Annotated in this window: 53 protein-coding genes (2 of these 53 cut by a window edge); 26 read left to right on the top strand and 27 right to left on the bottom strand. The window is 34.2% G+C overall.

Annotation, left to right across the window (positions count from 1 at the left end; all coding sequences use genetic code 11):
• Positions 1–108, top strand: partial view of a C40 family peptidase gene (locus GIY83_RS00545; RefSeq protein WP_208684056.1) — the final stretch only. Its footprint begins 399 nt before the window's first position; 108 of the gene's 507 nt are visible here — the last part of the coding sequence; its start codon lies off the left edge, out of view; the stop codon is at positions 106–108.
• A 140-nt stretch (positions 109–248) separates the two neighbouring features.
• Here the strand turns inward: GIY83_RS00545 and GIY83_RS00540 are convergent, their stop codons facing one another.
• On the bottom strand, positions 249–1,829 hold the full coding sequence (locus GIY83_RS00540; RefSeq protein ID WP_208684054.1) for a murein L,D-transpeptidase: 1,581 nt from the start codon (positions 1,827–1,829) through the stop codon (positions 249–251).
• 162 nt (positions 1,830–1,991) lie between these two features.
• A complete protein-coding gene (locus GIY83_RS00535) occupies positions 1,992–2,414 on the bottom strand; it encodes a DUF1573 domain-containing protein (protein WP_208684052.1) in 423 nt (140 codons plus the stop codon).
• A gap of 162 nt (positions 2,415–2,576) precedes the next feature.
• Between GIY83_RS00535 and GIY83_RS00530 the strand changes: the two genes are divergently transcribed.
• The 3 genes from GIY83_RS00530 (at position 2,577) to GIY83_RS00520 (ending at position 5,467) form a co-directional block, all read left to right on the top strand.
• The gene (locus GIY83_RS00530) at positions 2,577–3,839 is read left to right on the top strand and encodes a sensor histidine kinase KdpD (protein WP_208684049.1); all 1,263 of its coding nucleotides are present in this window, start codon (positions 2,577–2,579) and stop codon (positions 3,837–3,839) included.
• Positions 3,836–4,519 carry a response regulator transcription factor gene (locus tag GIY83_RS00525; RefSeq protein WP_194617640.1) on the top strand — a complete coding sequence of 228 codons (684 nt, stop codon included), beginning with the start codon at positions 3,836–3,838 and terminating at the stop codon, positions 4,517–4,519. Before GIY83_RS00530 ends, GIY83_RS00525 begins: the two co-directional genes overlap by 4 nt.
• 183 nt (positions 4,520–4,702) lie before the next feature.
• Positions 4,703–5,467, top strand: coding sequence for an MBL fold metallo-hydrolase (locus tag GIY83_RS00520; protein WP_208684047.1), 765 nt, complete (start codon positions 4,703–4,705; stop codon positions 5,465–5,467).
• A 2-nt stretch (positions 5,468–5,469) separates the two neighbouring features.
• On the opposite strand, the gene GIY83_RS00515 is transcribed toward GIY83_RS00520, so the two are convergent.
• Positions 5,470–7,686 carry a radical SAM protein gene (locus GIY83_RS00515; protein ID WP_208684045.1) on the bottom strand — a complete coding sequence of 739 codons (2,217 nt, stop codon included), beginning with the start codon at positions 7,684–7,686 and terminating at the stop codon, positions 5,470–5,472.
• 124 nt (positions 7,687–7,810) lie between these two features.
• Here GIY83_RS00515 and GIY83_RS00510 point away from each other — a divergent pair, with 124 nt between their 5' ends.
• Complete coding sequence (locus tag GIY83_RS00510; RefSeq protein WP_208684043.1) at positions 7,811–15,040, top strand: T9SS type B sorting domain-containing protein; 7,230 nt, start codon at positions 7,811–7,813, stop codon at positions 15,038–15,040.
• Positions 15,041–15,094: 54 nt separating this feature from the next.
• On the opposite strand, the gene GIY83_RS00505 is transcribed toward GIY83_RS00510, so the two are convergent.
• From GIY83_RS00505 to GIY83_RS00490, 4 genes are all read right to left on the bottom strand, one after another.
• Positions 15,095–16,459, bottom strand: coding sequence for a S9 family peptidase (locus tag GIY83_RS00505; protein ID WP_194617636.1), 1,365 nt, complete (start codon positions 16,457–16,459; stop codon positions 15,095–15,097).
• 26 nt (positions 16,460–16,485) lie between these two features.
• Positions 16,486–17,148: an SdpI family protein gene (locus tag GIY83_RS00500; protein WP_194617635.1), complete on the bottom strand. Its 663-nt coding sequence runs from the start codon at positions 17,146–17,148 to the stop codon at positions 16,486–16,488.
• A 2-nt stretch (positions 17,149–17,150) separates the two neighbouring features.
• The gene (locus GIY83_RS00495; protein WP_026984867.1) at positions 17,151–17,405 is read right to left on the bottom strand and encodes an autorepressor SdpR family transcription factor; all 255 of its coding nucleotides are present in this window, start codon (positions 17,403–17,405) and stop codon (positions 17,151–17,153) included.
• Positions 17,406–17,511: 106 nt separating this feature from the next.
• Positions 17,512–18,789 (bottom strand): MFS transporter, encoded by a 1,278-nt coding sequence (locus tag GIY83_RS00490; RefSeq protein WP_194617634.1) that lies wholly within the window; start codon positions 18,787–18,789, stop codon positions 17,512–17,514.
• A 269-nt stretch (positions 18,790–19,058) separates the two neighbouring features.
• On the opposite strand from GIY83_RS00490, the gene bshC reads away from it, so the two are divergent.
• The 3 genes from bshC (at position 19,059) to GIY83_RS00475 (ending at position 22,751) form a co-directional block, all read left to right on the top strand.
• The gene (bshC, locus tag GIY83_RS00485; RefSeq protein ID WP_194617633.1) at positions 19,059–20,648 is read left to right on the top strand and encodes a bacillithiol biosynthesis cysteine-adding enzyme BshC; all 1,590 of its coding nucleotides are present in this window, start codon (positions 19,059–19,061) and stop codon (positions 20,646–20,648) included.
• 199 nt (positions 20,649–20,847) lie between these two features.
• Complete coding sequence (locus GIY83_RS00480; RefSeq protein ID WP_194617632.1) at positions 20,848–22,119, top strand: acyltransferase family protein; 1,272 nt, start codon at positions 20,848–20,850, stop codon at positions 22,117–22,119.
• A 212-nt stretch (positions 22,120–22,331) separates the two neighbouring features.
• Positions 22,332–22,751, top strand: a complete 420-nt coding sequence (locus GIY83_RS00475) for a nucleoside-diphosphate kinase (RefSeq protein WP_194617631.1) — start codon at positions 22,332–22,334, stop codon at positions 22,749–22,751.
• A gap of 86 nt (positions 22,752–22,837) precedes the next feature.
• Here the strand turns inward: GIY83_RS00475 and GIY83_RS00470 are convergent, their stop codons facing one another.
• Genes GIY83_RS00470 through GIY83_RS00460 form a run of 3 tightly spaced genes read right to left on the bottom strand, consistent with a single transcriptional unit; the run spans position 22,838 to position 24,058 of the window.
• Complete coding sequence (locus tag GIY83_RS00470; RefSeq protein ID WP_194617630.1) at positions 22,838–23,311, bottom strand: hypothetical protein; 474 nt, start codon at positions 23,309–23,311, stop codon at positions 22,838–22,840.
• A gap of 32 nt (positions 23,312–23,343) precedes the next feature.
• Entirely contained in the window at positions 23,344–23,637 is a 294-nt protein-coding gene (locus GIY83_RS00465; protein WP_194617629.1) for a DUF721 domain-containing protein, read from the bottom strand.
• Entirely contained in the window at positions 23,618–24,058 is a 441-nt protein-coding gene (locus GIY83_RS00460) for a hypothetical protein (protein WP_208684041.1), read from the bottom strand. The genes GIY83_RS00465 and GIY83_RS00460 overlap by 20 nt, the downstream gene beginning before the upstream one ends.
• Before the next feature lie 746 nt (positions 24,059–24,804).
• Here GIY83_RS00460 and GIY83_RS00455 point away from each other — a divergent pair.
• Entirely contained in the window at positions 24,805–24,966 is a 162-nt protein-coding gene (locus GIY83_RS00455; RefSeq protein ID WP_194617627.1) for a hypothetical protein, read from the top strand.
• A gap of 15 nt (positions 24,967–24,981) precedes the next feature.
• Here GIY83_RS00455 and GIY83_RS00450 read toward each other — a convergent pair whose 3' ends face one another.
• The 13 genes from GIY83_RS00450 to GIY83_RS24800 form a co-directional block, all read right to left on the bottom strand.
• Positions 24,982–25,578: a zinc-dependent metalloprotease family protein gene (locus tag GIY83_RS00450; RefSeq protein ID WP_194617626.1), complete on the bottom strand. Its 597-nt coding sequence runs from the start codon at positions 25,576–25,578 to the stop codon at positions 24,982–24,984.
• A gap of 257 nt (positions 25,579–25,835) precedes the next feature.
• Positions 25,836–26,789, bottom strand: coding sequence for a signal recognition particle-docking protein FtsY (ftsY, locus tag GIY83_RS00445; RefSeq protein WP_194617625.1), 954 nt, complete (start codon positions 26,787–26,789; stop codon positions 25,836–25,838).
• Positions 26,790–27,053: 264 nt separating this feature from the next.
• Positions 27,054–27,206, bottom strand: a complete 153-nt coding sequence (locus GIY83_RS00440; protein ID WP_072961632.1) for a DUF4295 domain-containing protein — start codon at positions 27,204–27,206, stop codon at positions 27,054–27,056.
• A gap of 74 nt (positions 27,207–27,280) precedes the next feature.
• A complete protein-coding gene (gene rpmG / locus GIY83_RS00435; protein ID WP_008253902.1) occupies positions 27,281–27,463 on the bottom strand; it encodes a 50S ribosomal protein L33 in 183 nt (60 codons plus the stop codon).
• Positions 27,464–27,490: 27 nt separating this feature from the next.
• Positions 27,491–27,727: a 50S ribosomal protein L28 gene (gene rpmB, locus GIY83_RS00430; protein WP_008468080.1), complete on the bottom strand. Its 237-nt coding sequence runs from the start codon at positions 27,725–27,727 to the stop codon at positions 27,491–27,493.
• 71 nt (positions 27,728–27,798) lie between these two features.
• Positions 27,799–29,052, bottom strand: coding sequence for a CinA family nicotinamide mononucleotide deamidase-related protein (locus tag GIY83_RS00425; protein WP_194617624.1), 1,254 nt, complete (start codon positions 29,050–29,052; stop codon positions 27,799–27,801).
• 218 nt (positions 29,053–29,270) lie between these two features.
• Positions 29,271–29,615 (bottom strand): Hpt domain-containing protein, encoded by a 345-nt coding sequence (locus GIY83_RS00420; protein ID WP_194617623.1) that lies wholly within the window; start codon positions 29,613–29,615, stop codon positions 29,271–29,273.
• Positions 29,615–30,226 (bottom strand): fumarylacetoacetate hydrolase family protein, encoded by a 612-nt coding sequence (locus GIY83_RS00415; protein ID WP_194617622.1) that lies wholly within the window; start codon positions 30,224–30,226, stop codon positions 29,615–29,617. The genes GIY83_RS00420 and GIY83_RS00415 overlap by 1 nt, the downstream gene beginning before the upstream one ends.
• A gap of 92 nt (positions 30,227–30,318) precedes the next feature.
• Positions 30,319–31,089, bottom strand: coding sequence for a 3'-5' exonuclease (locus GIY83_RS00410; RefSeq protein ID WP_173970658.1), 771 nt, complete (start codon positions 31,087–31,089; stop codon positions 30,319–30,321).
• Between the two features lie 216 nt (positions 31,090–31,305).
• A complete protein-coding gene (locus GIY83_RS00405) occupies positions 31,306–32,622 on the bottom strand; it encodes a dihydrolipoamide acetyltransferase family protein (RefSeq protein ID WP_194617621.1) in 1,317 nt (438 codons plus the stop codon).
• Positions 32,623–32,706: 84 nt separating this feature from the next.
• A complete protein-coding gene (locus GIY83_RS00400; protein WP_194617620.1) occupies positions 32,707–33,870 on the bottom strand; it encodes a glycosyltransferase family 2 protein in 1,164 nt (387 codons plus the stop codon).
• A 31-nt stretch (positions 33,871–33,901) separates the two neighbouring features.
• Positions 33,902–34,222, bottom strand: a complete 321-nt coding sequence (locus GIY83_RS24805; protein WP_229029179.1) for a hypothetical protein — start codon at positions 34,220–34,222, stop codon at positions 33,902–33,904.
• A gap of 3 nt (positions 34,223–34,225) precedes the next feature.
• Complete coding sequence (locus tag GIY83_RS24800; RefSeq protein WP_229029178.1) at positions 34,226–34,387, bottom strand: hypothetical protein; 162 nt, start codon at positions 34,385–34,387, stop codon at positions 34,226–34,228.
• Positions 34,388–35,051: 664 nt separating this feature from the next.
• Here GIY83_RS24800 and GIY83_RS00390 point away from each other — a divergent pair.
• On the top strand, positions 35,052–35,639 hold the full coding sequence (locus tag GIY83_RS00390; RefSeq protein WP_194617619.1) for a hypothetical protein: 588 nt from the start codon (positions 35,052–35,054) through the stop codon (positions 35,637–35,639).
• A gap of 294 nt (positions 35,640–35,933) precedes the next feature.
• Here GIY83_RS00390 and GIY83_RS00385 read toward each other — a convergent pair whose 3' ends face one another.
• The gene (locus tag GIY83_RS00385) at positions 35,934–37,124 is read right to left on the bottom strand and encodes a DUF5009 domain-containing protein (protein WP_194617618.1); all 1,191 of its coding nucleotides are present in this window, start codon (positions 37,122–37,124) and stop codon (positions 35,934–35,936) included.
• 115 nt (positions 37,125–37,239) lie between these two features.
• Here GIY83_RS00385 and GIY83_RS00380 point away from each other — a divergent pair, with 115 nt between their 5' ends.
• Positions 37,240–37,977, top strand: coding sequence for a tyrosine-protein phosphatase (locus GIY83_RS00380; protein WP_194617617.1), 738 nt, complete (start codon positions 37,240–37,242; stop codon positions 37,975–37,977).
• Between the two features lie 9 nt (positions 37,978–37,986).
• Here the strand turns inward: GIY83_RS00380 and GIY83_RS00375 are convergent, their stop codons facing one another.
• Positions 37,987–39,405 carry an undecaprenyl-phosphate glucose phosphotransferase gene (locus tag GIY83_RS00375; protein ID WP_194617616.1) on the bottom strand — a complete coding sequence of 473 codons (1,419 nt, stop codon included), beginning with the start codon at positions 39,403–39,405 and terminating at the stop codon, positions 37,987–37,989.
• A 147-nt stretch (positions 39,406–39,552) separates the two neighbouring features.
• Here GIY83_RS00375 and GIY83_RS00370 point away from each other — a divergent pair, with 147 nt between their 5' ends.
• The 5 genes from GIY83_RS00370 to GIY83_RS00350 all read left to right on the top strand — a co-directional run bounded on the left by GIY83_RS00370 (position 39,553) and on the right by GIY83_RS00350 (position 44,379).
• Positions 39,553–40,518, top strand: a complete 966-nt coding sequence (locus GIY83_RS00370) for a T9SS C-terminal target domain-containing protein (RefSeq protein WP_194617615.1) — start codon at positions 39,553–39,555, stop codon at positions 40,516–40,518.
• Between the two features lie 91 nt (positions 40,519–40,609).
• The gene (locus GIY83_RS00365; protein ID WP_194617614.1) at positions 40,610–42,472 is read left to right on the top strand and encodes an ABC-F family ATP-binding cassette domain-containing protein; all 1,863 of its coding nucleotides are present in this window, start codon (positions 40,610–40,612) and stop codon (positions 42,470–42,472) included.
• Positions 42,473–42,612: 140 nt separating this feature from the next.
• The gene (locus GIY83_RS00360) at positions 42,613–43,065 is read left to right on the top strand and encodes an FKBP-type peptidyl-prolyl cis-trans isomerase (protein WP_194617613.1); all 453 of its coding nucleotides are present in this window, start codon (positions 42,613–42,615) and stop codon (positions 43,063–43,065) included.
• Positions 43,066–43,292: 227 nt separating this feature from the next.
• The gene (locus tag GIY83_RS00355; RefSeq protein WP_194617612.1) at positions 43,293–43,835 is read left to right on the top strand and encodes a hypothetical protein; all 543 of its coding nucleotides are present in this window, start codon (positions 43,293–43,295) and stop codon (positions 43,833–43,835) included.
• Between the two features lie 88 nt (positions 43,836–43,923).
• The gene (locus GIY83_RS00350) at positions 43,924–44,379 is read left to right on the top strand and encodes a GNAT family N-acetyltransferase (RefSeq protein WP_194617611.1); all 456 of its coding nucleotides are present in this window, start codon (positions 43,924–43,926) and stop codon (positions 44,377–44,379) included.
• Positions 44,380–44,489: 110 nt separating this feature from the next.
• Here the strand turns inward: GIY83_RS00350 and GIY83_RS00345 are convergent, their stop codons facing one another.
• On the bottom strand, positions 44,490–46,040 hold the full coding sequence (locus tag GIY83_RS00345; protein ID WP_370514265.1) for an SDR family NAD(P)-dependent oxidoreductase: 1,551 nt from the start codon (positions 46,038–46,040) through the stop codon (positions 44,490–44,492).
• Between the two features lie 151 nt (positions 46,041–46,191).
• Between GIY83_RS00345 and GIY83_RS00340 the strand changes: the two genes are divergently transcribed.
• The gene (locus GIY83_RS00340) at positions 46,192–46,971 is read left to right on the top strand and encodes an O-methyltransferase (RefSeq protein WP_194617610.1); all 780 of its coding nucleotides are present in this window, start codon (positions 46,192–46,194) and stop codon (positions 46,969–46,971) included.
• Between the two features lie 53 nt (positions 46,972–47,024).
• On the opposite strand, the gene GIY83_RS00335 is transcribed toward GIY83_RS00340, so the two are convergent.
• Positions 47,025–47,684: a DUF6565 domain-containing protein gene (locus tag GIY83_RS00335; RefSeq protein ID WP_194617609.1), complete on the bottom strand. Its 660-nt coding sequence runs from the start codon at positions 47,682–47,684 to the stop codon at positions 47,025–47,027.
• A 308-nt stretch (positions 47,685–47,992) separates the two neighbouring features.
• On the opposite strand from GIY83_RS00335, the gene GIY83_RS00330 reads away from it, so the two are divergent.
• From GIY83_RS00330 to GIY83_RS00290, 9 genes are all read left to right on the top strand, one after another.
• On the top strand, positions 47,993–48,679 hold the full coding sequence (locus GIY83_RS00330; RefSeq protein ID WP_194617608.1) for an ABC transporter ATP-binding protein: 687 nt from the start codon (positions 47,993–47,995) through the stop codon (positions 48,677–48,679).
• A gap of 80 nt (positions 48,680–48,759) precedes the next feature.
• Complete coding sequence (locus tag GIY83_RS00325; protein ID WP_194617607.1) at positions 48,760–49,329, top strand: cob(I)yrinic acid a,c-diamide adenosyltransferase; 570 nt, start codon at positions 48,760–48,762, stop codon at positions 49,327–49,329.
• Between the two features lie 170 nt (positions 49,330–49,499).
• Positions 49,500–49,721 carry a DUF2795 domain-containing protein gene (locus GIY83_RS00320; protein ID WP_007138072.1) on the top strand — a complete coding sequence of 74 codons (222 nt, stop codon included), beginning with the start codon at positions 49,500–49,502 and terminating at the stop codon, positions 49,719–49,721.
• 87 nt (positions 49,722–49,808) lie between these two features.
• Positions 49,809–53,150, top strand: a complete 3,342-nt coding sequence (gene secA / locus GIY83_RS00315; protein WP_194617606.1) for a preprotein translocase subunit SecA — start codon at positions 49,809–49,811, stop codon at positions 53,148–53,150.
• A 287-nt stretch (positions 53,151–53,437) separates the two neighbouring features.
• Entirely contained in the window at positions 53,438–53,815 is a 378-nt protein-coding gene (locus GIY83_RS00310; protein WP_228520512.1) for a hypothetical protein, read from the top strand.
• A gap of 109 nt (positions 53,816–53,924) precedes the next feature.
• Complete coding sequence (locus GIY83_RS00305) at positions 53,925–54,728, top strand: MbnP family protein (protein WP_194617605.1); 804 nt, start codon at positions 53,925–53,927, stop codon at positions 54,726–54,728.
• A gap of 151 nt (positions 54,729–54,879) precedes the next feature.
• Positions 54,880–55,920, top strand: coding sequence for a cytochrome-c peroxidase (locus GIY83_RS00300; RefSeq protein WP_208684037.1), 1,041 nt, complete (start codon positions 54,880–54,882; stop codon positions 55,918–55,920).
• Positions 55,921–56,206: 286 nt separating this feature from the next.
• Positions 56,207–57,166 (top strand): transporter, encoded by a 960-nt coding sequence (locus GIY83_RS00295; protein WP_208684035.1) that lies wholly within the window; start codon positions 56,207–56,209, stop codon positions 57,164–57,166.
• A gap of 222 nt (positions 57,167–57,388) precedes the next feature.
• Positions 57,389–57,671: the 5' portion of a hypothetical protein gene (locus GIY83_RS00290; RefSeq protein WP_229029177.1), read on the top strand. 95 nt of this gene lie beyond the right edge of the window; the window shows 283 of its 378 coding nt (coding positions 1–283); its start codon is at positions 57,389–57,391; its stop codon lies off the right edge, out of view.

The raw sequence follows: 57,671 nt of genomic DNA, 5'->3' as shown, positions 1-57,671 counted from the left end.
AAATTTATCCACGCCTCATCAGGAAAAGCCGGCAGCGTAACGATTAGTGATCTGGACTCAGAACATTATAGCAAACGATACTATAAATGTGTTGATGTACTTCCTTGATTTTTTTTTCACGCAGATTTAAAAAGATTTCAGCAAATGCGCGCAGATTTATTTATTCTGATAATTCAAAAAATCAAATTAAATCTGCTTTTATCTGCCAGATCTACGTGAAAATTACTGTAGTTAGCAACAAACCATTTCTATTCTTCGGTAAGTAATTTGATCAAACTTTCATCTCTTTTATAAACATCTTTATAAAAGTTCAAATTACCATCACGATCAACCCAAGCGGTAAAATAACCGATGTAAACCGGGATTTTCTTTTTTAGCGTATACCAGCTTTCTTTACCGGCATGCATCGCTTTATCAATTCTCTCCGGAGTCATACTTGGATCTTGTTTCAAAAGTTCGATGGCTAATTCTCTTGGTTTGCCTACACGAACACATCCGTGACTAAAAGCCCTGTTTTCTCTTTCGAACAAACTTTTTGCCGGCGTATCATGTAAATAAATGTTATTTGAATTCGGGAATAAAAACTTCACCAAACCAAGCGAATTGTTTTTTCCGGGTAACTGACGAACTGCACCATTATTCCATTCCAGATTTTTCTGAGCTAAATAATTCTTGTTTTTTGCCATTCCCGGTTTGATCTCACTTTTGATGATGCTTGGAGGCACATTCCAATACGGACTAAAAACAATATTATTCATCATTCCGCTAAAAACTACGGTTTTGGTCATTGCTCTTCCTACCACAACAGGGGATACAAATGCAATTTCATGATTGCGGATCAAATACAATCTAAACTCCGGAATATTAACCTCGATGTATTCTTTCCCTTTTTCGAGCTCAGGGTCAATCCATCTGCAACGTTCCATGTTGGCAATAATTGTCTTGATTCTATCCGAAACAGGAACATTCAATTCCGCAATATGTTCCGGTAAAATAATATTTTTTGGTGTTAAACCGTGATGGAATTCGTAGCTTCTGATTCCTTTTATCAATGTCGAATCACAAATATTGCTTTTGCTATTTTCTTTAAGATCACCCGTTATGTAAAGCCTTTCTCTAATTTGCCCAATTGCAACAACAGAATCTCCCAGTTTAAGGCTTTTAAAATCTTCACCGGTTTCGATAGTTTTCCATCCTCCTTTTTTCTCAATCTCTCTGTATTGATGAAGCGCGTCACGAAGCTTATAATACTGACTGAACATTTTGCTTTTTTTGTCGTCGCTAATAGTCGCTTTTTTATAGATAGAGTCCGAAAAAACCTGATAGTTTACTTTTTTTCGAGGTAAAAGCCATTCTAATGATCTGGTCGTTTTTTCATCTACACCGGAAACTTTCTGCGCATAATAAAAATACAGATTGGTAATCATCAAATCGGTATCAGTTTGCGACAATTTGTTTTCGGCTGTATGCTCAAAAATAGGACTGATCTTTTCGTTGTAAGGAAAATTCGCTTTTAAGCCTTCCTGATCTAATCCCTTATATTTATTGAATAATGTATTCCCGTATTCTACAACACCTTTATTATCGAGCCATAACTGGGTAGATTTGTTTTTCTTGTATAAAGCCAGAACCTCGCTCTGAAATTTAATCAATTTAGGATATGCCTGATAAAACGTTGAAATGCCAGAACTATCAATTGTAATTTTAAGTTCGGGAACCACTTTTTCTGAAGTTTTTTTTGATTCTTCTGTATTCTTTTCTGTTTTCTTATTACAGGAAACAGCAGCAAAAATAAGGACTACAGCAACAAGCGGATAGAAAATTTTCATAATATTTTTTTAAATAAAAATAGAAAAGTTTTGGAGAAAACAAACCATTTATAGAAAAATTAATCCTGACTTTACAATCTGATTTTTACTTCGCGAAAAAGCATAAAAAAACTCCGAATACATTACATATCCGGAGCTTCTACTTTATAACCAACCTTTATTTTAGATTACCGTTCCTTTTAAAGTAAGTACTTTTGGAGTAGTCTCCGCACTTGTTGTTACAGTAACTGTTTTTGTAAAACCACCTTTGTTGGCTGCATTATACGTTGCTGTTACTTTAGCTGATTTTCCAGGTAAAATAGGCTCTTTTGTATAATCTGTTGCAGTACAACCACAAGATCCCTGAACGTTTGTAATAACAACCGCAGTTTTTCCTGTATTTTTAAATTCGTAAACAATTGCTTTTGGCGTTCCTTGCGGAATTTGACCTACATCAATTGTTTCTGTTTTCCATACAATTGTAGAAGCTGTTTCCAGAACAATATTGGTCTCAGTTTCAGAAGTCATAGATTGTATTGGTGCAATTGCTGAAAAAGACATTAAGCTTAAAGCTAAGGCTAACATCGAAATTTTAATCATTTTCATAGTTATATAATTTAATGGTTTATAGTTCTAATTTTGTTTTACAAAGATAATTCAGACAAATCCTAATCGCTGTTAACCGCTTTCAAATCTTTGTTAATGACTTGTTAATCGGTGTTTTTAAACCTAAATTTGATTAATATTACACTCTAAAATACCGTTTTCTTGAAAATAAATAAACTCAATAGTATTATCCTTCTGGGACTTGTAGCCATTATTAGCATATTGGTCGCACAATTGCTCTGGACAAAAGAGGCTTTTACTTTAGAACAAAAAAAACTAAGCCAGAAAGCCAACATTGCTTTGCTGGAAGTTGCCAGGAAATTATATGAAGGAAAGGATCATGAAGCATCCTGCCAAAACCCTGTTCAAAAAATTTCAAACGATTATTATATTGTAAATATTCAGAACGATTTTGAACCGGATATTTTAGAGTTCTATTTGAGATCAGAGTTTAAAAAAATGAACATTACAACTGATTTTGAATACGCTGTGTACAATTGCCAAAGTGATGAAATGGTTTACGGAAAGTACATCTCGTTTTCTGAAAAAGAAAAAACGAAGAGAACAGTTTCTTTTCCAAAGCATAAAAACTTAGTATATTATTTTGCCATTCGTTTTCCCAACGAAACGACGTATTTGTTCAGTTCGATGCGATTTTGGTTTATACTTTCGATCGCTTTAATCCTGATTTTATTGATTTACGTCTATTCGATTTTTACGCTTTTGCAGCAAAAAAAATACTCTGAACTGCAACGGGATTTTATCAATAATATGACACATGAATTCAAAACACCATTGTCTTCGATATTAATTGCTTCTAAATATCTAAGTGAACAAAACCCGATTAAAGACGATAAAAAATTGCATACGTACACCAATATTATTATCAATCAGAGTCATAAACTGAACAATCATATTGAGAAAATTCTAAACATTGCCAAATCCGATTATGCTCCTTTAGAATTAAAAAAAGAAATGGTTTTAATTGTTCCGATTATTGAGGAAACTATCGAAAATATTCAGTTAAAATATCCTGAAGCTTTTATTACAATCGAAACATTCTCGAATGAATACCAAATAGAAACGGATGTTTTTCATTTCTCTAATTTGGTTTATAATTTATTGGATAATGCTATAAAATACTGCAACGAAAAACCGCAGATCACAATTGGAATTTCAAACGAAAATTCAGTTATAAAAATGGCTTTTAGTGATAACGGAATTGGAATTTCTCCTAAAAACATGTCTTTTGTATTTGATAAATTTTACCGCGCTCAAAACGAAAAAAGCAATGAGGTGAATGGTTTTGGACTTGGTTTGTATTATGTAAAAGAAATTTGCAACTTGCATAATTGGAAAATAAAAGTACAAAATAACCCAACTAACGGCATTACTATAACTTTGTCAATTCCTTATAAAAAATGAAACAATTCAAAATACTTTATACCGAAGACGATGAAACTTTAGCCTTTTTGACCAAAGACAATTTGGAACAAAACAATTATGAAGTAATTCATTGTTGCGACGGGCAATCTGGATTAGAAACCTTTAAAAAAGAAAATTTTGACATTTGTATCTTTGATATCATGATGCCAAAAATGGATGGGTTTGACTTGGCTACAGAGATCAGAAAGTTAAATACTGATATTCCGATTATCTTTCTCTCTGCAAAAACATTAAAAGAAGATCGAATTAAAGGTTTGCGACTGGGCGCAGATGATTATCTGGTAAAGCCTTTTAGCATTGAAGAATTGCTGCTGAAAATTGAAATTTTCCTGAAGCGTTCTCAGAAAAATATTCCGATAGAAAAATCTGTTTATGAAATTGGAAAGTATCAATTTGATACCAACAATTTTATTTTATTTAATGAAAATGAAAAAATCAGCCTTACACAGCGTGAAGCCGAATTATTGAAATTATTTCTGGACAATAAGAATTCGGTTTTAAAAAGAGAACAGATTTTGACTTCGCTTTGGGGCACTGATGATTATTTTATGGGACGGAGCCTGGATGTTTTTATTTCACGACTGCGTAAAATCTTAGTTAATGAAGATGGTATTGCTATAGAAAATCTTCACGGAATTGGGTTTAGGTTTACGGTGTAGTTTAATTTCTAACGAGTTAAAACATTATTTGCTTTATCCGGGCATTGTAAAAATATAATAATTACAAAAACCTTCTTATAAATACATTATCCTGAAAAGTTACATTTTTAATACAAATTAGAAAAAAACTGTAAAATTATTTTTAAAAAACTTTCGTATTTTTAATATCTAATTTTCCTCGATATGAAATTACATCATTTACGCAACGCCACTTTAGTTATTGAAACTGAAACCAATGTTATATTGGTTGATCCAATGTTAGGAAAAAGAAAAACGGTTCCGCCTTTTACAATTTTTCGTTATAAACCTCATAGAAATCCAATTGTTGCTTTACCCAAAAATAGCCGGGATATTTTAAGCAGGGTTACTATTTGCCTTATTACACATTTACATCCTGATCATATTGACAAAGCCGGAGAAGTTTTTCTTCGACGAAAAAGCATTCCGGTAATTTGCAGTACAAAAATTGAAAATGCATTAAGCGCAAGAGGTTTAAACATTCTTCAAACTTTAAATTATTGGGAACCGGAAGAGTTTTTGGGAGGCAAGATTATAGGTATTCCCGCGATTCATGGTTACGGATTTATTGCAAAATTTATGGGGAACGTAATGGGTTTTTATATTGAATTACCTAATCAAAAATCAATTTACATAAGTTCAGACACCGTTTTTACTGAACACGTACAAAAAGTTTTGGTTAAATTTAAACCGGAAATTGCTGTAGTAGCCTGCGGAACAGCAAGATTAGATATTGGTCAGCCTTTATTAATGAGAGTGAACGATATTCTGAAATTTGTTGCCTTGGCGCCTCAATATGTTTTGGCAAATCATTTAGAAGCTTTAAACCATTGCCCAACAAAAAGATCTGAATTGAGATTAGCCTTAGAGCAAAATAATTTATTAGATAAAGTTTCGATTCCGGAAGATGGCGAAATTGTTTCTTACTAAAGCTATAAAACCAGCAAACCAAATTCACGTAATGTATTGATAGGTTTTGAATACCAAAACAATTCGAAATCTTCTAAACTCGTTTCAAAATCAGCTTTTACTTCCTGAAAAGTGTAATTTTTAGCATTTGAAATTGCAATTTTGGCTAAAATTTCGACCAGCCATTTACCTTCTTCTTTATTAGTCTGAATGTTGAAACTTTCTTTTTTATCATGAAAAGTAAAAGTCATCATTTCCCAGGATCTTCCTTTTTTCGATTTTGTAAAATGTTCTGTAAAAGGCTTTCCTCCTAACCAAACGACTTTTGCATTTGGTTTTGTATTAAAATCATTTCCTTCTTCCAACGCATTAAAAATAAAATCGGGATCTATTTTTGTTTTTGGGATTTTAAAATCGAACCAATCCTGCAATTCGTAGTCAAAGCAGATTCCGTGCATGAAATTAAAGAGCGATTTCTTTAATCCAAAACTAAATTTATCATGATTGATTCCTGTAGAATCTGTATAATCGATATCGTTATTGGCGAAAGTTCCAATTGCCTCGGTCTTTTTTGTTACGCCAAATTTCTCCGGATATAATCCAACCGGGCTATGAGCCGTCATGGCAAACTGATGCCAAAATCCGGATTGCAGAATTCCTGCTTCAAACAATTGACGCACCATTTCGAGACTATCCACTGTTTCCTGAATGGTTTGTGTTGGGTATCCGTACATTAAATAGGCATGAACCATGATTCCGGCTTCGGTAAAATTTCGGGTCACTTTTGCGACTTGTTCCACCGTTACACCTTTGTCGATTAATTTTAATAATCGGTCAGACGCTACTTCTAAACCACCGGAAACAGCTATACACCCGGAAGCCTTTAGTAATAAACATAAATCTTTAGAAAAGCTTTTCTCGAATCGAATATTAGTCCACCAGGTTACGGCTAATTTTCGTCGCAAAATTTCCAAAGCCAAAGCACGCATCAAAGCGGGCGGCGCAGCTTCATCAACAAAATGAAATCCGTTTTGACCTGTTTGAAGCATCATATCTTCCATTCGATCACACAACAAATTGGCAGCAACAGGTTCGTAAACTTTGATATAATCTAACGATATGTCACAGAAAGTACATTTCCCCCAGTAGCAACCATGCGCCATGGTGAGCTTATTCCAACGTCCGTCGCTCCACATTCTGTGCATTGGATTTACAATTTCGATTACCGAAATGTATTTATCCAAAGGCAAATCAGAATAATCGGGAGTTCCTACGTAAGCTTGTTTGTAATCGTGCTTTAAGGAATTGTTTTTGTAAACTACTTTTCCGTCTTCTAGGAGAAAAGTTCTCTTGTACCGCTTCTCGTCCCTCGACTCCGTTCGGGATGACAAATTTTCAACAAGTTCTTCTATTGGAACTTCTCCATCATCTAAGGTAATAAAATCGAAAAACTCAAAAACACGTGCATCGGAAAGGGAACGCAATTCGGTATTTGGGAAACCGCCACCCATCGAAATTTTAATTTCGGGATGATGTTGTTTAATCCATTGTGCACATCTGAAAGCACTATATAAATTCCCCGGAAAGGGAACCGAAATCAGAAAAAATGTAGGCTGAATCGTTTCTATTTTAGCTTTTAAAATCGAAATTAAAATCGTGTCTATATAAGTTGGTTGTTGCTGTAAAGCTTCGTACAATTCATCAAACGAATTGGCGCTTCGCCCTAAACGTTCAGCATATCGGCTAAAGCCAAAATTTTCATCGACACATTCGACAATATAATCGGATATATCCTCAAGATATAAAGTGGCTAAATGTTTTGCTTTATCCTGAGTTCCCATTGTCCCAAAAGCCCAATCGAGTTCTTCCAATTGCGCAAAACGAGAAGCTTCCGGCAGAAAATCTTCCTGACAGATTTGCAAGGCTAATGTTGGGTTTTTCCCCTGTAAAAACTGAATGACAGCATCAATAGTTTTGATGTATTCATCCTGTAAAGCAAAAATACGTTTGGAATTATCAGAGGTTTCTTGATTCAATCCTTCAAACCTGAAACCTGAAACTTCAAACAAATCAATCAAACCCGTTTTCGAAAACAATTCTAAAATCACATCAATACCCAAATCAGCCTGAACCGATTCGATATTTTTTGTATTGAGAAATCCTTTTATATACGCTGTCGCCGGATACGGAGTATTCAGTTGTGTAAAAGGAGGGGTAATGACAAAAAGTTTGGTTTTCAAGGCAACATTATTTTTTGCAAAAATACGGGATATTTAGAGACTTTTCAGGAAAAGATTCAACTTGTGATTTTAGTTTCATTTTGTAGATATTTAATTACATTTGCTTCGTAGCTAAATATCCTATATGAAAAAAATTTTACTCTTATTTGTTGTTTTTATCAAATGTAATTGTGTTTTTGCCCAAGAAATTAATCCTAATTCGTCCAATAATTTTTTATTAGAAGATAAAAATGGCCATCTCATTCAAAATTTGGAACAACAAAAACAATTTTTGAAAATTAGGGAAGAAAAGATGAGGGCAGAAATGCTGAATTTAAAAAAAGTAATTTTAAATTCAAAAGATGGAAATTTGACTTCAAAAACAGCCGTTACTCTTCAAGGAGTAGAAATGTGTACTAACGGAGGTTTTGAGCAATATGAAACTATAAACGGAAACAGCTATCTTAAGAATTTTCTTTGCACAATTGGTGATCCTCCCGGACCTACGCAATGCCAATCGATCAGCAATACTGCCGACTCATACATCAATCGCTATAATCCAAATAATATGAACATTATGGCAACCGGTGTTTCTGCCAATTTGGTTGACCCATATATAGGAGACATTAAAGCATTTGATCAATATGCTCTTAAAATTAATTATGAGAACTCCTCCACTTATGGCTCTATTGTTCAGGGCAAAAGGTATAAAACAAATAATGAAAATTATCTAAAATTTAACTACAAAGCGGTATTACAAAGTGTATATGACAATAGTCATACCGATAATCAAGCTTTTGTAAAAGCACGGATTTTAGATAAAAACAAGGCAGTTGTTAGTGAATTTTGTTTGGTAGGAGATGAAAAAAATTGCATTTTCAGCAAGGTTCCAAGCCAAACTTCTGATTTTGTTACTTTATATACTACCAATTGGCAATCAGGATTATTGGACATTTCATCAATTCCTAATAATGAAGAATTTACCGTTGAATTTATGGCTTCAAGATGTGGATTGGGTGGGCATTTCGGGTATATGTATATTGATGATGTTTGTACCCTACATTCCGCAGAAAATCTGCAAGGCTCTATAGAACTAGATCCTTTGTATAAAGTTTGTCCAACTTTGCCGATTTCAGTTTGCGGCAGTTATACGATTCCTAATTCTGGAGGAATTTCTGCCTCAGTAAAAAAAATCACTTTAAATGTTTACAACAGCAATAACGTGTCAGTTTACAGTATCTCAACTACTTCAAGTTTAGACACAACAAATAAAAAATTTTGCTTTACATTAAAAACCAGTGATTTTCCCAATATTACAAATGCTAATTATAATGTAGGCGTACAAATAGATTATGACATTTCTGGAACTTCATGCACAGGAACCACATTTAATTCTGCCATAGATCCAGATGCAAATCCTGGCTGGGATATTTCTTTTTTGAATTGCTCTTCAAGTTGTAACATTAATGTAACGACCGCCAAAATATCTCAATGTGATGCAAACCGTGACGGGAGTGAAAATTTTGATTTGTCTACATTAAATTCTTTAGTGGTTGCTTCTACAGCAGGTTTAAATTTTAGTTATTTCAAAAATTACAACGAGGCAGATTCCAACTTAAATGCTATCAGCAATTTTACAAGTTATCCAAGTTCAAGTGCTTCTATTTTTGTCAGGGTGAGCAGGGATGCGATTTGTTATAAAATAATTTCTGCAAATCTAGAGGTAAGAAATCCCACTGCAAATATTACAGGTATCCTAAATGTTTGTTCCGGAAGCACTGTATTAACTGCTTCTCCAGGAGCTTCTTATTTATGGAGTACTGGTGGAACTACAAAAAGTATTGCGGTAACTTCGTTAGGAGATTATTCTGTTACTGTCACAGATTCTTTTGGATGCACCAGCAATGCAAGTGTTACTATCGAACCAAGCCAAACTGCAGTTTCTCCTATCTTACAGATTACACAACCTTCTTGTTTTGTCTCCACAGGAACAATAAAAATAACCTCGGCGGCATTACAATATAGTTTTGATGATGGTAATACCTGGGGTGCAAGCAACACGAAGAGTAATTTATATCCCGGAACTTATCAAGTAAAAATAAAGACCGTAAATGGATGCACCTCCTATTCTCAAAGTGTAATTATTACAGCTGCTTCTACTTTGTATCCAAATTATACTTATACCAATCCTTTATTTTGCGGAGATACCGGCAGTATTACCATTACAACTCCAGCTGCATACTATAGTTTTGATGATGGTAATACCTGGGGAAATAACTCTACCGCTAACAATCTTTTACCTGCAAATTATAAAATTCGTACCAAAGATTTACAAGGTTGTATTTCGTCAGCAAACAATGTACTTATTAGCAGTAATACGCTAGAAACCCCAACTTATACAACTGTATCACCTGCTTGTACTGCAAAAGGAAGTATTAGCATTGATACTCTTTCGGATTTTTACACTTTTGATGGAGGAACTACGTGGGTTACAAACAATACAATGAGTAATTTAAATGCAGGAAGCTATTCTTTAGGAATTAAAAATGCTTTAGGTTGTACTTCTTTCTATACTTATGCTTATTTAAATAATTACGAAAATTCCTATCCTCAGTATACATCCGAACAACCTGTTTGCGGAACAGATGGCAGTATTACTATTACTACAATAGGAGATTCCTATAGTTTTGATAATGGTACAACGTGGACTAGTAATAATGTTAAAATTTCACCTTTCGGAACCTATCAAATAAAAATAAAAAACAGTGCGGGATGTATCAGCGCTGCTGCTTATGTTTATTTATCTCAGCCTTATTTGAATTCGCCAATTATTACCCAGGAACAGCCAACTTGTGGTGTAAACGGAAAAATCACAGTCAACTCATTATCCGATTTTTATAGCTTTGACAATGGTACAACCTGGACAACTCTTAATTCTAAATCATTACCTCCTGGTATTTATACCGTAATTATAAAAAATAATCTCGGATGTATGTCTTATCCAAATACTATTTATTTAAATAATCCAAATATAGATATACCCGATTATACAGTTGTTCAGCCCACTTGTACATCCTCGGGCAGCATTACAATAAATACAGCTGCTAGTTTCTATAGTTTTGATGGAGGCTACACTTGGGGAACTTCTCCTACCTTATCAAATCTTACTTCTTATGGATATTACAACATTTCAGTAAAAAACAATTTAGGGTGTGTTTCTAACTCTGTAAGTGTATCAATTAACAACGCAAGGCTTCCTGATCCAGATTATACAGTCACCAATCCAAGTTGTGGAAATATTGGCAATATTACATTCAACACAACTGCAGATTATTACAGTATCGATTATGGTACAAACTGGAGTACAAGTAATGTTTTTAATAATTTAAGTCAGGGATCCTACTATTTAATGATAAAAAAAGATAATTGTATATCCAATTACATTTCGATTTATATGGATTCCTCGAAATTAGCACAGCCCAATTTAACTATCGTTCAGCCAGGATGTGGAACAAAGGGCAGTATTAAAATTAATACTACTGCAAGCTTTTATAGTATTGACGGTAACAATTGGGTGACAAATCCTGTTTTTTCGAACCTTTCAGCAGGATATTATTACCCAATGATCAAAAATGCTCAAGGTTGTATTTCTAACTCAAACTCTGTATCACTTCAAGAATTCTATCTTCCAGTTCCCACTTTTAAAACAACACAACCTACTTGTGGAGTTGGCGGAAGCATAACCTTTACTTCAACTGGAGTACAATACAGTATAAATGGAGGTACAACCTGGAGTAGTAATCCTGTATTTACTAACCTAAGTCCAAACTCTTATAATTTATTAGTAAAAAATGCTTCTGGGTGCACATCTTACCCGTACGGTACATACGCTTACCTACAACAGTATTATTTACCTAATCCGGATTTTACATTAATCCAACCAACCTGTGGTATCAACGGAAGTATTACTATTGCAACAGTTGCAAGTTCTTATAGCTTTGATTATGGCAATACTTGGACAACTAACCCCGTTCTTTCAGGACTTAATTCTGGTTATTACAACATCATGATAAAAAATGCAACGGGTTGTAAATCTAATAATTTGTCAATATTCATCAATCCTTATTATCTTCCCGATCCAAATATAAAAGTAGTACAGCCAAGCTGCGGAAATGGAGGAAGTATAACCGTTACAACTCCTGCTGCCAATTATAGTTTTGATGGGGGCAATACCTGGACTACAAATCCAATTTTATTAAATCCTGCGAGTTCGTCTTATAATATCCTTATTAAAAATGCAGCAGGTTGTAAATCAAATGCACAATATGTCTACATAAACAAATATTACCTTTCATCGCCAAATGTATCTACTATTCAACCCACATGCAGTACTCCTACTGGATCTATAATAGTAAATTCTGCTGCAGACCAATATAGTTTTGATAACGGAATAACCTGGACTACAAATCCTGTAAAGAAAAATTTAGCTGGCGGCTCATACACTGTAGTAATAAAAAACACTCTTGGCTGTACGTCTTCAGGCAATTATATCTATATAAATACTCCTCCCTCAATTCCTGCTGCACCCGCTGTAAATATAGTTCAACCTTCTTCCTGTGGTGCCACTGATGGAAGTATAACCATAACAACATCGGCCATAAGTTATAGTTTCAATGATGGAAACAGTTGGACAACAAGTCCTACGAAAATAAATGTAGGCGCTGGTACATATATTATTAAAATCAAAACAAATTCATATAGTTGTGAATCAGCAACCACTGTTGTCAATTTGAGTTCTGGCACTACAATCGCAGCTCCAGATTTTACTACTACTCAGCCAAGTTGCAGCTCATCAAAAGGTTCTATTACTATTACAACAAATGCAGCAACTTATAGCTATGACAACGGATTAACCTACGTTTTTTCTAATACAAAAACAGATCTTTCGCCAGGTGTTTATTTCATAAAGATTAAAAATTTATCGGGTTGCGTTTCAGATGCTGCTCCAGTTACGATTTCACCATTATCAGCGCTTTCAGCTCCTTCCTTTACAGCGACTCAACCCAATTGCACCAATTTTACAGGGTCAATTTCAATTAATACTGCTGCCGATTTTTATAGTTTTGATAACGGAATCACGTTTGGGGCATCCAATACAAAATCTAATCTTTCTGCAGGAACTTACAATTTGATGATTAAATATAATTCGGGTTGTATTTCCCTGGCTGCACCGGTCACTATACAAGCTGCACCTGTAATTCCTGAAGCACCGCAAATGGTAGTCACAAACCCACTGGGCTGTAGTTCTGCCTTAGGCAGCATTATGGTTTCTACGGTTGCAAATCTATATAGTTTTGACGATGGTCTTACATGGGATACCAGCAATACTGCCAATTTATCTCCCGGAAGTTATTTTATCCGAATAAAATACACAAATGGCTGCCAATCGATTGCGTACAAAGCAACCATCAATGTACCGCCAAATGCTCCTTCAACTCCAACCTTAAATGTTACCCAGCCTATTACTTGCAGCAATCCATTTGGCTCGATTTTAATTACAAGTACAGCTGATCAATATAGTTTTGACAATGGTAAAAATTATTCATCCAATCCTAATTCCGGAAATTTAATAGCGGGAACCTATATGGTTCGTGTTAAAAATAGTATTGGCTGCGAGTCTGCTTCATTACCTACAACCATTAATACTCCAACGGATTATCCGAGCAATCCTGCATTTATAATTTCCCAACCAGACTGCAATAATCTTAAAGGTGCTATTACAATTACCGATGCTGCACCAGAATATAGTTTCGATAATGGTGTTAGCTGGACTACAACTGCAATGAAATCAAATCTTGACCCTAAAACCTATTCTATTAAGGTCAAAAATAATAACGGTTGTATTTCAAATGCAACCACAGTTACAATCAATCCTTTTACAAATTTTACTCTAAAGCCTGCTTTAGCCAGCCCCCAAACATTCTGTATTCAACAAAATGCAACGCTAAATTCAATTATTATCACAGGGCAAAGCATAAAATGGTATGACGCATTAACAAAGGGGTCTCTTTTATCCAATACAACTTTGCTTCAAGACACTAAGACTTATTATGCTTCTCAGACTATAAATGGATGTGAAAGTGAAAGAGTTTCTGTGTCCATAAAAATTCAAGATACGCATAGTCCTTCCGGCGATGCAAATCAGACATTTTGTACAGGACAAAATCCAACTTTAGCGAACATTCAAATTACGGGAACGTCAATAAAATGGTATGATGCATTAACCAATGGTTCATTATTAGCAGAAACCGCAAATCTCGAAAATGGAAAAACTTACTACGCTTCTCCAACAGAAAATAATTGTGAAGGTCCTAGATTGGGAGTTACAATTTCATTTACAAACACTCCAGCTGCTCCAACTGCAAATGGAAATCTAGAGTTTTGCAAAAGCGAGAATGCAACATTAAATGACATTCAAATAACAGGACAAAACACAAAATGGTATGATACTAGTTTCTCAACTGGCGTTTTAAGCAATACAACTGTATTAGAAAACAATAAAACGTATTATGTTTCACAAACCATTGGATGCGAAAGTGACAGAACTCCAATTCTAGTTCAGGTTCATGACACTCCTCTACCAATTGGAAATAATAATCAAGAGTTTTGTATCGATGAAATTGCTACAATCGAGAATCTTAATATAGCTGGATTATCTTTAAAATGGTATGACGCTGCAACAAATGGCAACATTTTACCAGAAACCACTTTATTACAAAATGGCATCTATTACGCTACACAAACATTAAACAATTGTGAAAGTAAAAGATTTGCCGTAACAGTAAAAATTCAGGATACTCAAAATCCCATTGCTGACTCACCACAAACATTCTGCGTACAACAAAATGCTTCAATAAAAAGCATCAACATTACAGGGCAGAATATAAAATGGTATCAAAGTACATCTTCGAATACCACGTTGTCTGAATCAGCAGCTCTTGAAAACGGAATCACTTACTATGCCTCACAAACGATAAGGAATTGCGAAAGCGACAGAATTCCAATTACAATAAATATTCTGGAAGCAACTCAAGGAGATTGTATTAATTATGTGGACGAATTACCTTTTCCTAAATTCTTTACGCCAAATAACGATGGTTATAATGATAACTGGACAATAGACTTCGCTTATTTGAAACCTAATACAACAATTCGAATATTTGATCGCTACGGAAAATTCATCAAGGAACTAAATCTTAATACTTCCTGGGACGGAACTTACCTCGGTACAAATGAACCTGCCTCAGATTATTGGTTTACTGTGACAAGATTAAACGGAAAAGAATATAGAGGACATTTTAGCCTTAAACGATAAAAAATAACCGCAAAGTAAATTTTGCGGTTATTTTTTATTGAGAACTTATATATCTTATTTTGTTTGTACTAAAAGCCAATTGGATATTTCTTCTAAAGCTATGGGAGAAAATGTCTGCTCAATGGTATCATATTCCATAGGAGAACCTGTTTTACATTCCTGAAACAAATGATTTAAATCAGGAAGTTCTTTGATTGTAACATTTTTATTCCCTGCCTTAATCAAAGCTTTTTTAATCGCTTCCAGATTAACAGTTGCAGGAACTTGTAAATCTTTGCTGCCATTAAGAGCTAAAACAGGGCATTTGACTTTTGCTAAAGCTATTGCCGGATCAATTCTTAAAAAATTGTACCACCACACATTTGTGATTTGTTCTGTAAATGATTTTGCAGTTTTATCATCAAGTTTTGATTGAGCGTAATTACTTAAATTGATTTTTAACTTTTCATCATTTGCAGCAGAAGCCAAAACAATTTCATAAGCTCCTTTAAAAATTCCCTGTCCTTTGTGAATATCATTTTCAGGAACTCCAAATTGTCTTTCAAGTATTTCTTTTTGTAATAACAACAATTTATCTCCGCGAAGACCCGGCGCGGCTAATAAAACGATAAAGTCAATATCTTTTGAATTTCCTGCAATGATTGGAGCGATTACTCCTCCCTCACTATGACCTATTAATCCTATTTTGCTTTTATTAATTTCTTTTCTGGTTTTTAAATAATCAACTCCAGCCTGAACATCTCTCGTAAAATCGATTGTTGATGCTTTTGTATAATCTCCAGTAGATTCACCCGCACCACGATCATCAAAACGTAAAATAGCTATTCCTTTTTTAGTCAAATAATCAGATAAGACTAAAAATGGTTTATGTCTTAGCATTTCTTCATCTCTATTTTGTTTACCACTTCCGGTAATTAAAATCACAGCTGGAAAATTACCTTCTTTTTTAGGCAAAGACAAAGTTCCGGCTAAAGTCACATGATCTGTTTTATTCACAAATTTCACTTCTTCGGTATAATACGGAAAAGGTTTTTGCGGCTCTTGTGGTCTGGCAAATACTTGTTTTTGAATTTCTTCTTTGGATAAATTCATCTCAAAAGATTGCCCGCCTTGCGTAAAAGTACCTACAATAATATTGTCTTTATTTAATGTGCCGAGATAAGAAATCTGAGCACTTGGTATTTCTAATTTTAAAATTGAATTCTCAAAAGTTGTTTTTTCTAAAGGAATCCCAGTCACTTTCTGATCCGGACTATCCATTGTTGCTTTATAACCATTTTCTGTTTTATTCACATTAAATGATACTCTTAATTGAGTGCCCTGTACTTTTAAAACACCATTCCACTTTCCTGAAATCTCTTGTCCTCTCATTATAAAAGAGCTTAAAACTGTTATTAAAATAAGTATATTTTTTGTCATTTGCTTTGATTGATTGTGTAAGTAAACTAATTTGATTGATGATCCCTTTTTTGTATTTGTTTGAATTTTATAAAAGAATAAACTATTGGAAATAATGCCAAAATTAGAATGATAGAAACAAATACATTACGAAATGCATTGTTGAGAACTAATCCTGCTAACACTAAAACGAAGCCTCCAATAAGCCAAATCTTACCTGCGAATGCATGAGTAGCTTTCCATACTTCACTATTTTCCAATGTCCATGGCGTACGTATTCCTATAAAATAATTAGGTTGAATTACTTTAAAATAATTCCCAAAAATCATTAATAGCACTCCCAATAGTGCAAAAACTAAATTAGGATTATTTACAGAGCGTTCCTTAGTTGTATAAAGAATTAATAATGCCACTACAGACATGAACAGTACCAAAAAGAACTTGAGCTGATAGAATTTACCTCCCATTAAAGAAATTCTTTTTTTAGGATCTATTTTAGGAATAAAAGTCATCAAAACATACATCAAAACCGGCAAAAGGAACAATATCAAAATAAGCGAAAACTTGTCGCCCCAATTATCAATTTCTCCCTTATAATTCCAATGTATTGGAACTCGCTGAGGAAGGCTGTCCCAAATAATAGCTAAATACACAAAGGGTGTCAAAACAATTCCAATTATTGGAAGTTCTTTTTTCAGTTCTAAATTCATTTTTATTTTTTAAAGGTTAGTATCCATTGCAAAACATCTTCCATTATGGTGGTATTGATGGAGTAAATGATGAATTGCCCGTTTTTTTCAGAAGTAATTAAATCCGCACGTTTCAAGATATCCAAATGATGCGAAATACTGGGTTTTGAAATATTAAACGCATCAGCAATTTCTCCGGCAGACAAATCTTTCTCTTTTAATAGTTCCAGAATTTCCCTTCGGGTCGCATCGTTTAATGCTTTAAAAATATCATTCATCATTTATATATTTAGACAAATATCTAAATACTTTTTTAATTAGCAAAAAAAAGGCTCTAATTTTAAATTACAGCCTCTTTATAAAATTTATTTTAAATGGAAATTTTTAAAACTTATGTTCCTCTTTGCTAATGACCAAAAAGGCAAACAAAGAGATACATGCCGCAATGGTTAAATACAAACCTACGTAGCTCACACTATAAGTAGAGGCCAGCCAAATTGCTATCATGGGTGCAAAAGCAGCACCAAGAATTCCTGCCATATTAAAAGTTAAAGACGCGCCGGAATAACGCACATTTGTTGGAAACAACTCTGATAAAAAAGTTCCCAAAGGCCCATAAGTAAATCCCATTAAAGCCATCCCGATACAGGCAAAAGTGGTCACTAAAACAATATTTCCTGAACTTAAAAAGTATGAGAAGAAAAATCCGAAGATCGCAATAGCCACTGTAGCTATAATTAGCATTTTACGACGGCCAATTTTATCAGCCACTACAGCCGAAACCGGAATAAAAATGGCAAAAAACAATACCGAAAATAATTGTATTAACAATCCGTCTCGCTTAACAATTCCTAAATCTGAAGTGGCCCAACTCAACGTAAAAACAGTCATTAAATAAAAAACCAAGAAAGTGGTAACAGCAGCAAAGGTTCCAAAAATCAATTGATTTTTATACGATTTTACAAGTGTTAAAAAAGGAACTTTAACTTCTTCCTGTTCTTTTTTAGAATTTTCGAAAGAAGGTGTTTCAGTTATTTTTGTTCGGATATAAAACCCTATTACTACCAAAAGTGAACTCGCAATAAACGGAATTCTCCATCCATAATCCATAAAATCTTCATTACTCATCGAATCAGTTAACAATAAGAAAGTTCCTCCTGAAAGCAATAATCCTATTGGAGCGCCCAATTGCGGAAACATTCCGTACCACGCACGTTTATTTGGCGGCGCATTTTCTATAGCCAGTAAAACAGCTCCTCCCCACTCGCCTCCTAAACCTACACCTTGTCCAAATCGACACAGCATTAATAATAACGGTGCAGCAACACCAATACTGGCATAACTTGGTAAAAATCCAATAGTCACCGTCGAAATACCCATCGTTAATAAAGCGGCAACTAAAGTAAATTTACGTCCAATTTTATCTCCGTAATGTCCAAAAAAAGCCGAGCCTAAAGGACGTGATAAAAAAGCTATTGAAAAAGTAGCTAAAGATTCGAGAGTCGCGATAGTCGAATTAGAACCAGGAAAAAATAATTGCGGGAAAACCAATACTGCGGCATTGGCATAAATATAAAAATCAAAAAATTCAATTGTAGTTCCAATCAGGGAACCAAAAAGAACGTGTTTTAATGAGTTCTTCTTTTTCGGGTTAGTTTCCATGTAAAGTAGATATATCTTTTTTAATTACAAAAATAGAATTTCGCTACTAATAATTCAGCTTTAGAATAAATACTTTTAAATGATCACGTATTTTTAACAACTTTACCTAATTTTCATTTTATTTTAATCATCAAATAAGTCAACATTAAAAACTTGATTATAGGAGCTTTAAAATAAAATTTAAAAATCAAATCATAAGCTATCGTTAAAACTGTTTTTCACTGCATATTTTCATTAAATTTACAGCTGTCAAAAATAAATTTAAAATTATGCCAACCGACTGTATCAGCTATCAAACTTCAGGATATTTCTCTAAATTGATGCAAGATTATTTAGATCAAAAATCAGAATTACAAGCGCTGTACAACAACTTCCCTACTTTAGAAAACTTCGAAAAACAAATTGCCGAAAAAGCCGCAAACTTTGATAACAACAACCGAATTCCTTTGGTTGAAACTTTAAAAAAGCAATACCAGCATATCGAAATCTCTGATTCGACAAAACAAAATATCGAGCTTTTAGGGCTTCAAAATACGTATACCATTACAACAGGACATCAGCTAAATTTATTTAGCGGTCCGCTGTATTTCTTGTATAAAATCATCTCGACGATTAATATTACCAAGGAATTAAAGTTAAGATATCCATCGAATAATTTTGTACCCGTTTATTGGATGGCAACTGAAGATCATGATTTTGAAGAGATCAACTATTTTAATTTTAAAGGGAAAAAATTCCGATGGAACAAAGAAAGCGCGGGTCCTGTTGGCAGACTTTCAACAGAAGGTTTAGCTGAATTTTTCGAAATTTATTCTAAAGAATTAGGATCAAGCACCAATGCCAGTGTTCTGAAAAAAGTATTTGAAGAAGCGTATTTAAAACACGAAAACCTAGCCGATGCTACTCGTTTTTTAGCCAATAGTTTATTTGCTAATTATGGTTTGGTGATTTTAGATGCCGATGATGCGAATTTAAAACAAGCTTTTATTCCGTATATCAAGGAAGAACTATTGGAGCAAAGGTCATTTAAAGCAGTTCAGGAAACTATCGATCAACTAAAAGAATATAGTGTTCAGGTTAATCCTCGTGAAATCAATTTATTTTATATCGAAGATGATTTACGCGAACGAATTATTTTCGAGAATGATAAATACCTTGTCAACAACACTAAAATCTCATTTTCTACGGATGAAATTTTAAAATTATTAGAAAGCAATCCAGAGAAATTCAGTCCAAATGTGATCATGCGTCCGTTATATCAGGAAATCATTTTACCTAATTTATGCTACATTGGCGGAGGCGGGGAAATTGCTTATTGGCTGGAATTAAAATCATTTTTCGAAGCGGTAAACATTACTTTCCCAATGCTTTTGGTTCGTAACTCTGTAGTTTTATCTACAGAAAAACAAGCCAAAAAAGCGGATAACTTAGGTTTGAGCTGGGCAGATCTTTTTACAAAACCCGAGCATCTGATAAATGCCATTACTCACAAATTATCTGCTTTTCCTATTGATTTAACACCTCAAAAAGAAATATTAGAAAAACAATTTGAATATCTTTATGAACTCGCACAGCAAACCGACAAATCATTTACGGGAGCTGTAAAAGCGCAGGAAGTGAAGCAAAAGAAAGGATTGGATAATCTTGAAAAAAGATTATTAAAAGCCCAAAAACGAAAATTAGACAACGAATTGCAACGTGTAACAGATTTACAATTCGAATTGTTCCCTAATCAAAGTTTACAGGAACGCCATACTAATTTCTCAGAATTTTATCTGGAAAAAGGCGAACAGTTGATTCCGCTTTTAATTCAAAAATTAAAACCATTAGAAACGAATTTTAACATTATAACAATATAAAAAAGTTCACCGCGAATTACACTAATTTGCCCTAATTTATAGGGTCAAAAGGCAAAAAATAATTCGTGTAATTCGTGGCTAAGAAAATAATAAAGTAATAATTTCTGAGAACCAAATAACCACCTATCTTCTCAAGATTATTATTTCAAACCAAATAGCGATTTTTAAAATTATTAACTAACCAATTTACCCAAACCCAATGGTAAAAGAACGCTTAATTTCGCTAGATGTCTTTCGTGGACTCACTATTTTATTGATGACAATTGTAAACAACCCCGGAGACTGGGGCAATGTCTATCCGCCATTATTACACGCCGAATGGCACGGCTGCACCCCAACCGATTTAGTTTTTCCGTTTTTTATTTTTATCATGGGAGTTGCCGTTCCACTTGCAATGCCGGATAAATTTTATGATGGCACTACTTTCAACAAAATTTTAGTTCGCTCTTTGCGAATGCTTTGTTTGGGGATTTTCTTCAACTTTTTCGGAAAAATCCAATTATTCGGACTTGAAGGGATTCCGCTTCTTATTGGCCGTCTTGCTATTACCATTGCCGTTGGTTATGCCTTAATGGGGAGTTTCAGCTCAAAGGTCAAAAACATTTTAGCCTTTTCAATTCTGTTTATCTATCTGTTTCTTGCTTATAGCGGTATCGAAGCGTATCACGACGTACGACTTCCGGGAGTTTTACAGCGCATTGCAATTGTATATTTTGTAGTTTCTCTTTTGTATTTAAAAACATCTCAAAAAACTCAAATCATAACCGGAATCGTTTTATTATTAGGATATTGGGCAACAATGGCCTTAATTCCCGTTCCCGGAATTGGCGAAGCAAATCTTGACAAAGGAACCAATTTAGCCTCTTGGCTTGACAGTGTTTTACTCAAAGGTCATATGTATCGCGGAACCGTAATCTGGGATCCGGAGGGTATTTTAAGCACTATTCCGTCAATTGTAAACGGAATTATCGGTTTATTGATTGGACAAATTTTACAAACTGAAGTAATCAAAATTCAAAAAGCGCAAAAAATGGGTATCATCGGTACAATACTTATCTTTTTTGGCTTAATTTGGGATATCATTTTTCCAATAAACAAATCACTATGGACAAGCAGCTACGTTCTATATACCACAGGATTAGCAACAGTAGTTTTAACCCTCCTATATTACACAATTGATATTGCTAACTATAAAAAAGGTTTCAAACCATTCTTAATATGGGGCGTAAATCCAATGATTGTTTTCTTTACCTCGCAAATTATCCCTCAGGCTTTAGTAATGATCGAGTTTCAAAACCCTCATAATCCTTCAGAAAAAATCAATCTTTTAAGTTATTTATACACATTCGGGATTGCCCCATTTTTCAGTAATCCTATGACCGCTTCTTTAGCCGGAGCTTTGGTGTATGTTGGGATTTGGACGTTTATCTTGTGGATATTCTACAAAAACAAATTAATATTCAAAGTGTAATTTTTTCACCGTATATGTAGAGACACACACATAGTCTTTTTTTATTATTACATGTTTTTTGTGTTTGGTGCACAGCAGTACATTTCTACATATATAGTTTTAAAATATCATTTACTACTCAAAACATCATTCTAACGTGTTTTAATTACGAATTAATTAAAATCAATTCATAAAAAAAGTATACTTTTGCACAAAATTTAATAAAATATAAAATGGCAACTAATAGAACTTTTACAATGATTAAGCCAGATGCAGTTCAAAACGGACACATCGGTAATATCTTAGCAATGATTACTAACGGAGGTTTCAAAATCGTTTCATTAAAATTAACTCAACTAACTGTAGCTGATGCTAAAGCATTTTACGCAGTTCACTCAGAAAGACCTTTCTACGGAGAATTAGTTGAATTCATGTCTCGCGGACCAATTGTTGCTGCAATTTTAGAAAAAGACAACGCAGTAGAAGATTTCAGAACTTTAATTGGAGCTACAAATCCTGCTGAAGCTGCTGAAGGAACTATTCGTAAAGCATACGCAACTTCTATTGGAGAAAATGCAGTTCACGGTTCTGATAGCGACGAAAACGCTACAATCGAAGGTGCATTTCACTTTGCTGGAAGAGAGCAATTCTAATATAAGTTTACAGTCACAGTTATCAGTGACAGTTTACAAATACAAAAAAACCTGTTTCAAATTTGAAACAGGTTTTTTTATATCCTTTACTTAAATAGTTCAATACTTTCCTTTATAAAAGCAGGTTCTCTCTCTCCTAAATCCGTAAGTTTTTTATTCAAGACCGACTTTAGCTCGTCAAAATTACTGTGATAAAAGCTAGAAATACTACCAATTCTTTTACCATCTTTGAGAATAAAAAGAGATTCGTAAACTCCTCCTCTTGCCGATTCAATTAATGTTATAAAACCATCTAATGCATTAAAATCATAACTTATAGATTTTCCAGCTCCAAAATAACGTTTTATGATTATACCATCATTTTCAATTTCAACCTTAAACGCTCTGGTTCTAAAAACTGTGAGCCAAAAAAATACAATAAATAATAAAAATATAATTGGTAAAAACATACCTGCCACTGGAGACATTGCCGAAAAATAAACTACTATCAGTGGTAATATTGTTAAATAAGAAACTAACAAAATTGGCCAAAATTTAAATTTAGATTTTATACTAATCATAACAAAACTTCATTATCAACTCAAAAACTAATCTATCTCAAAATCACATCCTTCACCACTTCACGTCCTAACTCTTCGTTGATCATTTTTACGATTTTAGTTTTTCCATGGCTTAATTCTTCCCGCAACACGGCCGAAGCCAGTTCTACATACAAAGTACTTCCTTTCAGCACAACATTTCTGGTATACGTGTTTACACCATTCCCCATCAACTGTCTCCACGCCTCTTTTACATCAATCTGATCCATTCCCGGACCTAGTTTATTCACCTGGATAATCTGTTGCAAAACAGCCCCAATTGTTTGATTATTTAGTCTTTTTGCCATCGTCTAATAAATTTACCGGTCCTGCTTTTTTATAATGATATTCTTTTTTCTCTTTATTTTTTACCACCAATTTCTCATCTGTAATCAAAACCAGTTCCTCACTCCATTTTGCGTAATCTGTTTTATAATCCAGAAAAACCTGATCTTCCTTAAATCGAACCGAAACATTTTCAAAAGAATCACTTGTCAAAAAGGTTCCATCAAGTTGCGGCATTACCTTCTTTCTAATTCCTTTACTATTTTTGATATCAAAATAATCAAAACTTTCATTCATTTTATAATCCTTCTCTTCACCCTTATCAAAAACGACTTTTTCTATTTCCCAATAACCGTTTAATTTTGCAATATCTGCAGGTTTAATTTCTTGTTTACAGCTTACCAGCAAAAGCGATAAAACCAAAATCATAAAAGTGTTTTTCATACTATAATTTATTAAAATTAAATAATTGCCAGTGTCAGCGTCCTGAAGTCCAATAGCTGAATTAGGAGCTATTTCCTGCTGTCCGCTATATCTTTTGCTGCCTAAAGAAGCCAGAAAAAGGATGCCGCTCCCATCAGGGCTAGGGCATCCTTTTTCAAAAGAAAATTCTGTGATACAAAGTTAACTTTATAAAATTCAAATAAAATATTTATCTCTTAATTTTTACAAGATTATCAGTGATAAAAATCTCTTTTACAAAAAACTTATTCTGCTTAAAATTCAACCTTTAAGGGCTATAATAAATTTTAATATATCGCAATTTTACGGCAAAAATATTTAATCTTTTCTTCTCCTAAACCCTTAATAACAAATATTCTACCAGCCACACAACAACTAAAATAAAAAAAATAATACTAGCATTTATTATCCTAATTTACTTTCATGCACAAATAAAAAAAGTAATAAACCTGAATCTATTATCCAGGAAAATAATAGTATTAAAAATACAGGAGAAAATACAGAAGAAAAAATAATAGATTCCGTAAAACATAACTTTTTAGACATACAAAAAACCAAGAATTCACCAGTCAAACTTATTTCAGCCACATTGCTTAACAATCAATATTCTGACCATAAAGACATTAAGCTAACCTAGAAAAAACACCACAAGAAAAAACATCAAAGCCATTAAATTTGAATGGTACTGCGAAAATGCATTTGACAAACCGGCAAGTGGCCAATTTTCTTTGGCAAAAGGAATTGCTAGAGGACAAACCGATATCCTACTAAAATCCAAAAAAGTAGAATCTAAAATATGGGAAGATTTTTCGACAGATACCTACACCATTATAGCAGCAAGAGCCTACTACGTTGTATTTGCAGACGGAACAAAATGGGAACTTAAATAAAAAAAACGCTTTGTTTTAGATTAAATTCCAGCCCTTTTTTACCAGAAAGCTTTTGCACTTCTCACAGAACTCCTTTTCTTCATCCAAATGATTCCCACCTTCAGCATCTCTCATCAGACAGGTCTTCGTTTCACAATGAGGCAGCCCTTCGGTATGACCCAATTCATGCAAAACTACTTTGTAAAATTGTTGATTTCTATTTTTCCCTGACATTCTAAAATCCGAAACTACGCAAGATTTACCGGGGCGGTAACCCAAACCCATAACACCCCAATCTTTAACTCCTTTATATGTTGTACTGATATCATGATTGGATAATCCAACAATCAAAGAATCTTTGCCAATATTATCTTTAATACTTTTTATAATACTATCAGCGCGATATCTGTTTCTGGGTTTGTAATATGAATTTTCAGGAAAGGAAATATTTGGCCTTAAAACCACATTGAGGTTTATGGTTTTAATTTCGGTAAACACCAATTGAGATTGTTCTGTTTTAAAATCACCTAAAGGCTGTATAACAATTACTTTACTTTTTTTAAACTCATTTTCCTTCCTTGCATTTGTACAAGAAATAAAGCTACAAAGTAAAATAAGAAAACGATACTTCATTAGAAAGAAGAATTAAATACTGTTATTTTAATTTAATCTGTTTTATTTATGATTTCATAGTAAAACAAAAAAAATTACTTCGTACGCAATCTTTTTAAGACTCCCATAAAAAAGAAAGCTATACCTAAGACAAGTAATATATAGTAAAAAGTCGAAATTTTGTCTCGCAATACATTTGCCAGTACAAAACAAATAACACTCCCAAAATAAAAAGTAAGAGGTGTTACATTTTTAAAAGAAGAAAAACTCATTATAAATTATTTAAAGAAACTGTCAACGAATTCATATTTATTAAAGACTTGTAAATCTTCAATTCCTTCACCAACACCAATATATTTTACAGGAATCTTAAACTGGTCAGAAATACCAATTACAACACCACCTTTTGCAGTTCCATCAAGTTTAGTTACAGCAAGCGAAGTTACTTCAGTTGCAGCAGTAAACTGTTTCGCTTGCTCAAAAGCATTTTGACCTGTAGAACCATCTAAAACCAATAATACATCATGAGGCGCATCAGCAACCACTTTTTGCATTACACGTTTTACTTTGGTAAGCTCGTTCATCAAATTGATTTTGTTATGCAAACGTCCGGCAGTATCAATAATAACCACATCGGCATTTTGAGCTACAGCAGATTGTAAAGTATCAAAAGCTACAGAAGCAGGATCGCTTCCCATATTTTGTCTCACAATAGGCACATCTACACGATCTGCCCAAACCTGCAATTGGTCGATAGCAGCAGCACGAAAAGTATCTGCAGCACCTAAAACAACTTTATAACCTGCTTTTTTAAACTGATAAGCCAGTTTACCAATTGTAGTTGTTTTACCTACTCCGTTTACTCCAACAACCATTAAAACGTATGGTTTTTTATCTTTTGGGATTTCGAATTCGGTAGCTTCTCCAGTATTAGTTTCAGATAGTAAAGCACCAATTTCTTCACGAAGAATCTGGTTCAATTCATCTGTACCTAAATATTTATCTTCAGCAACGCGTTTTTCGATTCTTGAAATTACCTTCAGGGTTGTATTCACACCAACATCAGAAGCGACAAGAATTTCTTCCAGATCATCCAGAACGTCGTCATCGACTTTAGATTTTCCAGCAACGGCTTTGCTTAACTTTGAGAAAAAAGTAGTTTTTGATTTTTCAAGACCTTTGTCTAAAGTCTCTTTTTTATCAGTAGAGAATAATTTTTTAAAAAAACTCATTTTTATAGGGTTGTTAGTTTTTTAGACTATACGATTTTTTGACAATCTAATAATCCTAATATTTACAGAAGACCAATTGTTTTAGTCCCGACAGCATTTATACTTTTATTTCCGCCAAAACGGATAGTAAAGATAGAGAGGATAACGGGAATTATTGCTTAAAAAAAAGCCAATTGTTATATTTCTATAAAATTTTAGACAAATATAAAAAATAAAAAAGCTACTTCCGAATGAAAGTAGCTTTTCTATATACTGTAATTGTTATTATTTCTTTTTCAAGAAAGTATCAACTTCTTCAGGAGCCATAATAGATTCTACGAATGTATATGCACCAGTTTTAGGAGATTTCACCATTTTGATGGCTTTTGATAATCTCTTAGAAGCTGTTTGTAACGATGCTACGGTTTTCTTTGCCATGATTCAAATGTTATTTGAAGCTTTTATAAAACTCTAATGGCAAAACCATTGAGATTTACAAAAATCTCTAATTATTACTTAATTTCTTTGTGAACAGTTACGCGTTTCAAGATTGGATTAAATTTCTTAATCTCTAATCTGTCTGGAGTATTTTTTTTGTTCTTAGTTGTAATGTATCTAGAAGTTCCTGGAACACCAGAAGTCTTGTGCTCAGTACATTCTAAAATTACCTGGATTCTATTACCTTTCTTTGCCATCTTGCTATATATTTATTTAGGAAAAGATTATTTGATAAATCCTTCTGACTGTGCTTTTTTCAAAACAGCAGTGATTCCATTTTTATTAATTGTTTTTATCGTAGATGCTGCTACTCTAAGAGTAATCCATCTATCTTCTTCTGGAAGATAAAAACGCTTTTTAACTAAGTTTACAGAAAATTTTCTCTTAGTTTTGTTCATAGCGTGAGAAACGTTATTTCCTACCATCGCTCTTTTACCTGTAAGGTCACAAACTCTTGACATTATACTTATCTTTTATCGTTATTCAAAATCAGGGTGCAAAGAAAAGAAAAATAAACGATTGAAACAAAAAATTATAGCACATTTTTTAAAATTTCTTTCTGTAATATTTCTAAACTCTTAATCACGGCTCTATCTATCACTTTTTCACGTGGTTGGCCAAAATTAAATTCTTCGACAATTATACCATCTGGAGTAGCCAAAGCGATAAAAACAGCTCCAATTTCAGCATCAGAGTCTCCTTTTGTCGGTCCGGCGTTCCCGGTTGTGGCAATTGCATAGTCTGTTTTAAGTATCTCTTTCACATTCAAAGCCATAGCCGAGGCAACCTCTGCGCTAACTACCGAAAATTGATCGACTAAATCCTGTGAGACACTGAGAACATTAACCTTCGCCTCTGTTGCGTACGAAACTACACTACCCTTAAAGTAGTTAGAAGCTCCGGGAACAGCTGATAAAACAGAAGCAATTTTTCCTCCCGTAAAGCTTTCGGCAGTTGCAATGGTTTTATTTTGTTTCGTTAGTATTTTACCAACTACAGACTCTATCGTTTCATTTTCTTCATAACCCACAATAATATCACGAATGATAGCATCTAATGATTTTACATTTTCTTCTATCGCCGCTTCCAACAATTCTTTATTGGTTCCCCTGGCCGACAAACGCAGGCGTACTCTTCCCGGATTTGGCAAATAAGCTAACTTGATGAATTCAGGCAAATTATTTTCCCAATGTTCGATACGTTCTGCCACTAGACTCTCGCCCTGACCGTAGGTTAAAATAGTTTTATGAATAATATACGGGCGTTTGTATTCGCGGACAATTTTAGGAATTATTTCTTCTTCGACTAAATATTTCATTTCGTAAGGAACTCCCGGAAGCGAAATAAACACTGTATCTTCTTTCTTCATCCACATTCCCGGTGCAGTTCCCATTTTATTGTGTAAAACGGTACATTTTGACGGAACTAAAGCCTGATCTTTATTTAATTGCGAAATTGGTCGTTTGTAAAAACCTTCAATCAATTCGGTTACGTGAGCCAGAACTTCGGGGTTCACTACCAACTCATCATCAAAATAATCGCAGAATGTTTTTTTGGTAACATCATCTTTCGTTGGCCCTAAACCTCCTGTTACAATCACAACGTCGACTTTGTTTTGCAGTTGCGCAAAGGTGTCTAAAATGTGTTTTTTATCATCGCTTATCGAAATCATTTCATGAACTTCAACACCGATTCGGTCAAGTGATTTGGCGATAAAACCTGAATTTGTATCTACAATCTGACCTATTAAAATTTCGTCTCCAATAGTAATGATAGTTGCTTTCATAGCTGTGGAATATTTTCGCTTACTTAAGTGTAAGTCATTATTATAAAGTAGGTTGTTGTCGCAACAATTTTGCGTGAGGGGTAGTAGCGGCATTCTTTTATGACAAAAGAGACGCCCTTTTTAAGCAAAAGATTTCTGGAACAAAAGATATAGCGAATAACCCGACCCTGTTTTTGCCTTAAATTAAAAAAGGGCAAAAACAGGGGCACGCCCAGATTTTACAAATCGAAATCTTTCTTAATTTCTTTAATTGCATCTTTTACCTGCACTTTTATACTTTTAAAAGTTTCGATAATTTCTTTTTTCTTGCCTTCGGCTTTTGTCCAGGCCTCGACTTGCAATATTTCTTCAAAAGCAACATTTAAACCCATTAAATCTAATGTTGGTTTTATTTTGTGCGCATACGAATACGCGTATTTATGATCTTTTTTCTTGATCCCTTCTTTGATTTGTTTTAAATCCTCCGGAACTTCGGTAACAAATAATTTAAGAATTTCGTTTACAAATTCAGGATCGTTGTCTGAAAGCGCATACACTTTCGAAAGGTTGTATTTTAAAGCCATTATTTTACTTGTATTCTGAATAATTTTTTATCTTCTAAAAAGCCTTCTAAAACATCATTGGGTTTCACCGAAGCGACACCTTCAGGAGTTCCTGTAAAAATGATATCACCAATTTTTAAGGTAAAAAACTGCGATACATACGAAACAAGCTCATCAATTTTCCAAAGCATGAAGCTTGTATTCCCTTTTTGAACCGTTTTAGAATTGTTCGTTAACTCAAATGTAAGATTTTCCATCGAAATAAAATCGGTTTTTGGTAAAAAGTCTCCAATCACTGCAGAGCCGTCAAATGCTTTTGCTTTCTCCCAAGGCAATCCTTTCGCTTTCAATTTATCCTGTAAATCCCTGGCAGTAAAATCAATACCTACACTTATCTCATCATAGTATTTGTGAGCAAACTTAGGTTCGATGTACTTTCCTACTTTGTTAATTTTAACAATTATCTCTATTTCGTGATGAATCTCTTCAGAAAATTCGGGAATTACAAACGGATGCTGCTTTAACAAAACTGCCGAATCCGGTTTCATAAAAACCACCGGTTCTGATGGCCGCTCGTTTTTTAGTTCCTCAATATGATTGGTATAATTTCTACCGATACAGATTATTTTCATTTCTTTTATAAGTTACTAAGCCACTAAGTTGCCAAGACTCTAAGAAACGATGCAAAAAACTTAGCATCTTAGAACCTTAGCAACTTAGACCCTTATTTCGTATTTAACTTTCTTAATTTAATTGCTGTTAAAACCTTTTTGGTATACAATGGAAAATCAGCGTTTTGAATCCAGCTGAAATATCCTGGTTCGGTTTCAAGGATTTTATCGACTTTGGCGCCTTTGTGTTTTCCGAAGGTAAAAATTTCCTCGTTGTCTTTATCAAAAGCAATCATTCCTGCGAAATCAGCGATTTTTTTACGGGTAGTGAATTCAGACAATGATTTCATATCATTCTCCAATTCTGGGTAACGATCTAATTGCGCTTTTAGGATTTCGTAAGTTGCCATAGTATCTGCTTCTGCAGAATGGGCATTTTCAAGGCTTTTTCCACAATAAAATTTCAATGCAGCACTTAGAGTACGTTCTTCCATTTTATGAAAGATAGTCTGCACATCTACTGACACTTTATTTTTCATATCAAAATCGACTCCGGCACGAAGCAATTCTTCTGCCAATAACGGAATATCAAAACGATCTGAATTAAAACCGCCCAGATCACTATCCTTAATCATATTATGAATTTGCGGTGCCAACTCATTAAAAGTAGGTTCATTGGCTACTTTTTCATCAGTAATACCATGAACGGCGGTGGTTTGCGGCGGAATTGGAATCGTAGGATTCACTAACCAGGTTTTACTTTCTTTATTTCCGTTTGGAAAAACTTTGAATATCGAAATTTCTACAATTCGATCTTTACCGATATCAATTCCGGTTGTTTCAAGATCAAAAAAGCAAATTGGTTTGTTGAGTTTCAGTTCCATTTTTAAATTTTATAAGATTACAAATGTAATTTTTAAAGCCGAATTTCCTCTTTTATTCTTGATTTTTTTAAACAAAAATGAGGTCATTTTAGTGATTTTAACTTTTAAATTCGTTCTCAAACAAAGGCTTCACTCATTTCTTAACCTTTTCTTACAAAACAAAAAACCCGGAAAATTATTAAAATTTTCCGGGTTTGAATTTATTTTTATCTAATTTTAGAAATCTCTGTCGATATCAAAAGCTTCTAAATATTCCGCTACTCTTTTTACGAAACTTCCACCCAAAGCTCCATCTACAACTCTGTGATCATAAGAGTGAGATAAGAACATTTTTTGACGGATTCCGATAAAATCACCCTCAGGAGTTTCGATAACCGCAGGCACTTTACGAATAGCGCCAAGAGCCAGAATACCTACTTGTGGCTGATTGATAATTGGCGTACCAAAAACACTACCAAAAGTCCCCACATTCGTTACCGTGTAAGTTCCGCCTTGTGTATCGTCTGGTTTTAGTTTTCCAGCTTTTGCACGGTTTCCTAAATCGTTAACCGCTTTTGCCATTCCAACAAGGTTTAACTGATCTGCATTTTTAATTACAGGAACAATTAAGTTTCCGTTTGGTAAAGCTGCAGCCATTCCTAAGTTTATATTTTTCTTTTTGATGATATAATCACCATCTACAGAAATATTCATTCCCGGAAAATCTTTTAATGCTTTTGCAACCGCTTCCATCATAATTGGCGTAAAAGTCAGCTTCTCGCCTTCTCTTTTTTCGAAAGCTGTTTTTACTTTCTCTCTCCATTTTACGATATTGGTAACATCAACTTCAATAAACGATTGTACGTGAGCCGAAGTTTGTACCGAAGCAGTCATGTATCCTGAAATCAGTTTACGCATTCTGTCCATTTCGATGATTTCGTCACTTCCGTTTACAGAAACCGGAACTGCCTGCTGGCTTTTTTGAACCGGAGCAGCTACAGGTTGTACTGCTCTTGGAGCTTCAACAACCGCTTTTGGAGTTTCAACGCCCGATTTACGGTTTTCAATATGTTTTAAAATATCTTCTTTTGTTACGCGGCCATCTTTTCCTGAACCGGCAATACTTTCTAATTCAGCAACAGAAATACCTTCTTCTTTTGCAATATTTTTTACTAGCGGAGAAAAGAATTTATCTGATCCAGAGAAATCCTGCGGAGCAGCAACTGTTTCTTTAGCCGTTTCAATTGTTGCTTCAAGTGCAGCAACTTCTGCCGGAGCAGCAGCTTCTTCAGCTTTTGCAGCTGGCGCATCACCTTCAGTTTCAATAATTGCAATGGTTTGTCCTACCTGAACCAAATCGTCTTTGCCAAATAATTGTTCAACTAAAATTCCCGAAACTTCGCTTGGTACTTCACTGTCGACCTTATCAGTCGCAATTTCCAGTACCGCTTCATCAGCTTCAATTTTGTCTCCTACTTCTTTCAACCAGTTGGTAATAGTTGCTTCAGCGACACTCTCTCCCATTTTAGGAAGTTTTAATTCAAATCTTGCCATATTGTTAATCTAAAGGATGATTTTGATTTTCTGATTGCGAAATTACTGAATATTTTAAACATAAATTACACTTAATATAATTTTTTACTCAATTTTTATAATTTGCCCCCTGTCATTTCGGGAATTACTCCCAATAATAAAATTTGTGTTTTTGGGGAAAATCTTAAAAGTAACGTTCTTATCTTTAAGACTTTTTATGATTTTGATACATTTTTTGAACGAAACATACTGATTATCCAAAATAATCTCAACACTTTTACCCTTAAAAATCAGGGACGAATTTACCATTTTTTCTTTTTTTAAATCCACAAACAGAACTTTATTTTTTAAAATAGAAGGTAATTTTTCAGACAAATTTTTATTTGAAGAGTAAAAAACCAGACTTTCAGGCAACGGTTTTGGCTTCGTTTTTCCCTGAAACATTTTTATAAAAGAGAAAAACCAGATTCCGATTTGAATAAAAAATTCAAAAAACCAGGATTTCTTAAAATGCTTTTGATAAAAGAAATTCATGGCTTCCTGAAAACGTTTCATGTATTTTTCGTCTTTCACTGTACTTTCTCCTTTATAATGCAAAACGGTGGTTTCATGAAAGTAGAAATTCGATTTCTGTTTTTGTAAGGCACGATACGACAAATCGATATCATCTGCGTACATGAAGCATTTTTCATCAAAACCTTCAAGTTCTATATATAAATCTCGTTCTAAAAACATGAAGGCTCCTACCAAAATATCGACTTTTCCAGTTTGATCTTTATCTAAATGCTGGGCGTAATATTGATTGAAAAGTTTCCATTTTGGAAAAACTTTATACAATCCTGAAATTTTTGTAAAAGCGACCCAGGGCGTTGGAATGCCGCGTTTGCTCTCCGGCAGAAAATTTCCTGTGCCATCAATTAATTGGCAGCCTATAATTCCGGGATTGATTTGCCTTTCGGCGAAAGCCAAAATCTTAACAAACGTATCTTCGGCAACAACGGTATCTGGATTTAAAATGCAAATGTATTTTCCTGAAGCCTGCTCTACTCCAATATTATTGCCTTTTGGGAAACCAAAATTCGTCGTATTCTGAATTAATTTTATGTCGGGAAATTTAGTTTTCATCATTAAACAACTCTCGTCTGACGAATTATTATCGACTACAATAATTTCGGCATCAAGCGTAGAGATAGTGCTCTGAACACTTAAAACGCATTGTTCCAGAAAGTAACGCACATTATAATTAAGAATAATTACCGATAATTGCATGAAAAACGTAGGAATTGATTTTTTTGGAAAGTTAGAAATTTTCGGCCAAACCCAATCGCAATGACCAATCGTTTTTACTTACACCGAAATCCAGAACGAGATTACTATTGTTTTGCTTGTTCCATTTAATGCGTAAACCCGCGCCTGCAGTAGGGCTCCAATTTTTAAAATCATAAGTATCCAACTTCGAAACCGACGAAAGATTCGTAAAAAATACCGCACCCCAGAATCCGTTTTTAGAAATATCAGTTCGATATTCGGTTTCAAAATTTCGGGCATCAAAATAAAATGATTTCCACTTTTCGCCGTCTACTCCACTTGTATTAATGCGGTAATCTGCCTCGACATACAAACCCTATTCCGGATTTACGTTGTTTTTTCTGGAATCGTACAAGCCCTGAATGGCAAGTCCAAAAGAAGTTTCATCAGAGAAATCTCCATCCATATACTTCACATAATCGGTTTCATCATAGATATAAGATTGCTCAGAAATGCTTTGATAATTATCCAGCAGCAATCCTAATCCCAGGCGAAAATCTCCAATAACTTTTGGGGTGGCAAATTGATAAAAACGCCATTGCTAATAATCAAGAGTCGATATTTTTTTATCTGTATTATGTCCGCCAAGCCCATAAGTAGGCTGTGGATAAATCATGTACCGATAATCTCCAATAAAGTTCCAATTATTATTTTTGGTATATAATATAGGTTTGAAGCGGAAAAACATATTGATTGGTAAAAACTAAAATAAGGTAAAAATACCACCTGAGACATTTTGGTTGTATTACTGTCACCCAGATAAAAAGTCGTTAGAAACAAAACCACTAATCCCGCACTTTTATTTGCATCGATAGGAACCGGCAGCAGCGAAAAAGCTACTTTTTTATCGGGATTTATTCGAGTGAATCATTTTTAGGAAAGAGCTTATACTAAACATCTAAAATATCTTTCTGGTTGTTCACTATTGAATCATTCTGTGAATAACAAAATGAGGTCGGAAAAAAGAAAAATAAAACTATAATAGATTTCAGGTTTTTCATTTCGTAAAACTTTAAGAAACAACTTTTTACAAATTTAAAATTAATTTTAAAACAGAAGCTATTTTAGAAATAATAAAAAGAGAAAATCATTACAAATTATAAAAAAGCATATTTTTGAGTTTGATTATTAATTTCATTTCCATGAAAAATAAAATATTGATTAAGATCGAATCCTTGCTTTTACTGCTGACAATAGGATTTTTCATGTCTGCATTTGTCTCTATTGAAAAAGATTCAGATAAAAATTTAGTCAAAACCTCAACCTGGTATATTGCCGGGCCAGTTTTAGAAAATCAGGAAACTATTAATCGCGTTCGTCAGGAAAAAGGCATCATTAAAGTAACTGCAAAAGATAATCCGGTTGGTGAAATTGAATTGAATGTCCTGATTACAGATTCTAATTCGAACGATGGCGCTCCGACAAATTTATCTAATGATGCTAAATTTGTGAGCATTACTTATAAATCTTCTCATTTAATAAAACTACAAGCCCGCGAAGGCAATAACGAAGGAACAGGCTGCGTGCATGGAGGTTCGCATCCTCGAGTGGATTTAAAAGCTTCTCCTAAAGAGTTTACAACCATAAAAATTCCGTGGCCTGATTTTAAACAAGACGGATTGCCTGACGGGAAAATTTTAAACATTCATAATCTTTGCAAATTCAATTTTGTGAATTACAATCCGGTTTCGGGAGCATTTTTAGAAATAAAATCAGTTATCATTAAGTAGGATTGTTCCAGGTTTCATATTGAAATGAGAATTTAACCGCAAAAGAACGCTAAGGTTTTTTAATTATGAAGGTTTAATAAAAATGCAAAGTTCGCAAAGCTTTGTGTTTATAGCTTTGCGAACTTGGTGTTTTTTTTTGCCACTGATTATCAAGATTAAAATGATTTCTAAAACTGTAATCTTAAAAAAATAAACTTAGCGTCTTCGCGACTTTGCGAGCATATTAAAATCCAGCTTAAAAAAAACTTTGCGAACCTAGCGTAAATCTTAGCTGGCTTTGCGGTTAAGCCATCCCTATAAATGCAATTGAATTTTATACTTATTACATAATTTCATTACAAACAACATAATTGTCGAAAATACCAACGCCCAGATAATTCCCGGAACTCCTACTCGGAAATACCCCGGGATAATATGAATAGTAAAAGCTTTGCAGAAATAATATATCACGCCAGGTAAAATGTAAATCAATAACGGATTTGCTGCTGCCGGCATGAAGAAATTACTCCATTTGGTTATCTTTTTGATTTCCATTAACCAATACAGAAAATAGAATAAAACGGTACAAATTGTCGCAGAAAACATTGTCCAGGATGGAGTTCCTTTTATTTTTGAAATTCCAAAATAAGGTCTTAACAAATATCCTGTTACAAAAAATAAAACGGCAAAACCTATTACCGCCCAATTTATTTTGGCGGCAACTTTTCGGTCAAAAAACAGTAACGAAATTACGACTCCTGCCGAAACTAATGCTGCATGCGTTAGATGTCCGGCTATAAAACTCAACCATGATGTTTGCTGTACAAAAGATCCTTCGATTAGATTCATAGAATTTGCAGCAACACAAACCACCAAAAAAGCAATCATTGCCCATAAATTTCCCGAAACAATCCAATAATAAACTACTGTAAAAAGATACGCCCAGCCTATTAAACCGAGAATTCCCCACCATTTTGGCGTCATCCCGATTTCTCCGGTATCCTGAACATATAAAAAGTACAGCGCAACCAGAACCAACATTCCGCCATATTGTAAGGTGTTTTTTAACCAAACCGGAAAATCTTTACCGTATTTATTCCAAATTGGTATTGGTATTGCATACGCTAAAAGTCCCCAGAAAACTGGTGCGATTATCATTTTGGTGGCATCATAACCATATTCTGCATTAACCATAAAAACACCAATGATAATTAAGGCCAAAGCTCTTTTGAAAGTATGCGTCCAGATTGTTTTAGTACTATCACCTTTAAGTAATCGGGCATTAAAAGCAAACGGAATCGACATTCCAACAATAAATAAAAAAGCAGGAAAAACAACATCTACAAAAGTCATTGCATCAGCATCTGCCGGCATGTGTTTCATCCATTGCGGAACATTTGAAATACTGGCTAACTCATTTACAAAAATCATAACAAAAATTGTAATTCCGCGTAATGCATCAATAGAAATAATCCTTTGATTATATAAATTTTCTTTAATTTTCATAAAATAGTAGATTTATAGCAATCTCAAATATAATATAATTCTGAAATGTTCGGTTACATTTGTTACATTAAAAATTAACAATAACAAATTCTTCCCATTTCCATACTTTTGCAACATGCTATCTTTACTAAAATCAAAACCCGTTTTAAAAGATCTCCTTTCTGATCATTATGTCGATATTCATTCGCATTTACTTCCGAGAATTGATGATGGTGCCAAAACCATAACCGACACCCAAAAACTTATCACGGCATTTCAGGAAATTGGAATTTCTCATATTATTACGACACCTCATATAAGTCATTATATATGGAATAATTCTTCTACAAGTATTATCGAAAAGCATAAGGAGACTACTCTTTTACTGGAAGAAAACAATATCAAAATTCCTTTTCAGGCTGCAGCCGAATATTTTATGGATGATTGGTTTGAAAGTCATTTTAAAACCGAAAAACTGCTGACCTTAAAAGATAATTATGTATTGGTCGAAATATCCTATCAAAATGCTCCAATGCATCTATACAAAACACTTTTTGAGTTGCAAGTTGCAGGATACATTCCGGTTCTGGCACATCCGGAACGTTATTTATATTATCGAAAGGACTTTAGTGAATATGAAAAACTAAAAAAAGCGGGATGTTTGTTTCAGCTGAATCTGCTTTCTACGGTAGGATATTATGGAGAAAGAATAACCAGAGTTGCAGAAGAACTTCTTAAAAAAGGAATGTATGACTTTTCAGGAACGGATGTACATCATATGAAACACATTGCTTCTTTTAATGAAAAAATAAAAGTCGAAAGTATTTCTAATCTAAAAGAAGTAATTAGTAACAATCAGTTTTTTAAATTCTGATAAACAGCATTAGTACGCGTTTTCTTCGCCTTTGAATATATTGATAACTGTTTTTATGATAATCTTTAGATCCAGTACCAGGCTCCAGTTTTCGATATACCAAATATCAAATTCTACCCTGCTTTCCATATCGCTTAATACTTTTGTTTCTCCACGAAAACCATTAACCTGCGCCCAGCCCGTGATTCCTGGTTTGGCATATTGGCGAACCAGATAATTATTAATCAAATCACTATATTCTTTTGCCAGATTTACCATGTGCGGCCTTGGTCCAACTATAGACATATCGCCCAACAAAACATTAAAAAACTGCGGCAATTCATCAATACTTGTTTTACGAATAAAGGCGCCAAATTTAGTAATACGACTATCCCCTTTTTCAGCTTGTTTTCTATGTGCCAAACCGTTGACATACATGCTTCTGAATTTGAAACACATAAAAGACCGATTATCACGACCTGAACGTTCTTGTTTAAAAAAGATTGGCCCGGGAGATTCTAATTTAATAATCAGCATTATAATTGGAAACAACCACGGAAAAACTAATAAAATCACAGAAGCTGAAAAACAAATATCGAATACTTTTTTTATAAGCCTGTTTACCGGAAACTCCAGAGGTTCTGTCCTGAACATTAATACCGGCGTATTTTCATAAAACGCAACCTCGACTTTACTTGATTTTGTGTACAGCTGAAAATCAGGAATAAACTTGATTCGCACCATGTTTTGTTCGCAGATCCGTGTCAATTCATTGATTATTTCAATATTGTCAATGTGTAAGGCGACATACATTTCATCGACTTTTTTTTCGATGACAAACTCCTTTATCGCATCAAAATTTCCTAAAACCGATTTCGGATCTACAATTTTGTCATCGATCTCTTCATCAAAAAAACCTAGAAAACGATAACCGTACGTTAAATCTTTGGCCAATATCTTTCGGATTTTTTCTCCTGACGGATTGGCTCCCACCACAATAAAAGTTTTAAAATTATAGCCTTTTGCCCTAATATATTTTAAAAGTTTCATCGATAAATAACGGGAAATCATCAATAATCCGAAGAAAATCAGATAAAAATAACCCAATCTGAGTCTGGAAATATCAGTATATTTTAGGTAAACGACAAAAATGGATATTAAAGCAGCATGAATGATTAGCTTTTTTATAGTTCTTACCAATATCGATTCTACAGGCTCAACCCGTATACTTCGGTTAGAATCATTTTGAAGTAATAATGCCACCCATATTAAAATTGCCAATAATGAAACTGTTCTTTCTTCTTTTGACAAAAGTTTATCTAAACTGCCAAATCGGGCCAATGCCGAAAGAATCGTAGCCAGATTTAACAACACCACATCAACACCAACAAACAAAAGTTTAAAATAGCGTGAAAAACGGTAATGTGACAGTTTTTGTAAAATTTTCATAATAGGGAATTATGCTTCATCAAAAGAACGAAAATTCAATCAAATAAAAGCACCGCAAAATAGCATTTTAATTATATTTTCCAATAGTATTTGAGGCTATTCTTTAAAACTTTACTTTTATGTTATGCAAATTTAATATTGCAGACCATGATAAAAACCGTTTTATTCTTTTGCCTGATTGTATCATCAGGTTATGCACAAATTAAGGGTTGTATAGATCCTCTTTCTAAAAATTATAATCCGGACGCAACAGTAAATGATGGAAGCTGCTTGTATAAAAATTTCAAAATAAAACCTGAGTACTCAATTAAACTAAGTGATTCTATTCATGAAACTTCAGGAATAATTGCTTTCGACAATTTATTATGGACTCATAATGATGATCACGACAAAACAATTTACGGATTAGACACTTTAGGAAAAATTCATAAAAAAAATTTTCTGGATCAAGCAATCAATAATGACTGGGAAGAAATCTCTCAGGACAGTACGCATTTATTTATTGGAGATTTCGGAAACAACGCTTCGGGAAACAGGACAGATTTGAAAATTCTAAAAATTGAAAAAAAATCTTTTTTAGAAGGAAATCCAATTATTGAAACCATTTCATTTCGATATTCTGATCAAAGGGATTTATCTGCTAAAGAACCAAACACTACCAATTTTGATTGTGAAGCCTTTATCGTTTCAAAAGACAGTATTTATTTGTTTACCAAGCAATGGAGTTCTTCCCTAACTAGTATTTATGTTTTACCCAAGCAATCGGGCGATCACGTTGCACAACTAAAACATACACTTAACACCAAAGGTTTGATAACAGGCGCTACATATTTAGAACAAAAAAATCTAGTTGCTCTTTGTGGTTATTCTAAAATAGGAAAACCATTTTTATATCTTTTATACGATTATAAAAACAATGATTTTTTATCCGGAAATAAACGAAGGATTACCTTAAAATTCCCAATTCTTCAAATAGAAGGAATCGCGACTCAAGATGGTTTACATTATTATCTCACCAATGAATCTTTGGTTCGAAAACCTATTATTAATGTTCCGCAGCAAATTCATCACATTGATTTAAGTCCGGTTCTAAATTCCTATCTCCATAAATAATTCGCAAATAGCCATATAAAAGTTTACTTTTGCAAAAAAGTTATGTTTTGCAAAACATTACTAACTTATAATTTATAACACCTAGTTTATAGTGAATTACTTATCTGTAGAAAATATATCGAAGTCGTTTGGCGAAAAAACGCTTTTTGACAACATTTCATTTGGAATCAATAAAGACCAAAAAATTGCATTTATTGCCAAAAATGGTTCTGGAAAAACAACCATTATGAGCATTATTAATGGTTTAGATGAACCAGATACTGGTCAGGTAGTTTTAAGAAAAGGCATAAAAATGGCTTTTTTATCGCAAAATAACAATTTGCAAGAAGAACTGACTATCGAAGAAAGTATTTTCGCCTCAGATAATGAGACTTTAAAAGTAATTGAGAAATACGAAAAAGCACTTGAAAATCCAGATGATGAAGAAGCGTATCAAAAAGCTTTTGACGGAATGGATCAGCATAATGCTTGGGATTTTGAAACGCAATACAAGCAAATTCTTTTCAAGCTAAAACTGGAAGATTTTAAACTAAAAGTAAAAAATCTTTCGGGTGGACAAAAAAAACGTCTTTCATTGGCAATTATCCTAATCAATCGCCCTGATTTATTGATTCTGGACGAGCCTACCAACCACCTTGATCTTGAAATGATCGAATGGCTTGAAAGTTATTTTGCCAAAGAAAACATTACGTTGTTTATGGTTACGCACGACCGTTTCTTTCTGGAACGTGTTTGTAATGAAATCATCGAATTGGACAACGGAAAATTATACCAATACAAAGGAAATTACTCTTATTATTTAGAGAAAAAAGAGGAAAGAATTACCTCTGAGAATGCCAGCGTTGACAAAGCAAAAAATCTATTTACTAAAGAATTAGAATGGATGCGTCGTCAGCCAAAAGCGAGAACGACAAAATCGAAATCTCGTCAGGATGATTTTTATGTAATTAAAGAAAAAGCACAAAGTCGTCGTCGTGAAAACAAAGTGGAACTTGAAATTAATATGGAACGTATGGGAAGCAAGATTATCGAGCTTCACAAAATCTCTAAAAAATTCAAGGATCATGTTATTCTGGACAACTTTAGTTTTGATTTTCAACGTGGAGAACGTATTGGTATTATTGGTAAAAACGGAACCGGAAAATCTACTTTCCTGAATCTTTTAACTGGTACACTTCCGTTAGATAGTGGCCGCGTGGTAAAAGGTGAAACGATCAAAATTGGTTATTATACACAATCCGGAATTAATCCAAAACCAGGACAACGTGTAATTGATATTATTAAAGAATACGGAGAATTTATTCCGCTTTCAAAAGGAAGAATGATTTCGGCTTCACAATTGCTGGAGCGTTTTCTTTTTGATGCTAAAAAACAATATGACTTTGTAGAAAAATTAAGTGGTGGAGAATTAAAACGTTTGTATTTATGTACGGTATTGATTCAGAATCCTAACTTCCTGATTCTGGATGAGCCAACAAACGATTTGGATATTGTTACGCTAAATGTATTAGAAAGTTTCCTTTTAGATTATCCGGGATGTTTATTAGTGGTTTCTCACGACCGTTATTTTATGGATAAAATTGTCGATCATCTATTCATATTTAGAGGACAAGGAGTCATTGAAAATTTCCCAGGAAACTATTCTGACTTCAGGGCTTACGAAGACAGTGCCGATGTTGCTCAAAAAGAAGAAAACAAAGCCGAAAAGAAAGACTGGAAACAAAACAATCCAACAGGAAACCTGACTTTCAACGAGCAAAAAGAATATCAAAAACTGGAAAGAGAAATCAAAGATCTTGAAATTGACAAAACAAAGATCGAACAATTATTCTCTGACGGTAAAGTGGCCGACGCTGATATCGAGAAAAAAGCCAACGAATTACAAAACATCATCAATAAAATAGACCAGAAAGAAGAACGTTGGTTTGAGCTTTCGGCTAAGATTGAAGGATAGTTGTTACACAGAGATTCGCAAAGAAAACGCAAAGCTACGCTAAGTTTTTATTTTGTGAATCTTTGTGTTTTCTTTGTGAATCTCCTTGAAACCAAAAAACTAAATTTTATTATATTAGCGTTTTTAAAAATCTACATTTCATGAAATACTTTTTAACTTCATTACTGGCTTTAACGCTTTTTATCTCTTGCTCAAAAGACGACCAAAAAGATTATAGTGCCGAAAACGACAAAGAAATCGCTGATTACATTGCAAAAAAGAATCTGACAGCTCAAAAAACGGAATCTGGTTTGTATTATGTAATTGATGTTCCTGGAACAGGAACTCAACCTACTGCAAAATCAAATGTTACTGTAGCCTACAGGGGTACATTTACTGACGGAACTGTATTTGATCAAAGTAGTTCAGATGGACTTTCTTTTAATTTGTCCGAGGTTATACCAGGATGGACAGAGGGAATTCCTTTTTTCAAAACCGGAGGAAGTGGTATTCTTTTAGTTCCTTCAAGACTTGCTTACGGAAACGATGGTAGAGGAAAAATCCCAGGAGGTGCAGTTCTTATTTTTGACATTAAATTGATCAAAGTAAACTAAGACAACAACTTTATAATTCATACAAAAGCCACACCAGAATTAATTTTTGTTGTGGCTTTCTTTTTCTATAAATAGTCAAAATGAAAAAATAGCAAAAAGTCGTAATCAATTTTGAAAAGCAAAAATTTCATTATGTAATGATTCTAAGAAATTGTGTAAAAGATAGTTACTCTATTTTACGAGCTTTGTTAAAGTGAAAATTAATTCATACTTTAAATATACATAAAATGGAAAATTTACATAATCCTGACGGAACTAAACGCGAAGTATTAACTGGAATGTTTTCAGATCGCGACAGTATCGAAAGAGCTTATAGCACTTTGAACGATAGAGGTTATACAAAAGACGAAATCAATTTGATAATGTCAGACGAAACCAGAAAAAAACATTATTCTGATAAAAATGATCATTCAGAAGTAGGAACAAAAGCAGCCGAAGGTGCAGGAACAGGATCTGCCATTGGAGGAACAATTGGGGCTATTGTAGGTGTTGTTGCTGCTTTAGGAACTAGTCTTGTTATTCCTGGATTAGGACTAATTGTTGCCGGTCCCCTTGCTGCAGGATTAGCTGGCGCAGGTGCAGGTGGTATTACAGGAGGTTTAATTGGAGCACTTGTAGGATCCGGAATTCCTGAAGAAAGAGCAAAAGTTTATGAAGACGGAATTAAAAATGGTCACGTAGTTCTTGGCGTTCACCCACGTAATAGCGAAGATGCTGAATATTTTGAACAGCAATGGCAAGCAAATAATGGTGTAAATATATACAGATAATCTATTTGTTTTTCAATAAAAAAACTACAACAGAAAATTATTTGTTGTGGTTTTTTATTTTTGTAAAAAAGTAAACACAAAAGATAAAATGAAGATTGAAATACAACCTTATAATGATACTTTTAAAGAAGAGATGATTCTCGTTTGGGAGAATTCTGTTCGTGCAACACATGATTTTCTAAATTCATCTGATATTGATTATTATAAAAAAATCGTATCCAATATCGATTTTAACTCTTTTCCAGTATTTTGCCTTACACAGGGTGATAAAGTTCTTGGTTTTACGGGTGTTGCAGAACATAAAATCGAAATGTTGTTCTTAGCACCGGAACATATTGGAAAAGGATTGGGCAAAACATTAATGAATTTTGCTATTAATGAACTGGATGCAGACAAAGTTGACGTAAATGAACAAAATCAAAATGCTGTAAATTTTTATTCAAAATTTGGATTTGTACCCTACGATAGAACCGATAAAGATGACGAAGGAAAAGACTACCCAATTTTAAAAATGAAACTAGAAAACGCAGCTAATAAAATTTAAAAGTATTATTTTTTTAATTTCAAAAAAGCCATAACAAAATTTAATTCTGTTGTGGCTTTTTTGGGTCAGGCAGAAAAACTGAAAACTGCAACCGAGATTGAAAACTAATTCTACCAGGGAATCGGGTTATAATCTTTCAGAAATTTTCCGCACCAGTGCTTTCCTGTATTGATACCGTCAAATAAAGGATCCATAACGCGTGCAGCGCCATCAACAATATCCAATGGCGGTTGAAAATCTTCTAATTCCTGTTTCTTTTTGGCCAATTCGGCAGGATCTTCATCCGTTACCCAACCGGTATCAACAGCATTCATAAAAATACCATGTTTGGCTAAAGTTCCGGATGATGTATGTGTTAACATATTCAAAGCTGCTTTTGCCATATTCGTATGCGGATGACGGTCTTCTTTAAAAAAGCGATGAAACTTCCCTTCCATAGCCGAAACATTAATGATATGTTTTTTCCCCGTATGGTTCTTTTTCATTACTTCCGAAAGTCGGTTGCACAATACAAAAGGCGCAACAGAATTGACCAATTGTACTTCGATCATTTCAGTAGTTTCTATTTGACCTAAACGCAAACGCCAACTATTCGTTTTACGTAAATCGACTTGCTGTAAATCGGCATCAAGTTCTCCTTCCGGAAAAACTTCATTGACTACCAATGCATTATCAAAAGAATACGGAATTTGAGACAATTGCGCCGAAGCACGCAAACCAATTCCGGGTTCAGGTCCGTGCCAGGTTACCGGCATATTTTCGCTGGATGAAGCTCCGCTTGTCAGCATTTTCAATTCATCGAGACAATTAAGATGATCTCCTAATAATTCCTGTGCTTGTTTGGGCAGTGCACTTATTGATAATTCTTCATTTTGCATTAAATGCGAATAAAACCCTGCAGGTCTTCTAACGGTTTGGGCTGCATTATTAATCAGAATATCTAAACGCTCGTATTTTTGCTCAATAAAATTGCAAAAAATCTCTACACTTGGTATGTGTCGTAAATCTAAACCATGAATTTTTAGGCGATGCCCCCAATCCATAAAATCTTCTTCTTTAGCAAAACGCAAAGCCGAATCAACCGGAAAACGAGTGGTAGCAATCACAGTTGCTCCACCTCGCAAAAGCATTAGAGTAATATGATAACCAATTTTTAAACGAGAACCAGTTATAATGGCAACCTGTCCTTTTACATCGGCCGTTTGGAAACGTTTGGCATAATTAAAATCACCACAATCTGTACACATCGTATCATAAAAGTGATGCATTTTGGTAAACTCAGTTTTACAAACGTAGCAATTTCTTGGAGTTTCAAGTTCTAATTGTTCTTTGTGGGCCAGATCATTTAGAGCCAATAATTTGGGAGCCACAAAAATACTGGCTTCACGTGCATGACGAATTCCTGTTTCTTTACGAGCGGTTTTGTCTTTCTTTTCTTTTTTACGTTTTGCGGCAAGTACTCCGTCTTTAACCCTTCTCGAAAACTCATCGCGATCAGGTCGCGAGAACATTCCGGCTTCTTTGATCAGAGCGATTCGTTGCTCTTTCGGAATATCAAATATCTGATCTGTATTAGTATTCAATTGTGCTAAAATAGCAATGCATCGATTAATCTCTTCAGAAGATATCTTGCTTGTACCTTCTATTTCTTCCTTCAACATCATAAAAAACGTATTACTATTAGCTTAAATTAAAGTTCGCAAATATAGTGTTTTTGAACTCTGAAAGATCTTAAACCGAAAGTAACAAAGTCTTCCCTTTTGACTATTGATCATTATCTTACTATCTTCGCATTCAGATGTAACTATTTCTATGCTATTTCAGATAAAATCTTATTTAAAATTCCTTTGGAATTCAAAAAACGAACACGGAGTACATTCGCCATTCGTATTTAATTTATTGACGAAATGTTTTTACGATAAAAAATCGAAACCCGAATATTCGATCCTGAAAAACTATCGAAAATCGCTTTTAGAAAATAAAAATTTTATAGAAGTAACAGATTTTGGTGCGGGATCAAAAGTATTTAAATCGAATACAAGACAAATTTCGAAAATAGCAAAAACCGCAGGAATTTCACCAAAACGTGCCGAGTTACTTTTTAGAGTTACCAATTATTTCCAATCTAAAAATATTCTGGAAATAGGAACTTCATTAGGTTTAGCCACTTCTGCATTAGCATTAGGAAATCCAAAAGCAAAAATAATTACACTCGATGGCTGTCCGGAAACCGGAAATGTTGCAAAAAACCATTTAGAAAATTTTGATTGCAAAAACGTTGACACAATTATAACCGAATTTGAAGACTTTTTAGTTCGTACAAATCTGCAATCTACAGATTACGACCTGATCTATTTTGACGGCAATCATTCGAAAAAAGCAACCTTAGCCTACTTTGATTTGCTGTTAACCACTATCACAAATGATTCCGTTTGGATATTCGATGATATTCACTGGTCACCAGAAATGGAAGATGCCTGGGAAATAATTAAGAATCATCCAAGAGTTACCGTAACTATTGATACTTTTCAGTGGGGATTTGTGTTTTTCAGGTACGAGCAGGAAAAAGAACACTTTGTAATTAGGACATAAAAAAAAGGCAATCATTTCTGATTGCCTTTTTAATACTAATTCAATTTACTTAATTATTTTTTAGCAGCTTTATTTTCTTCTGATTTAGCTCCCATTCTGTTAAGAGTGTACATTGGAGCAAATTTCACTTTCAAACCTGCAATTTTTCTATTGTCTTCAGATGTAAGTCCTTCTTTTTCAACTGTATTTTTACGACTGTCAAGTGCTTCATACATTAATTTTACTTCATCCCAATCTTCACGAGAATATTTATCTTTATTATCCTCTACTGTATGTACAAATTGTTGGTATACACTATGAATATTTTTAGCGTTTACCCAGTCAAAATTCATATCATCGCCAATTTTTCCTTCACCAAATAAGGCGTTTCTTAATTGTTGTTTTGGGCTTGGAGCAGGAGGGGCAAAAACGGTGGTCATTTCATTTTTAAACTCTTCATATTTTAGCTTACTCTCATTTATTTTTTGTGTTGCTGCTGAATTGTCTTTTAGATCGGCAAGTGCAGTTTGAGCTTCCGCAGCTTTTCTGTCGTATTCAGCTTCCACATCTTTCCAATCGGCTTTTAAATCATCGGCTTTTACATTTTTAACCGAATCTACGTAGGCTACATAAGCATCGACTGTTTTTTGAGCTTTTTCCTGTTTTTCATCTTTACACGATGTAAATGCTAATGCAATAAATGCAATTCCTGACAATAATTGTATGTTTTTCATAATTCTGATTATTTAAGATTAGATAACAAATATAGTTAAATTTTTAAATAAAAATAAATAATTATCATTTTTTTAATATTTAAAATTAAAATAATTCAATAAAATTTTAAAAATATGATAATTATGTAAAATCATTTTATAATCATATAACAACTTTTTCAATCAATGAAATATAATAATAGTAAAAACTATTGCTTTGGGGGAGCAAAGCCCTATATACAGTTGTTTTGTAACAAAAATCAATTTCAGGCTACTTATCGTTTATTGAAAAGTGTTTTGTACTTTTAAATCCAAAATTGTAAATCGAAATGGCAAATCCATTAATTAAAATAACCAACATCAAAAGAGATTTTGTATTAGGTAACGAAATCGTCTATGTCTTAAAAGGTATAGATTTAGAAATCAACAAAGGCGAATACGTAGCTTTAATGGGACCATCAGGATCCGGAAAATCAACTTTAATGAATTTATTAGGTTGTCTGGACACGCCAACTTCCGGACATTATGTATTGAATGGAAAAGATGTGAGCCAAATGAAAGATGATGAACTGGCCGGAATTCGAAACAAAGAAATTGGATTTGTATTTCAAACCTTTAATCTTTTGCCCAGAACTACCGCTTTAGATAATGTTGCCCTACCCATGATTTATGCCGGATATTCTAAATCTGAACGTAACGAACGTGCGATTGAAGTTCTAAAACAAGTAAATCTTGCCGACAGGATGGATCACCAGCCTAATCAGCTATCAGGAGGTCAGCGCCAGCGTGTCGCCATTGCCCGAGCTTTGGTCAATAAACCGTCGATTATCCTGGCCGATGAACCTACCGGAAACTTAGACAGTAAAACCTCTGTAGAAATCATGAAGCTTTTTGGTGATATCCACGCTCAGGGAAACACCGTTATTTTGGTAACCCACGAAGAAGACATCGCAGCTTATGCGCATCGTGTAATACGTTTGCGTGATGGATTGATTGAAAGCGACACGACGAAGTAATTTTAGATTTTAGATTATTTTCTAAATCTAAAAAAACTTAGTCACTTAGCATCTCAGAAACTTATCATCTAAAAAAAAAAATGAAAGTATACACAAAAACCGGAGATAAAGGAACGACAGCTCTTTTTGGAGGCACGCGCGTTCCTAAAGATCACATTCGTATTGACAGTTACGGAACTGTTGACGAACTGAACTCTTATATAGGTCTTATTCGCGATCAGGAAATCGATGCGCATTATAAAACTATTTTAATCGAAATTCAGGATAGATTATTTACCGTTGGAGCCATTTTAGCCACTCCGGCAGAAAAAGAAGTTTTAAAAAACGGTGAACTTCGATTGAAAAACCTTGGAATCATAGAGTCTGATATCGAATTATTAGAAAACGAAATTGATAAAATGGAAGAAAGTCTTCCGCAAATGACTCATTTTGTTTTGCCAGGCGGACATCCTACCGTGTCACATTGTCATATTGCACGCTGTATTTGCCGTCGCGCAGAGCGTTTGGCAGTACATTTAAGCCATAATGAACAGGTTCCTGAAATCGCAATCAAGTACTTAAACCGACTTTCTGACTACCTTTTTGTCTTGGCACGGAAGTTGTCCTCAGACTTAAAAGCGGATGAAGTGAAATGGATTCCGAGAAAATGAAATTTTAGATTTCAGACTTAAGATTTTAGATTAAGAGCTTAAAAATCTAAAATCAACAATCTAAAATCCGCAATTTATAGAGACGTTCTTAAATTTTACTAAAATAAATCAAAATTTACTTGTCTTTTTCAGTAAAAAATTTATTTTTGCACAAACTAAACAGATAACAGATGTATTGGACATTAGAATTAGCATCTTATTTAAGTGATGCGCCATGGCCTGCTAACAAAGATGAACTTATAGACTACGCCATTAGAGCTGGTGCTCCATTAGAAGTAGTAGAAAACCTTCAATCAATCGAAGATGAAGGAGAGATATATGAATCAATGGAAGAAATTTGGCCTGATTATCCAACAGACGAAGATTATCTTTGGAACGAGGATGAATATTAAAAAATAAACCAAAGAAAAAAGTCTCATCACCGAGGCTTTTTTTTTGGTTCAAATACACATTTACATAAAATAGAAATACAATAAATCATGAGTTTCATAAACAGTATTATTAAAGTCTTTGTAGGTGATAAATCACAGAAAGATGTCAAAGCTTTACAGCCCTATTTAAACAAAATTAAAACATTCGAAACCAGCTTAATGAGTTTGTCTCACGACGAATTGAGAGCCAGAACCGTATTTTTTAAAGAAAAAATAAAAGAAGCAAGAGCTGATAAAGATGCTAAAATTGCTGCACTTAAAGCAGAAGTTGAAAACATCGAAGACATCGACAAAAGAGAAGATCTTTATGATGCTATCGATTCTCTTGAAAAAGAAGCATACGAAATTTCAGAAAAAACTTTATTGGAAATTCTTCCGGAAGCTTTTTCTGTTGTTAAGGAAACAGCGCGTCGTTTTAAAGACAATTCATTTATTGAAGTTACTGCAACGCCAAAAGACCGCGAATTTTCAGCTACAAAAACGTATATCACTATAGAAGGTGAAAAAGCAGTTTGGGCAAACAAATGGAATGCTGCCGGTAAAGAAATTACCTGGGACATGATTCACTATGACGTTCAGTTAATTGGTGGTATGGTTTTGCACGAAGGTAAAGTTGCCGAGATGCAAACGGGTGAAGGAAAAACTTTGGTAGCTACACTTCCGCTTTACTTAAATGCTTTGACAGGAAACGGAGTTCACTTAGTAACGGTGAATGACTACTTAGCAAAACGTGATAGTACATGGAAAGCACCTTTATTCGAATTTCACGGTTTAACTGTTGATTGTATCGATAATCACCAGCCAAGTACAGAACAAAGAAAAAAAGCATACGACGCAGATATCACTTACGGAACCAACAACGAATTTGGTTTTGACTACTTAAGAGATAACATGGCACATTCTCCTGGAGATTTAGTGCAAAGAAAACACAATTACGCTATTGTCGATGAGGTCGATTCTGTATTAATTGATGATGCAAGAACGCCGCTTATTATTTCAGGACCGGTTCCTCAGGGAGATCGTCATGAATTTAACGAGCTGAAACCAAAAATCGAAAACTTAGTAGCACAACAACGTCAGTTAGCAAATGGTTTCTTAGCTGAGGCTAAAAAACTAATCAAAGAAGGAAACACTAAAGAAGGTGGATTCTTATTATTGAGAGCTTACAGAAGTTTACCTAAAAACAAAGCATTAATTAAATTTTTGAGTGAAGAAGGAATCAAACAATTACTTCAGAAAACCGAAAATCAATACATGCAGGATAACAATCGCGAAATGCATAAAGTGGATGAAGCTTTGTATTTTGTAATTGAAGAAAAAAACAACCAGGTTGAATTAACTGATAACGGTATCCAATACCTTTCAGGAGATACAGATCCAGACTTTTTCGTACTTCCGGATATCGGGACTGAAATTGCAGCGATCGAAAAACAAAAACTGGATAAAGATGGTGAAGCCGAAGCTAAAGAAAGATTATTCCAGGATTTTGGAGTAAAAAGCGAGCGTATTCACACTCTTACTCAACTTTTAAAAGCGTATGCTCTTTTTGAAAAAGATGTAGAATACGTGATCATGGACAACAAAATTATGATTGTCGATGAGCAAACAGGTCGTATCATGGATGGTCGTCGTTATTCTGACGGATTACACCAGGCGATCGAAGCAAAAGAAAATGTAAAAATCGAAGCTGCTACACAAACTTTTGCAACTGTTACATTACAGAATTATTTCAGAATGTACAGCAAATTAGGTGGTATGACAGGTACAGCGGTTACAGAAGCTGGAGAGTTATGGCAGATTTATAAATTAGACGTTGTGGAGATTCCAACCAACCGTCCGATTTCAAGACAAGACAAAGAAGATTACATCTACAAAACAACACGTGAGAAATTCAACGCTGTAATCGAAGATGTTACTGAATTATCTAATGCAGGAAGACCAGTATTGATTGGAACAACTTCTGTAGAGATTTCAGAATTATTAAGCCGAATGTTGAAAATGAGAGGCGTTACCCATAACGTTTTGAATGCTAAAATGCACAAACAAGAGGCACAAATTGTAGAAGAAGCAGGTAAAGCCGGAGTTGTAACTATTGCAACCAACATGGCTGGTCGTGGTACCGATATTAAATTATCTCCAGAAGTAAAAGCTGCCGGAGGTTTAGCAATCGTGGGGACAGAGCGTCATGATTCGCGTCGTGTAGACAGACAGTTACGTGGTCGTGCAGGACGTCAGGGAGATCCGGGAAGTTCTCAATTTTATGTTTCTCTAGAAGATAACCTAATGCGTTTATTTGGTTCTGAAAGAGTTGCTAAAGTAATGGACAGAATGGGACTTCAGGAAGGTGAAGTGATTCAGCATTCTATGATGACTAAATCTATCGAGCGTGCTCAGAAAAAAGTAGAAGAAAACAACTTTGGTGTTCGTAAACGTTTATTAGAATATGATGACGTTATGAACTCTCAACGTGAAGTAGTTTACAAACGTCGTCGTCACGCTTTGTTTGGTGAGCGTTTGAAACTTGATATCGCCAATATGCTTTATGATACTTGCGAATTGATTGTGAGCAACAATAAAATAGCAAATGATTTCAAAACATTTGATTTTGATTTAATTCGTTATTTCGGAATTACATCTCCAATCTCTGAGGCAGATTTCACAAAATTATCAGATATTGAAGTTACTGGAAAAGTATACAAAGAAGCTTTGGCTTTCTACACTGAAAAAACAGAAAGAAGCGCCAGAGAAGCTTACCCAATTATTCAGGGAGTTTACGAAGAGCCAAACAACCAATTCGAACGTATCGTAGTTCCGTTTACTGACGGAATCAAGACTTTGAATGTTGTTACTGATTTGAAAAAAGCATACGACAGCCAAGGTGCTCAATTAATTGCTGATTTCGAGAAAAACATCACTTTATCTATTGTTGATGAGGCATGGAAAAAACACTTACGTAAAATGGACGAATTGAAACAATCTGTTCAATTAGCCGTTCACGAACAAAAAGATCCATTGCTTATTTACAAATTAGAAGCCTTTAATTTGTTTAGAGGAATGTTAGACAACGTAAATAAAGAGGTTATCTCATTCTTGTTCAAAGGTGATTTACCAGCTCAAAACGTTCCTGAAATTCACGAAGCAAAAGAAGTTCGTCAAAAAGAAAACTTCAAATTAAGCAAAGACGAAATTCTAAACAGCGAAGATATCAACCGCGAAGCTGGAGAAACACAACAACGTCAGGTTACAGAAACTATTGTAAGAGACATGCCGAAAATCAATCGTAATGATACTGTTACAGTTCAGGAAGTTGCAACAGGCAGAACTGAAGAAATGAAATTTAAAAAAGCAGAAACTTTAATCGCTTCTGGCGCTTGGGTTCTTGTTAAATAATATTTTTTTTCTAAAATAATAAATTGAATAGCCTCCAGCTAAAGCTGGAGGTTTTTTTTTGATCCACACCAGGCTTTAGCCCAATTTTAAACATTTAAAATTGGGCTAAAGCCATTTTTATATTCTATATCTAAACTCCAGCTAAAGCAGGAGTCTATTCAAAAAAATTTCTCACACCATGGTCCGGTTTTAAATTGTGTTTTGATTTTTTTCACAAAGTCACAAAAATGCTCGTATTTAATAATAATAAAAATGTATTTTTGCTGCCGAAACAACGAAATCAAATCTTGAAGAAGTTTATTATCATAGTACTTTCCTGTATGCTTCTGGTGCCATCTTTTGGCAGTTTCTTTGTTTATACCTCTTTCAAATTAAATCAGGACGAAATTTCGAAAACCATTTGTGTACAACGCAAAATGCTTTTTAATTCCTGTAATGGCCGATGCGAACTTCAAAAAAGTTTAAAAAAATACGCCGACAACGAAAAGAAAATGCAAAACAATCTAAAAGAAAAAGTAGAGATTGTTTACATTCAAAATACAATTACAAACGATTTCAAATTAGTAACTCCAATAGAATCTAAAGCAAAACTTTTTGCTGTTTTAGATCAAAAACCTATTGCTGTTTCGACCACTACTTTTCGCCCTCCCTCCTATTTTATATAATTTTTAAAATCACATTTCAATTCTGTTGAGATGAGTTTTTCGTTGTTGCCAAAACAACGAAACCATGCTTACGCATATTTTAAATTTAAAATTATATAAAATTCATAAAATGAAAAATACTTTATACAAAGCCCTTGCTCTTGTAGCAATTAGCCTATCATTAATCTCGTGTTCTAACGACGATAACAACGAGACAAGTTCAGCAAACGGAAACATTACTTTAAAATTCGACAATGCTTTTGGTGCCAACGATCTAATTTTAAATACGCAAGGCAACACTACTTCAAACAGCGAAGTACTAAAAATTAGTCTTGTAAAATATATTGTTAGCAACGTTGTACTTACAAAAGCTGACGGAACTACTTTTACCTACCCTAAAAGCAAAAGCTATTTTATTGCTGACGAATCTACTGCTGCCGGACAACAGTTTAAACTAACAGATATTCCTGCAGGAGATTACGTAAAAGTAAAATTCGGAATTGGAGTCGACGAAGAACAATGGAAATTAGGCGCTGCCGAACAAGGCGATTTTCTGGCTCAGGCAAACGATGCCGGCATGTTGTGGTCCTGGGCTGCAGGATACAAATTCTTTGCTCTCGAAGGAACTTTTACATCACCAACTGTTACCACATCAACTCCTTTTATGATTCACACCGGAAAAACCGGAACAGACTACAACTATACCGAAGTAACAGTAGACCTGCCAACAAAAGCTTTGGTTCGCGATAACATCACTCCTGCCGTTCACATTATTACAGATCTTTCTAAAATTATCGACGGCAAAAACAAAATCAAACTTTCTGATAACAACGCTGGCGGAATGGGAGCTATGATTATGGGCGGAGCCAACTTACCGCTGATTACGCAAAACATCAGCGCTATGTTTAAAGTAGATCACGTACATAACGACTAATTTTTTCAGGAGCACAAAAGTTTTGGTTCACCAGAAATAACGTCCCGCTATCCGCTATATCTTTTGTGTCCGCCGCGGCGGACACAAAAGGATGTCGCTTCTATCGGGGCTAAACCAGAACTTTTTGTGCTTTTAATTAAACATAAAAATCATGCTGAAAATAAAATATTTTCTATGGCTGATGATTCCGTTGTTATGGAGTTGCTCTAGTGAGGAAGACCAATATGTAAATATTCCATTAGAATTTACTGTTCCTTCAAACTTTCCTGCTTTAGCGTACAATATTTCACTGAATCCGCCAACAGAAAAAGGATTTGAACTGGGCAAAAAGCTATTCTACGACGGACGCTTAGCGTCTGATGGAGTAGTTTCCTGCGGGTTTTGCCACATACAAGCCAACGCTTTTACGCATCACGGACACACGGTAAGTCATGGTGTAGACAATGCGCAGGGAACCAGAAACACACCGTCGATTCAGAATTTGGCGTACCAGACTACATTTATGTACGACGGAGCCGCAGATCATTTAGACTTGCAGCCTATAATTCCGTTGACGAGTATTATAGAAATGAACGGAAATCTGAACGCTATTCTAAAAATGATGAAAGCCGACAAAGAATATCAAAAATTATTTGGACTAGCTTTTGACGATGGCGCGATTACGACCGAAAATATGCTAAAAGCACTTTCGCAATTTATGGTGATGGTCGTTTCCTCCAATTCAAAATTTGATAAATACAGACGTAATGAAGCTGGCGGAACTTTCACGTCAGATGAATTAGCGGGTTACGATTTGTTCAAATCAAAATGTGCTTCGTGCCATGCGACCGATTTACAAACGGATAATTCATTCCGCAATAATGGTTTGGCTGTAAACCCAATGGTAAATGATGTTGGCCGTTATAAAGTTACAGAACTGGCCAGTGATTATTACAAATTCAAAGTACCAAGTTTGCGAAACATAGAGGTTTCAGGACCTTATATGCACGACGGAAGATTTGGAACTCTTGAAGGCGTTTTGGATCATTATGCAAGGGGTATCGAGGATTATCCAACATTAGATCCTATTTTAAAACAGAACGGGAAATTTGGAATATCTCTTAATGCAACTGAGAAAAAACAAATAATTGTCTTTTTGAAAACACTAACGGATAATCAGTATTTGACAGATAAGCGCTTCTCGGAGTTTTAAGAAAATTAGCCCACGGGTTTTACGAATTACACTGATTAACGCAGATTAAAAGCAATTGAGAATCATATTAAAAAAATCATTTAATCTGTGGCAAAAAACAAAAATCATAATAAAAACCGGAGTCCTAGCCCCCATTGCAGTGGAAAGCCTTTTTGAAAAAAGACCTAATTTTTCTTGGGTTTATAAAGCGACCAGCGGAAGCTTTATAAAAACATAGAAAAATGGGATTTTGATAAAAGCTTGAAACGAAAAGCGGGATCAGCTCCTAAAAATAATGAAATTTAAAATGAAAAAAATAATAGTAATGTTGACGCTTTTTGCTGGATTTTCGGCCTTTAGTTTTACGGTAAAAGATAGTATTTCGGGCCTTACGTTTCAGCGTTTGGCGATGATGGAAGATTTTGATTGCGATGCCTGCGGATGTTCAGCAAGTGGCGGAAGTATGGGTTTTGGCTCGATGCTGAACAATAATTTTGTGGGCTTGAGATATATGAAACAAAGTTACACGAGCCGCGACGGAATCTTTGCCAATTCGCCCTGGATTGATGAAGATTTTAATACGATTCAGGCTTGGGCAAGAATTCCAGTGACGGAGAAAATTCAGATTTCGGCATTGGTTCCGTATCATTTTAACGAAAGAACATTGACGGCCGGAACTGAGAATATTGAAGGTTTGGGAGATATTACCGTAATGGCTTTGTATACGGTTTTTGAAACAAAAAAAGACAGTACATTTTTTTCACACAAAGTAAATCTTGGTGGTGGTGTAAAACTTCCGACAGGGAAATTTAAAGAAGCTAATAATTTAGGAAGCGTGAATCAGAGTTTTCAGTTAGGAACCGGAAGCTGGGATTTCCCGATAGTTTCTGAATATGTAGTGAAACATAAAAATTTGGGCTTAAACACAACGCTGAATTACATTTTTAAAACCGAAAACAGTAAAAATTACCAATACGGCGATCAGTTTAATTATGCGGGAACGTTCTTTTATTTGTTCGCTTTAAAATCGGTTCAGATTGTTCCACAGGCTGGTTTGGCGGGTGAAGTTTATCAGACTAATAAGCAGCATAATTTAGATTTGCCCAATACGGCGGGTGATATTTTGTTTAGCAAATTTGGTATTGAGGCCGGAAAAGATAAATTCTCGGTTGGGTTAAACGTAATGTTGCCCATTAACCAAAACTTATCAAGCGGTAATATGGAGGCAAATTACAGATGGAGTGTAAATTTGAATTATACACTTTAATTAATATTTAAAAAGTTTACAATTCGTGCCGTTAGGCACCAAATATTGGTAGAAAATATCAATTTAAATAAACATAGCGGGCCGTAGGTACGCAACAAAACAATAATTGCGTACCTACGGCACGCCAACGAATTTCAAATCAAATAGGCTACCAATATTTTGTACCTAAAGGTACATTTCAACTTTTAATTAATAAAGATTCACAAAACAACGAAACAAGCTTTGAGAAAAATCATTATCATATTTCTTTCTATTATGCTTTTGATGCCATCATTTGGCAGTTTCTGCGTTTATACCACATTCAAATTAAATCAGGAAGAGATTTCAAAAACCATTTGTGTGCAGCGCAAAATGATTTTTAATTCTTGTAATGGTCGTTGTGAGCTTCAAAAAAGCCTTAAAAAATATGCTGACAACGAAAAGAAAATGCATGACAATCTGAAAGAAAAAGCAGAAGTAATTTATATACAGAATATTGCTTTAAATCCTTTCAAATTAGTCGCAC

Source organism: Flavobacterium sp. SLB02, assembly GCF_009664855.1.
Taxonomy (GTDB): Bacteria; Bacteroidota; Bacteroidia; order Flavobacteriales; family Flavobacteriaceae; genus Flavobacterium.
The sequence above is the reverse complement of the archived record's forward strand: the minus strand, read 5'-3'. Positions and strand labels throughout refer to the sequence as shown.

Excerpts from the sequence above, each read along its gene's own strand:
- GIY83_RS00510 (WP_208684043.1), top strand. The coding sequence starts at position 7,811 with ATGAAAAAAATTTTACTCTTATTTGTTGTTTTTATCAAATGTAATTGT.
- GIY83_RS00390 (WP_194617619.1), top strand. The coding sequence starts at position 35,052 with ATGAAAAATAAAATATTGATTAAGATCGAATCCTTGCTTTTACTGCTG.
- GIY83_RS00505 (WP_194617636.1), bottom strand. The coding sequence starts at position 16,459 with ATGACAAAAAATATACTTATTTTAATAACAGTTTTAAGCTCTTTTATA.
- GIY83_RS00415 (WP_194617622.1), bottom strand. The coding sequence starts at position 30,226 with ATGAAAATAATCTGTATCGGTAGAAATTATACCAATCATATTGAGGAA.
- GIY83_RS00420 (WP_194617623.1), bottom strand. The coding sequence starts at position 29,615 with ATGGCTTTAAAATACAACCTTTCGAAAGTGTATGCGCTTTCAGACAAC.
- GIY83_RS00475 (WP_194617631.1), top strand. The coding sequence starts at position 22,332 with ATGGCAACTAATAGAACTTTTACAATGATTAAGCCAGATGCAGTTCAA.
- GIY83_RS00540 (WP_208684054.1), bottom strand. The coding sequence starts at position 1,829 with ATGAAAATTTTCTATCCGCTTGTTGCTGTAGTCCTTATTTTTGCTGCT.
- GIY83_RS00330 (WP_194617608.1), top strand. The coding sequence starts at position 47,993 with ATGGCAAATCCATTAATTAAAATAACCAACATCAAAAGAGATTTTGTA.
- GIY83_RS00450 (WP_194617626.1), bottom strand. The coding sequence starts at position 25,578 with ATGAAGTATCGTTTTCTTATTTTACTTTGTAGCTTTATTTCTTGTACA.
- GIY83_RS00350 (WP_194617611.1), top strand. The coding sequence starts at position 43,924 with ATGAAGATTGAAATACAACCTTATAATGATACTTTTAAAGAAGAGATG.
- rpmG (WP_008253902.1), bottom strand. The coding sequence starts at position 27,463 with ATGGCAAAGAAAGGTAATAGAATCCAGGTAATTTTAGAATGTACTGAG.
- GIY83_RS00405 (WP_194617621.1), bottom strand. The coding sequence starts at position 32,622 with ATGGCAAGATTTGAATTAAAACTTCCTAAAATGGGAGAGAGTGTCGCT.
- GIY83_RS00360 (WP_194617613.1), top strand. The coding sequence starts at position 42,613 with ATGAAATACTTTTTAACTTCATTACTGGCTTTAACGCTTTTTATCTCT.
- GIY83_RS00300 (WP_208684037.1), top strand. The coding sequence starts at position 54,880 with ATGCTGAAAATAAAATATTTTCTATGGCTGATGATTCCGTTGTTATGG.
- GIY83_RS00460 (WP_208684041.1), bottom strand. The coding sequence starts at position 24,058 with ATGAAAAACACTTTTATGATTTTGGTTTTATCGCTTTTGCTGGTAAGC.
- GIY83_RS00495 (WP_026984867.1), bottom strand. The coding sequence starts at position 17,405 with ATGAATGATATTTTTAAAGCATTAAACGATGCGACCCGAAGGGAAATT.
- GIY83_RS00425 (WP_194617624.1), bottom strand. The coding sequence starts at position 29,052 with ATGAAAGCAACTATCATTACTATTGGAGACGAAATTTTAATAGGTCAG.
- GIY83_RS00410 (WP_173970658.1), bottom strand. The coding sequence starts at position 31,089 with ATGGAACTGAAACTCAACAAACCAATTTGCTTTTTTGATCTTGAAACA.
- GIY83_RS00305 (WP_194617605.1), top strand. The coding sequence starts at position 53,925 with ATGAAAAATACTTTATACAAAGCCCTTGCTCTTGTAGCAATTAGCCTA.
- GIY83_RS00525 (WP_194617640.1), top strand. The coding sequence starts at position 3,836 with ATGAAACAATTCAAAATACTTTATACCGAAGACGATGAAACTTTAGCC.
- GIY83_RS00500 (WP_194617635.1), bottom strand. The coding sequence starts at position 17,148 with ATGAATTTAGAACTGAAAAAAGAACTTCCAATAATTGGAATTGTTTTG.
- GIY83_RS00385 (WP_194617618.1), bottom strand. The coding sequence starts at position 37,124 with ATGAAAATTAAAGAAAATTTATATAATCAAAGGATTATTTCTATTGAT.
- GIY83_RS00355 (WP_194617612.1), top strand. The coding sequence starts at position 43,293 with ATGGAAAATTTACATAATCCTGACGGAACTAAACGCGAAGTATTAACT.
- GIY83_RS00480 (WP_194617632.1), top strand. The coding sequence starts at position 20,848 with ATGGTAAAAGAACGCTTAATTTCGCTAGATGTCTTTCGTGGACTCACT.
- rpmB (WP_008468080.1), bottom strand. The coding sequence starts at position 27,727 with ATGTCAAGAGTTTGTGACCTTACAGGTAAAAGAGCGATGGTAGGAAAT.
- GIY83_RS00440 (WP_072961632.1), bottom strand. The coding sequence starts at position 27,206 with ATGGCAAAGAAAACCGTAGCATCGTTACAAACAGCTTCTAAGAGATTA.
- GIY83_RS00345 (WP_370514265.1), bottom strand. The coding sequence starts at position 46,040 with ATGTTGAAGGAAGAAATAGAAGGTACAAGCAAGATATCTTCTGAAGAG.
- GIY83_RS00380 (WP_194617617.1), top strand. The coding sequence starts at position 37,240 with ATGCTATCTTTACTAAAATCAAAACCCGTTTTAAAAGATCTCCTTTCT.
- GIY83_RS00295 (WP_208684035.1), top strand. The coding sequence starts at position 56,207 with ATGAAAAAAATAATAGTAATGTTGACGCTTTTTGCTGGATTTTCGGCC.
- GIY83_RS00340 (WP_194617610.1), top strand. The coding sequence starts at position 46,192 with ATGCTATTTCAGATAAAATCTTATTTAAAATTCCTTTGGAATTCAAAA.
- GIY83_RS00520 (WP_208684047.1), top strand. The coding sequence starts at position 4,703 with ATGAAATTACATCATTTACGCAACGCCACTTTAGTTATTGAAACTGAA.
- GIY83_RS00325 (WP_194617607.1), top strand. The coding sequence starts at position 48,760 with ATGAAAGTATACACAAAAACCGGAGATAAAGGAACGACAGCTCTTTTT.
- GIY83_RS00470 (WP_194617630.1), bottom strand. The coding sequence starts at position 23,311 with ATGATTAGTATAAAATCTAAATTTAAATTTTGGCCAATTTTGTTAGTT.
- ftsY (WP_194617625.1), bottom strand. The coding sequence starts at position 26,789 with ATGAGTTTTTTTAAAAAATTATTCTCTACTGATAAAAAAGAGACTTTA.
- GIY83_RS00335 (WP_194617609.1), bottom strand. The coding sequence starts at position 47,684 with ATGAAAAACATACAATTATTGTCAGGAATTGCATTTATTGCATTAGCA.
- GIY83_RS00490 (WP_194617634.1), bottom strand. The coding sequence starts at position 18,789 with ATGGAAACTAACCCGAAAAAGAAGAACTCATTAAAACACGTTCTTTTT.
- GIY83_RS00375 (WP_194617616.1), bottom strand. The coding sequence starts at position 39,405 with ATGAAAATTTTACAAAAACTGTCACATTACCGTTTTTCACGCTATTTT.
- bshC (WP_194617633.1), top strand. The coding sequence starts at position 19,059 with ATGCCAACCGACTGTATCAGCTATCAAACTTCAGGATATTTCTCTAAA.
- GIY83_RS00320 (WP_007138072.1), top strand. The coding sequence starts at position 49,500 with ATGTATTGGACATTAGAATTAGCATCTTATTTAAGTGATGCGCCATGG.
- GIY83_RS00370 (WP_194617615.1), top strand. The coding sequence starts at position 39,553 with ATGATAAAAACCGTTTTATTCTTTTGCCTGATTGTATCATCAGGTTAT.
- GIY83_RS00535 (WP_208684052.1), bottom strand. The coding sequence starts at position 2,414 with ATGAAAATGATTAAAATTTCGATGTTAGCCTTAGCTTTAAGCTTAATG.
- secA (WP_194617606.1), top strand. The coding sequence starts at position 49,809 with ATGAGTTTCATAAACAGTATTATTAAAGTCTTTGTAGGTGATAAATCA.
- GIY83_RS00400 (WP_194617620.1), bottom strand. The coding sequence starts at position 33,870 with ATGCAATTATCGGTAATTATTCTTAATTATAATGTGCGTTACTTTCTG.
- GIY83_RS00465 (WP_194617629.1), bottom strand. The coding sequence starts at position 23,637 with ATGGCAAAAAGACTAAATAATCAAACAATTGGGGCTGTTTTGCAACAG.